General features: G+C 48.5%; 53 protein-coding genes (2 of these 53 cut by a window edge). 35 read left to right on the forward strand and 18 right to left on the reverse strand.

Going from position 1 to position 57671, the window contains the following annotated elements; genetic code table 11:
• From BN1044_RS12195 to megL, 5 genes are all read right to left on the reverse strand, one after another.
• Positions 1-662, reverse strand: partial view of a flotillin family protein gene (locus BN1044_RS12195; protein WP_139130936.1) — the 5' portion only. 1069 nt of this gene lie to the left of the window's left edge; only the first 662 of its 1731 coding nucleotides appear in the window; its start codon is at positions 660-662; its stop codon lies beyond the left edge, outside the window.
• A 35-nt stretch (positions 663-697) separates the two neighbouring features.
• Positions 698-1336, reverse strand: a complete 639-nt coding sequence (locus BN1044_RS12200; protein WP_072308940.1) for an OB-fold-containig protein — start codon at positions 1334-1336, stop codon at positions 698-700.
• A 415-nt stretch (positions 1337-1751) separates the two neighbouring features.
• Positions 1752-3269, reverse strand: a complete 1518-nt coding sequence (locus tag BN1044_RS12205; RefSeq protein ID WP_211095733.1) for a sigma-54 interaction domain-containing protein — start codon at positions 3267-3269, stop codon at positions 1752-1754.
• 135 nt (positions 3270-3404) lie between these two features.
• Positions 3405-4688: an amino acid permease gene (locus BN1044_RS12210; RefSeq protein ID WP_072308942.1), complete on the reverse strand. Its 1284-nt coding sequence runs from the start codon at positions 4686-4688 to the stop codon at positions 3405-3407.
• Between the two features lie 164 nt (positions 4689-4852).
• Positions 4853-6046, reverse strand: a complete 1194-nt coding sequence (gene megL, locus BN1044_RS12215) for a methionine gamma-lyase (protein WP_072308943.1) — start codon at positions 6044-6046, stop codon at positions 4853-4855.
• A gap of 457 nt (positions 6047-6503) precedes the next feature.
• Between megL and BN1044_RS12220 the strand changes: the two genes are divergently transcribed.
• The gene (locus tag BN1044_RS12220; protein ID WP_072308997.1) at positions 6504-7220 is read left to right on the forward strand and encodes a GNAT family N-acetyltransferase; all 717 of its coding nucleotides are present in this window, start codon (positions 6504-6506) and stop codon (positions 7218-7220) included.
• Positions 7221-7325: 105 nt separating this feature from the next.
• Here BN1044_RS12220 and BN1044_RS12225 read toward each other — a convergent pair whose 3' ends face one another.
• Positions 7326-7835: an RrF2 family transcriptional regulator gene (locus tag BN1044_RS12225; protein ID WP_072308944.1), complete on the reverse strand. Its 510-nt coding sequence runs from the start codon at positions 7833-7835 to the stop codon at positions 7326-7328.
• A gap of 234 nt (positions 7836-8069) precedes the next feature.
• Here BN1044_RS12225 and BN1044_RS12230 point away from each other — a divergent pair, with 234 nt between their 5' ends.
• A complete protein-coding gene (locus BN1044_RS12230) occupies positions 8070-9272 on the forward strand; it encodes an NAD(P)/FAD-dependent oxidoreductase (protein WP_072308945.1) in 1203 nt (400 codons plus the stop codon).
• A 364-nt stretch (positions 9273-9636) separates the two neighbouring features.
• Positions 9637-11091: an EmmdR/YeeO family multidrug/toxin efflux MATE transporter gene (locus BN1044_RS12235; RefSeq protein WP_072308946.1), complete on the forward strand. Its 1455-nt coding sequence runs from the start codon at positions 9637-9639 to the stop codon at positions 11089-11091.
• A 227-nt stretch (positions 11092-11318) separates the two neighbouring features.
• Here BN1044_RS12235 and BN1044_RS12240 read toward each other — a convergent pair whose 3' ends face one another.
• A complete protein-coding gene (locus BN1044_RS12240; protein WP_072308947.1) occupies positions 11319-12212 on the reverse strand; it encodes a LysR family transcriptional regulator in 894 nt (297 codons plus the stop codon).
• Between the two features lie 185 nt (positions 12213-12397).
• Between BN1044_RS12240 and BN1044_RS12245 the strand changes: the two genes are divergently transcribed.
• Both BN1044_RS12245 and uraH read left to right on the forward strand, forming a co-directional pair.
• Positions 12398-12793: a (R)-mandelonitrile lyase gene (locus BN1044_RS12245; protein ID WP_072308948.1), complete on the forward strand. Its 396-nt coding sequence runs from the start codon at positions 12398-12400 to the stop codon at positions 12791-12793.
• Between the two features lie 129 nt (positions 12794-12922).
• The gene (gene uraH, locus BN1044_RS12250; RefSeq protein WP_072308949.1) at positions 12923-13336 is read left to right on the forward strand and encodes a hydroxyisourate hydrolase; all 414 of its coding nucleotides are present in this window, start codon (positions 12923-12925) and stop codon (positions 13334-13336) included.
• Between the two features lie 61 nt (positions 13337-13397).
• On the opposite strand, the gene BN1044_RS12255 is transcribed toward uraH, so the two are convergent.
• Positions 13398-14012, reverse strand: coding sequence for a TetR family transcriptional regulator (locus BN1044_RS12255; RefSeq protein ID WP_072308998.1), 615 nt, complete (start codon positions 14010-14012; stop codon positions 13398-13400).
• Positions 14013-14587: 575 nt separating this feature from the next.
• Between BN1044_RS12255 and BN1044_RS12260 the strand changes: the two genes are divergently transcribed.
• The 6 genes from BN1044_RS12260 (at position 14588) to yjfF (ending at position 23923) form a co-directional block, all read left to right on the forward strand.
• The gene (locus BN1044_RS12260; RefSeq protein ID WP_072308950.1) at positions 14588-15751 is read left to right on the forward strand and encodes an efflux RND transporter periplasmic adaptor subunit; all 1164 of its coding nucleotides are present in this window, start codon (positions 14588-14590) and stop codon (positions 15749-15751) included.
• Positions 15752-15789: 38 nt separating this feature from the next.
• Entirely contained in the window at positions 15790-18903 is a 3114-nt protein-coding gene (locus BN1044_RS12265; protein ID WP_072308951.1) for an efflux RND transporter permease subunit, read from the forward strand.
• A 433-nt stretch (positions 18904-19336) separates the two neighbouring features.
• On the forward strand, positions 19337-20293 hold the full coding sequence (gene ytfQ, locus BN1044_RS12270; protein WP_072308952.1) for a galactofuranose ABC transporter, galactofuranose-binding protein YtfQ: 957 nt from the start codon (positions 19337-19339) through the stop codon (positions 20291-20293).
• Between the two features lie 91 nt (positions 20294-20384).
• Positions 20385-21890, forward strand: a complete 1506-nt coding sequence (gene ytfR, locus BN1044_RS12275) for a galactofuranose ABC transporter, ATP-binding protein YtfR (protein WP_072308953.1) — start codon at positions 20385-20387, stop codon at positions 21888-21890.
• Positions 21891-21903: 13 nt separating this feature from the next.
• Positions 21904-22923, forward strand: coding sequence for a galactofuranose ABC transporter, ATP-binding protein YtfT (ytfT, locus tag BN1044_RS12280; protein WP_072308954.1), 1020 nt, complete (start codon positions 21904-21906; stop codon positions 22921-22923).
• On the forward strand, positions 22916-23923 hold the full coding sequence (gene yjfF / locus BN1044_RS12285; RefSeq protein WP_072308955.1) for a galactofuranose ABC transporter, permease protein YjfF: 1008 nt from the start codon (positions 22916-22918) through the stop codon (positions 23921-23923). Before ytfT ends, yjfF begins: the two co-directional genes overlap by 8 nt.
• A 117-nt stretch (positions 23924-24040) precedes the next feature.
• On the opposite strand, the gene BN1044_RS12290 is transcribed toward yjfF, so the two are convergent.
• The 6 genes from BN1044_RS12290 to rhaB all read right to left on the reverse strand — a co-directional run bounded on the left by BN1044_RS12290 (position 24041) and on the right by rhaB (position 29967).
• Positions 24041-24646 carry a transglycosylase SLT domain-containing protein gene (locus tag BN1044_RS12290; protein WP_025800606.1) on the reverse strand — a complete coding sequence of 202 codons (606 nt, stop codon included), beginning with the start codon at positions 24644-24646 and terminating at the stop codon, positions 24041-24043.
• Between the two features lie 188 nt (positions 24647-24834).
• Positions 24835-25149 carry an L-rhamnose mutarotase gene (gene rhaM, locus BN1044_RS12295; protein WP_072308956.1) on the reverse strand — a complete coding sequence of 105 codons (315 nt, stop codon included), beginning with the start codon at positions 25147-25149 and terminating at the stop codon, positions 24835-24837.
• 9 nt (positions 25150-25158) lie between these two features.
• The gene (gene fucO, locus BN1044_RS12300; protein WP_072308957.1) at positions 25159-26307 is read right to left on the reverse strand and encodes a lactaldehyde reductase; all 1149 of its coding nucleotides are present in this window, start codon (positions 26305-26307) and stop codon (positions 25159-25161) included.
• Positions 26308-26385: 78 nt separating this feature from the next.
• Positions 26386-27210: a rhamnulose-1-phosphate aldolase gene (rhaD, locus tag BN1044_RS12305; RefSeq protein ID WP_072308958.1), complete on the reverse strand. Its 825-nt coding sequence runs from the start codon at positions 27208-27210 to the stop codon at positions 26386-26388.
• A gap of 25 nt (positions 27211-27235) precedes the next feature.
• Positions 27236-28492 (reverse strand): L-rhamnose isomerase, encoded by a 1257-nt coding sequence (locus BN1044_RS12310; protein WP_063585689.1) that lies wholly within the window; start codon positions 28490-28492, stop codon positions 27236-27238.
• Complete coding sequence (gene rhaB / locus BN1044_RS12315; RefSeq protein ID WP_072308959.1) at positions 28489-29967, reverse strand: rhamnulokinase; 1479 nt, start codon at positions 29965-29967, stop codon at positions 28489-28491. The genes BN1044_RS12310 and rhaB overlap by 4 nt, the downstream gene beginning before the upstream one ends.
• Positions 29968-30305: 338 nt before the next feature.
• On the opposite strand from rhaB, the gene rhaS reads away from it, so the two are divergent.
• The 22 genes from rhaS (at position 30306) to BN1044_RS12425 (ending at position 52896) form a co-directional block, all read left to right on the forward strand.
• On the forward strand, positions 30306-31127 hold the full coding sequence (rhaS, locus tag BN1044_RS12320; protein WP_061554021.1) for an HTH-type transcriptional activator RhaS: 822 nt from the start codon (positions 30306-30308) through the stop codon (positions 31125-31127).
• 137 nt (positions 31128-31264) lie between these two features.
• Positions 31265-32140, forward strand: coding sequence for an HTH-type transcriptional activator RhaR (gene rhaR / locus BN1044_RS12325; protein ID WP_072308960.1), 876 nt, complete (start codon positions 31265-31267; stop codon positions 32138-32140).
• A 117-nt stretch (positions 32141-32257) separates the two neighbouring features.
• On the forward strand, positions 32258-33175 hold the full coding sequence (locus BN1044_RS12330) for an aldo/keto reductase (RefSeq protein WP_040045643.1): 918 nt from the start codon (positions 32258-32260) through the stop codon (positions 33173-33175).
• A gap of 555 nt (positions 33176-33730) precedes the next feature.
• Positions 33731-34270, forward strand: a complete 540-nt coding sequence (locus tag BN1044_RS12335; protein ID WP_072308961.1) for a fimbrial protein — start codon at positions 33731-33733, stop codon at positions 34268-34270.
• A gap of 77 nt (positions 34271-34347) precedes the next feature.
• Entirely contained in the window at positions 34348-34905 is a 558-nt protein-coding gene (locus BN1044_RS12340) for a fimbrial protein (RefSeq protein WP_072308962.1), read from the forward strand.
• Positions 34906-34969: 64 nt separating this feature from the next.
• On the forward strand, positions 34970-37444 hold the full coding sequence (locus tag BN1044_RS12345; RefSeq protein ID WP_072308963.1) for a fimbria/pilus outer membrane usher protein: 2475 nt from the start codon (positions 34970-34972) through the stop codon (positions 37442-37444).
• A gap of 78 nt (positions 37445-37522) precedes the next feature.
• On the forward strand, positions 37523-38263 hold the full coding sequence (locus BN1044_RS12350; protein WP_432612991.1) for a fimbrial biogenesis chaperone: 741 nt from the start codon (positions 37523-37525) through the stop codon (positions 38261-38263).
• 16 nt (positions 38264-38279) lie between these two features.
• The gene (locus tag BN1044_RS12355; protein ID WP_072308965.1) at positions 38280-38903 is read left to right on the forward strand and encodes a fimbrial protein; all 624 of its coding nucleotides are present in this window, start codon (positions 38280-38282) and stop codon (positions 38901-38903) included.
• Positions 38903-39949 carry a fimbrial protein gene (locus BN1044_RS12360; protein ID WP_072308966.1) on the forward strand — a complete coding sequence of 349 codons (1047 nt, stop codon included), beginning with the start codon at positions 38903-38905 and terminating at the stop codon, positions 39947-39949. The genes BN1044_RS12355 and BN1044_RS12360 overlap by 1 nt, the downstream gene beginning before the upstream one ends.
• A 9-nt stretch (positions 39950-39958) precedes the next feature.
• Positions 39959-40501, forward strand: a complete 543-nt coding sequence (locus BN1044_RS12365) for a fimbrial protein (RefSeq protein WP_072308967.1) — start codon at positions 39959-39961, stop codon at positions 40499-40501.
• A 22-nt stretch (positions 40502-40523) separates the two neighbouring features.
• The gene (locus BN1044_RS12370; RefSeq protein WP_072308968.1) at positions 40524-41198 is read left to right on the forward strand and encodes a LuxR C-terminal-related transcriptional regulator; all 675 of its coding nucleotides are present in this window, start codon (positions 40524-40526) and stop codon (positions 41196-41198) included.
• 96 nt (positions 41199-41294) lie between these two features.
• Entirely contained in the window at positions 41295-41489 is a 195-nt protein-coding gene (locus tag BN1044_RS12375) for a DUF4762 domain-containing protein (RefSeq protein ID WP_072308969.1), read from the forward strand.
• Between the two features lie 91 nt (positions 41490-41580).
• Positions 41581-42249, forward strand: a complete 669-nt coding sequence (locus tag BN1044_RS12380) for a DsbA family protein (RefSeq protein WP_072308999.1) — start codon at positions 41581-41583, stop codon at positions 42247-42249.
• Positions 42250-42254: 5 nt separating this feature from the next.
• Positions 42255-43205, forward strand: a complete 951-nt coding sequence (locus tag BN1044_RS12385) for a lysophospholipid acyltransferase family protein (protein ID WP_072309000.1) — start codon at positions 42255-42257, stop codon at positions 43203-43205.
• Positions 43206-43214: 9 nt separating this feature from the next.
• On the forward strand, positions 43215-45353 hold the full coding sequence (locus BN1044_RS12390) for a peptidase domain-containing ABC transporter (protein ID WP_072309001.1): 2139 nt from the start codon (positions 43215-43217) through the stop codon (positions 45351-45353).
• Entirely contained in the window at positions 45350-46510 is a 1161-nt protein-coding gene (locus BN1044_RS12395) for an efflux RND transporter periplasmic adaptor subunit (RefSeq protein WP_072308970.1), read from the forward strand. The genes BN1044_RS12390 and BN1044_RS12395 overlap by 4 nt, the downstream gene beginning before the upstream one ends.
• 5 nt (positions 46511-46515) lie before the next feature.
• Entirely contained in the window at positions 46516-48468 is a 1953-nt protein-coding gene (locus BN1044_RS12400) for an ABC transporter permease (protein WP_072309002.1), read from the forward strand.
• Complete coding sequence (locus BN1044_RS12405) at positions 48465-49862, forward strand: TolC family protein (protein WP_072308971.1); 1398 nt, start codon at positions 48465-48467, stop codon at positions 49860-49862. The genes BN1044_RS12400 and BN1044_RS12405 overlap by 4 nt, the downstream gene beginning before the upstream one ends.
• A complete protein-coding gene (locus tag BN1044_RS12410; RefSeq protein ID WP_072308972.1) occupies positions 49852-51105 on the forward strand; it encodes a beta-ketoacyl-[acyl-carrier-protein] synthase family protein in 1254 nt (417 codons plus the stop codon). The genes BN1044_RS12405 and BN1044_RS12410 overlap by 11 nt, the downstream gene beginning before the upstream one ends.
• Positions 51102-51878 (forward strand): hotdog family protein, encoded by a 777-nt coding sequence (locus BN1044_RS12415; RefSeq protein WP_072308973.1) that lies wholly within the window; start codon positions 51102-51104, stop codon positions 51876-51878. Before BN1044_RS12410 ends, BN1044_RS12415 begins: the two co-directional genes overlap by 4 nt.
• A gap of 27 nt (positions 51879-51905) precedes the next feature.
• Positions 51906-52157 carry a phosphopantetheine-binding protein gene (locus BN1044_RS12420; RefSeq protein ID WP_072308974.1) on the forward strand — a complete coding sequence of 84 codons (252 nt, stop codon included), beginning with the start codon at positions 51906-51908 and terminating at the stop codon, positions 52155-52157.
• Position 52158: 1 nt separating this feature from the next.
• Positions 52159-52896 carry an SDR family NAD(P)-dependent oxidoreductase gene (locus BN1044_RS12425; protein ID WP_072308975.1) on the forward strand — a complete coding sequence of 246 codons (738 nt, stop codon included), beginning with the start codon at positions 52159-52161 and terminating at the stop codon, positions 52894-52896.
• Between the two features lie 33 nt (positions 52897-52929).
• On the opposite strand, the gene BN1044_RS12430 is transcribed toward BN1044_RS12425, so the two are convergent.
• From BN1044_RS12430 to BN1044_RS12440, 3 genes are read right to left on the reverse strand one after another with little or no spacing between them, the layout of a single operon-like run.
• Positions 52930-54123 (reverse strand): HD-GYP domain-containing protein, encoded by a 1194-nt coding sequence (locus BN1044_RS12430; protein ID WP_072308976.1) that lies wholly within the window; start codon positions 54121-54123, stop codon positions 52930-52932.
• A 57-nt stretch (positions 54124-54180) separates the two neighbouring features.
• Positions 54181-54654, reverse strand: a complete 474-nt coding sequence (locus BN1044_RS12435; protein ID WP_168780296.1) for a hypothetical protein — start codon at positions 54652-54654, stop codon at positions 54181-54183.
• Complete coding sequence (locus BN1044_RS12440; protein WP_072308977.1) at positions 54647-55396, reverse strand: winged helix-turn-helix domain-containing protein; 750 nt, start codon at positions 55394-55396, stop codon at positions 54647-54649. The genes BN1044_RS12435 and BN1044_RS12440 overlap by 8 nt, the downstream gene beginning before the upstream one ends.
• A gap of 169 nt (positions 55397-55565) precedes the next feature.
• On the opposite strand from BN1044_RS12440, the gene BN1044_RS12445 reads away from it, so the two are divergent.
• Both BN1044_RS12445 and BN1044_RS12450 read left to right on the forward strand, forming a co-directional pair.
• Positions 55566-55931: a FaeA/PapI family transcriptional regulator gene (locus BN1044_RS12445; RefSeq protein ID WP_072308978.1), complete on the forward strand. Its 366-nt coding sequence runs from the start codon at positions 55566-55568 to the stop codon at positions 55929-55931.
• A 594-nt stretch (positions 55932-56525) separates the two neighbouring features.
• Positions 56526-56999, forward strand: a complete 474-nt coding sequence (locus tag BN1044_RS12450; RefSeq protein ID WP_072308979.1) for a GNAT family N-acetyltransferase — start codon at positions 56526-56528, stop codon at positions 56997-56999.
• Here BN1044_RS12450 and BN1044_RS12455 read toward each other — a convergent pair.
• On the reverse strand, positions 56996-57671 hold the final stretch of the coding sequence (locus BN1044_RS12455; protein ID WP_072308980.1) for an arabinose isomerase. The gene runs 749 nt beyond the window's last position; 676 of the gene's 1425 nt are visible here — the last part of the coding sequence; its start codon lies off the right edge, out of view; it ends in the stop codon at positions 56996-56998. The two genes, BN1044_RS12450 and BN1044_RS12455, sit on opposite strands and share 4 nt — an antisense overlap.

Here is a 57671-nt window from a genome sequence, read left to right on the forward strand (position 1 = left end):
TCGTTACGTTCACGGCGGCGGCGTTCGGTTTCCTGAGTCAGCTTGGTTAGCCCCTCTGCATCAAACGCATTGTTAGGGTCGAAGAACTCTTTTGAGGTTTGGTTAAAGTTGGTTAATGAAACACTTTCCAGCTCTAGGCCGTTCTTGGTTAAATCCTCTGCGACCGTATTTTGTACGCCTTGAACGAAGTGTTCGCGGGTATCTTGCAGGTCATGCATGGTCATTTGTGATGCCGTTGCACGCAGTGCATCTACAAATTTATCTTCGATAAGGATCCGCAGATCCTCTGGGGACAGCGTTCTTTGTCCTAAAGTCTGTGCAGCGGTTGCGATGCCTTCAATCGTTGGCTTAACACGAACAAAGAATGCGACGACCACATCGACTCGCATACGGTCTTTGGTGATCAAGCTGTCTTTCATGGAGCGGCTGACTTCCAGCTTGAGGGTATTCATATTGATATGGATAAGCTCATGAAATATAGGAAGTACAATAGCACCTCCGCTCATCACGACTTTCAGCCCCCCTAAACCGGTTCGAACAAAAGATTGCTCGGCAGAAGCACGCTCATAGAGTCGAGAAAAAATAATCCCGATCACCAACAATACGATTAATACGCCAAATGAAACAAATCCCCAATAAGGGATGCTATCCATTTCAAACATAAAATTTCCTTTTGATATCATTAAGTAATATAGAACTACAGTAAATTAGGCCAAGGGTTTTTACTTGCTAAAAATCGCGCTGCCGTTATTTGGGCAATAATTAGCACACGTTCTCCTCGGATAAAAATAACGTCTGAACTTTCTGGCTCAATCAATAAATAGTGAGATTGGCCGAAGGTATCAATAATTTTGCATTCGGCAGACATGCCGGGTTGCTCTGCTGATTGAGTAACGAGAGCCATTGAGCCAACAAAACTATCTTCTGATACGGCGAAGGATTCATCTTTCGGAAGATAAGGGGCAAGCCATCGACCTATGAAATGTAAAGTCGGCAGCGATAGAGCAAATGAAATCAGGGCCATTGCCCCTGCAGATAACGGCGTTTGAAGCAGGCTAATCATTAGGTATTGCCCGCTGATGCCAATAATAGCAAAACTACCCAGTAGCAAAACGAGTGCAACCAGCAACGGAAGCCTGCCAATATGCAACCAGCTTAGCGCTTGTACTAGCAGATTATCTCCGCTAGCAAGATCAAGATGAGTTTCTAGAGAGGAATCTATATGGCTGAATGCACTTGCGCCTATTAATAACGATAATATCTCTAATACACCTAGTGAAATGATGAATGCGAGCGCGAAAAGAAAAGGAGCGTTATAGGCTGATAGTAGTACCACTAGGAGATCCTTTCTATGTATATCCGTAATAACGACTATTCTAACGTTATTTTTTTATTTCGGATACGGAGGCACAGAGATATAGGAAAATACTGAGGTGAAATAATTTTTAATTATATTTAATAGGAATTTATTGAGGCTTGAGTTTTTTTGCCTTATATGGGTTTTTATCTCGCCGAAAATAAATTTAACGATATAAATAATCGTAATTTAATGTTTTTTAGACATAGAGCAGTTGGCTACTTCATGATAGTACGGGGAGACTGTGACCTTATCTGGCTATGAATGAATTTTTCGTGCCTCTGGGGTCATCTGTGTAATTCACTTTGTAAATGTGGGGGGCCTCAATTTGAGGTAGAAATAATCTTATTCATATAAAACATAGTAATAATAAAGATATTTGAACCCCAAGAGGCTACTTTCTGTTACGTGATAGCAAATGCTCTAAATGATACTGCTTAATTTTATTGAGCACTGTGGTATGGGATAGCCCGATTTGGCCTGCGACTTTTCTGGCAGAACCTAATGAAACTAGATGTTTTCTAATAATCTCGTACTCTTGCTTTTCAATCATAGCCTTAATGCTATCATCGTGAGTATGCATTTCTAGATTATTATTTTGTGGCAACGGAATATCGATATCAGCAATCTCTTGTTTATCTGCTAATAGCATAGTTCTGAGTAGGATATTCTTTAATTCACGAACATTCCCAGGCCATGAGTACGCGGTTAGCGTCGCGAGAGCGCTAGGTAGCAGAGTGAGCTTTTTATCCAATTCTAGGCTGTATTTTTGGAAAAAATAGCTGACTAGTGGAAGGATATCTTCTTTACGATCTCTAAGTGGAGGGATGACGATAGGCAGGATATTTACACGATAATAGAGATCTTCACGAAACTGCTTCTGTTCAATCAGATGCTCTAGATTTTGGTTGGTGGCAACAATCACTCTCACATTAACATGCTGTGTTTTGAGTCCTCCTACGCGTTTAATCATTCCGTCTTGCAACACTCGCAGGAGCTTACTTTGAAGGGAAAGTGAAAGCTCACCAAATTCATCAAGAAAAACAGTGCCGTGATTGGCACTTTCAAACAGACCCATTTTCCCGCCTTTAAGTGCACCGCTAAAAGCGCCATATTCATAGCCAAACAGTTCACTTTCAACTAAAGATTCGGGGATCGCAGCGCAGTTTATGGCTTCAAATGCATTATTGCGTCGTTCACTGGAATCGTGAATAGATCGCGCAATCAGCTCCTTACCTGTCCCCGTTTCGCCGCGAATGAGGACGGTGTATTTGCTTTGCGCTATTTTGCGTGCTGCGGCTAAGCAGTCAGCCATAATGGGGCTTGCGTAAATGAGCTCATCGAAATCAGAAGATAGTTTTTTACTCTTGGGCTTGTGTGTCAGCGATGCATTCTTGGCTTTGCCAAGAATGATATTGGCACCAGTAATTTTGTTGTTATGCAAAATGGGGCGGATAGTGCAGCTAATAAATGCCCCTGTTATCTTGTTTCCAATTTCTTTAGTGCTGACTTTACCACAGCGAAAATCCTTAACTTCCTCCCAGTCAATAAGTGTAGATATATTCCTACCAATCACTTCGTGGCGTAAGAGGTTGAATGTTGCCTCTGCGCTAGGGCTAAAGTCATTAATGACGCCATAATTTGAAATAACGATATGGGCATAGTTGGACAGTGATAATACAGTGGATTCGTCTTTAGCCGGGTAAATACTCAAAATATCATTATTAACCAGAAGGTTGCCTAAAAGAAACTGAAGTTTTTTTTCCGAGGGAATGCTAAAACGAATAAAAATTTCACAAGATGATACGTGCAAAGTATCAATATAAATATCCATGTTGCTGAACTCACTAATTACATCAGCAATCATGGCAGTGCGATCGATAGTTTTTATATTCCATCCAACGGTAAGCATGATAACCACCAGAGTCAAATGTATGGCGACTATGGTAGCAATGTTTGTTCGTTGGGCAATTGCAGATTGTCCGGCGAGTGATTTGGTACCCGCCGGACATCACAATACTGAGAGATTTTTGGAATGGACTAACCGCTATTCAAAAAATTTAAGGAACGGTGATATGACCAGCAAAATGCCAAACGCCAACACACACCAGGTTTGCACTCCTTTGAATTTATGTAGTTTTTTGACTTTATAGACAAGATAGCATGGGATTAAGCATGATACGATACCGTAAAGTGGGCTGCCGATATGGAAAAATATCACCACAGAGAACCCGAGAGAAACCCAAGCAAACAATAGAAGGACGATAAAGACGTAAACACCAAGCCCAAGCGCTTTATGGTTGATCCTATCTTCTGGAATGAAGCGCTGAATAATATTAACTAAAATGCCTTTAACCGCTTCTTGAAAACCTAGATAGATACCCAAAAAAGCCGTTAATACTGCAAAAATGTTGAGCAGCGTAGTCATAACGTGGACGAGTGTTCCAGGGATAACTTTTGCAGCCATGGCAAGAGCAGAAATATTTAGGTTAAAGGCTTCTACGGCTTGCTCGTGGCTCATTGAGAAGGTAAAGGAGAATGAAAAAAATATAATTATACTAATGAGGATAATATAGGAAATCCGATGCACACGGATTGCTTTATAGGTGGCTAGCTGCTTATCTTCCTCTCTTTTTCTATAGGCAATGTTCATAGGGTTTAAGATCTGTACGAAGACAGCAGAGAAGAAAGCAAAGGGCGCCGTTAATAACACATCACGACAGAAAACACCCATTTCAGGAAATGCCGTAATATTGTTTAAATCCCAGTGGGGGATCATGACTAAGCCGAGCAAAATAATAATGCCAACTTTGATGACAACCATTGGCCCTGATATTTTAAACAGCAGGCGTTCACCTCGGGAAGCAATGAACACTAACACCATAAAAACGATGAGTTTATAAACTGCGGAGTCAGACAGAATCTGGTCTGTTACCCCAAACGTTTTTAAATATGACGCACTATCGTAAATCACTGAAATAGAATAGATAAACATGCCGTGGACCAGCATGATGAAATAGATGATCCCTAGCGCGATCCCCCAGTTTTTACCAAGATACTGGGTAATAATGTTGGAGTAGTCTTCACAGATATCGCTCTCAGAGAGCGTTTTCATATAAAGATTCTGTAGCATGTAGGTCGCTGGATAGGCGATTAAAAATGCGACAATAAATACCCAAATACCTTTCAGACCAATTTGTACAGGTACTAACACGGTTCCTGCCCCAATAGCCATGCCGATGCACAGCAATATCCAGCCAATATCATAAGCTGTAAGGGGGATGCTTTTGTATTGCCGCTTTGTTTCACTTAAGGAAGCAATGGTCGACATGAGTTACTCCTGTCTGAATAATCGAGAGAGTCAAAATTGCAGCCGGTGCCTATCTGTTTTATATGCGCGCACTCGACTGTTTCCTCTTAGGAAAGCCACTGCATGATGATAGCTTTGCCTATGGTGTTGATGCAGTGGCCAATAAGAGGATAAATTATCGAAGGTTAATAAATCGCCTTATTGAAAGCTTGCTCGAGGTCAGCGATGATATCTTCAGGATCTTCAAGCCCTACAGATATTCTTATGAGCCCATCGGTAATACCGGCTTTCATTCTTTCCTCTGGTAACATAGGTGAATGCGTCATGGACGCAGGGTGCTGAATTAATGTTTCAGTATCGCCAAGGCTGACAGCAAGCAGGCAAAGTTCAACGGAGTCCATCACAGTTTGCCCAGCTTCAACGCCCCCTTTAATTTCGAAGCTAATCACAGCGCCAAAATTCGACATCTGTTTTTTGCCTAATTCATAGTTTGGGTGATCTGGCAGGCCGGGATAATAAACCTTTGTGACAGCTGAATGCGAGGATAAAAACTTCGCCACCTGCATGGCATTTTGACAATGGCGCTCCATGCGGACGGCCAATGTTTTCAATCCACGCAGCGTAAGCCACGCATTGAAAGGGCTGATACAGCCACCCGTTATATCTTTAACGCCGACAAAACGCGCTTGATTGATGAATTCTTGGTCACCAACGATAACGCCGCCGATCACATCGCCGTGCCCATTAATGTATTTAGTCACGCTGTGAACCACGATATCAGCACCAAATTTAAGTGGATTCTGGCAATAAGGTGACATGAACGTATTATCGACAACTAATAATGCATCGTTGACGTGAGCCAGATTGGCACTTTGTTCGATATCAATAATGGACAACGTAGGGTTAGCTGGAGTTTCAATATAAATTACTTTGGTATTTGGCTTTATTGCTGCTTTGATATTCTCAATGTTGGCTGCATCGACGAAAGTAACCTCTATCCCGAATTTAGGCATGCTGTGTGACAATAATGCATGGGTACAGCCATATATTGCCTCAGAAGCTACAATATGATCGCCTTGCCCGCACAGCGTTAACAGCGTTGATGAAATAGCAGCCATTCCTGATGCAGTGGCAAGCGCCGCTTCACCTGCCTCTAGTACGGCAATTTTTTCTTCGAGCGCGGTTTGTGTCGGATTTCCGAGGCGTGTGTAGATATATCCCGGCTCTTCGAGGGCAAACCTAGCCGCTCCTTGCTTAGCATTCTCGAATACGAATGTAGAAGTCTGAAAAATAGGTGTGGCTAGCGCACCGGTTGTTGCGTCTGGATGCTGTCCTGCATGGATGATTTTAGTGTTATAGCCTTTATCGTGCAGTTTCATACTTCGTTGCCTCATTAGGTTAGGTATTGTCCTAATGGATATAGCAAGGTCTGTGCCAGAGTTTAATTTATTGAAATATATGATTTTTATTTTATTTATTTCTACGGTGTCAACTTTATCTCCAAAAAATGGAAATATTACTTACGGCATAAAAATTAAGTTTAAATACTAAAATTAAGTTAAAGAATAAATAAACTTCCGAATTAATTTTTACTCGTTGGGTAATGATGTTTTTAAATGAAGTGGCTTTTTAAATTTTTAAAAAGGATAAACCATTAAAGATTGTTTTTATTATAGGAAGTGATTTTTCTGCGGGAGATTGCTGCAAAGTATATTGGGAGTTTTTTTTATGCATAAATATAAGGCTGATATTTTAATGCATTTTCATATGGCTATTATTTTGATGATAGTGCGATACAATATCACCACGACACCTTGCACAGAGAAAAGATCAGTTATGAATGAAGAATATAATCAGTTCAATCAGCCTGTAGGGCGTAGCTTACCTCATTGGCACGGATGTGAAGTGCCAGCCCAGTCTGTGCTTAACGGGCAGTATTGTCGGTTAGAAAGGATATCCGCTGCCCATGGCGATGATCTGTTTGATGCTTATCAATTGCCTGGCTCAGAGAAGGATTGGACGTATCTTCCTGCTGGGCCATTTAAGAATAGAGAGGACTTCGATCGGCACTTCAATACACTCTTAGCTTCTGTGGATCCACTGCACTATGCGGTTATTGATTTAGCGACGGGTAAGGCGATTGGTACTGTTGCGCTCATGCGTATTGATGCGAAAAATGGCGTGATTGAAATGGGGTGGGTAGTTTATTCAAGAGCTTTAATGCGCACCCGTATGGCGACGGAAGCACAGTTTTTGTTGATGTCATATGTTATGGATAATCTCCATTACCGCCGCTATGAATGGAAATGCGATTCCCTGAATGAAGGATCGCATAAAGCAGCGCTGCGATTGGGGTTCAAATTCGAAGGCCTATTCCGTAATGCAACGGTGTATAAAGGAAGAACCCGAGACACCGCGTGGTTTTCAATTATCGATGAAGAATGGCCAGAAGTTCGGAATGCGCTTGTCTCTTGGCTTAATCAGGATAACTTTGATGAGAATGGTCAACAACGCCAAAGTTTAAATGATCTTAGAAATAATAGCGTGGCATGAGATTATTCCTTTCTGAAAATAACTCTATACGCAATAAATTTTTTAAGACGCTCTCGGGCGTCTTTTACTTACTTCAGACGTATCCGGCGAAAATTTCCTGAAATGTTATTTCGAACTGCGGCGTTCAGAAATCCAGTCCTGAATTTCGATGGCGAAAGTGTCTGGCGCTTTACGGAATGTACGTCGTGCCAAATCTAAAATTGTGTGACGAGCTAACTCTTCCTCCATGCGCTGCTGCGCGCTATCCATCACCGCGCGAATGTTGCATGGGCCCTCACACGCCCAAGCCGGAGGAGATTCCTCAAAAACGGCTAGGCGCTGGCGAATTTCCTTGCATTCGAACACTGTCTTGGAACCATCAATGGCCTGCGCAACGTCAAGCATGGTGATAAGCTCCGGCGCTCTCGCTAAACGAAATCCTCCCCCTTTACCTTCGCTGCTGACCACTAACCCAGCACGTGAAAGACGGGTAAAAATTTTGGCTAGGTAATCGAAGGGAACTCCTTGAAGCTCAGCCATCTCGCGCACATTCATTTCACGATCGTCGCCCTTGCTGTCGACCATGCATAACAGGCTATGAAGGCCATATTCCACGCCTGAACTATAGAATGCCATATCAAACTCCGCTTAGTAAATTCTTAGTAAGAATACATGGAACCGCACAATCTGCAAAGGCATGCATGCTGGCTAGTTCGGTGTATTATTTTAATTTATTTAAAATCAAATAATTATGATAATTGTCCGCGTGAAGATTAACACTAACTCCGAAACCTGTTGTCGGAGTTAACGGCGACATGTATAGTCGTAGTTATTGAAGTGGATGAGCAAATAATCAAAAGGTAGCAAAACATGAATAACCGTATTCTTATCGTTGGCGCTGGTTTTTCTGGCATGTGGGCCGCTATCAGCGCGGCGCGTTTAGCGCATCTGAATAATCGTCGTGATATCGAAATAACCGTATTAGCACCGCAGCCAGAGCTGCGCGTTCGTCCGCGGTTTTATGAAGATAAAGTGGCCACGCTGGTTTCTCCTTTGCTGCCATTGTTTGGTGAAATTGGTGTTAATTTCCTTCAGGGAAATGCAGAACATATTGATTCAAAAAATAAAATAGTGTCATATCGTGATGCTTCAGGGAGTGCCGCTTCGGTATCTTATGACCGTTTAGTATTGGCAAGCGGTAGCCGTGTGAAGAAGTCATTGGTTGAGGGCGCGCAGAAATATGCCTTCGATATTGATCAATTAGAATCGGCGCAGAAGTTTGAAAATCACCTGTTAAATTTGCCAAATCAAAAGCCGAGTGAAGCGCGTAATACCGTCGTGGTATGCGGTGGTGGGTTTACCGGGATTGAGTTGGCAACGGAGCTTCCTTCACGCCTTAAAGCGTTATTAGGTGAGGATACGAAGACTAAAGTAATCGTAGTTGAACGTGGTGTCGAAATCGGCAGTCGTTTCAGCGCGGAATTACGCGATGTCATCGCCCAAGCTTCTGAAGAGTTAGGTATTGAGTGGAAGCTGAATGCGGAAGTTGAAGTTATTGATGCCAATGGCGTGACGTTGAAGGATGGAACCCGCATTAATGCTTCAACCGTGGTGTGGACCGTTGGTGTAGAAGCCAGCGCGTTAACACAGCAGCTGGAGGCTGAACGCGATAACCAAGGCCGTTTGCTGGTTGATGAAAACTTGCAGGTTCGAGGATTACCGGGTGTTTATGCCACGGGAGACGTTGCCCATGCAGCAACCGATAATTTAGGGCATAAGGCGCTGATGACTTGCCAGCATGCGATTCAGCTGGGGAAATTTGCCGGTAATAACGTTGCAGCCGATCTTATTGGCGTATCTGCTGTGGCTTACCGTCAGGAAAACTATGTGACCTGCCTAGATTTAGGCGCGTGGGGTGCGGTCTTCACGCAGGGCTGGGAGCAAAAAGTTGAGTCGGTTCGCGACGAAGCTAAAAAGATTAAAATCTCAATTACCAATGAGCTGATCTACCCACCAAAAGCGGAGCGCGATGTTGCTTTTGCGGCGGCAGATCCATTGGCGGCGTTTGTATAACCACGTCGATGAGGGGCAGGCTTTGAGTTTGCCCTCGCTTTTCTGAGTCATGCGATGTTCGGTTATTGAAATTTAGCGTGTCTCAAATATCATTTTCTATTAATAATAAAAACGTATACCAATATCTCATTATGCTTTTCTACGTTATAACCCTGCTACCGAAATTATTATCCCCCTCACGCTAATCCTCTTTTTTTACAATACCTTAGTTTATGTAAGCTCTTTTCTATTCCCTTTTGTTACGCTATAAATTGCCTCCGCCGCGTTCTCGCAACAACAGTAGGATACAAAAAATACTTTGCAGAATAAGTATCTATAAATCATTATTTGAAACGTGGTTTCACTCCAATTTTGTAGGCTAATCTTGAACTTACATGCAGTACTGCGTCAGCGCGTAGCCAATACGCGTTGGTATGCGAAAAGAAAAAGTTATCGTGTGCTATTTTGGCGAGAAATAACGCCGCTTGCGGTTCCTATCTTGGTAGAAAATGCCTGTGTGTTGTTGATGGGCGTCCTCAGTACTTTTCTCGTTAGCTGGATTGGCAAAGAAGCCATGGCAGGCGTTGGGCTTGCCGATAGCTTTAATATGGTGATTATTTCCTTTATTGCCGCCGTTGACTTAGGTACGACCGTGGTGGTCGCCTTCAGTTTGGGGACGCGCGATCGTCGTCGGGCGCGCGCCGCCGCAAGGCAATCGCTGGTATTGATGACGGCTGTCGCCTTGCTGCTAGCTGCCGGTATTCATCTGGCAGGTGAATATATTATTGACGTGATCGCGGGTGACGCGACGCCAGAGGTGAAAGCGCTAGCGCTGTCTTATTTGCAGACCACGGTGTGGAGTTATCCTGCTGCAGCCATTGCGCTTATCGGTAGCGGGGCGTTGCGCGGTGCGGGTAATACTAAAATCCCGCTGCTGGTTAACGGCGGGATGAATATCCTGAACATCATGATCAGTAGTGTTCTGATCTACGGCATATTTGGCTGGGGAGGGCTTGGTTTTATCGGTGCAGGCCTTGGGTTAACGCTCTCTCGTTATATCGGTGCGGCTTGCATTATTTACGTTCTCTTAAAGGGCTTTAACCCTGCGCTGCGTATTTCGCTGAAAAGTTATTTTAAACCGCTGAAACTGAATATTTTATGGGAAGTTTTGGGTATTGGTATTCCTGCCAGTATTGAGTCGGTGCTGTTTACCGGCGGTAAACTGCTCACCCAGATGTTTGTGGCGGGCATGGGCACCAACGTTATTGCGGGTAATTTTATCGCCTTTTCAGTGGCGGCATTAATCAACCTGCCCGGTAATGCGTTGGGTTCTGCTTCAACGATCATCGTTGGACGACGCTTAGGTAAAGGACAAATAGGCCAAGCTGAACGTCAGCTTCGCTATGTTTTCTGGCTATCAACCATCGTTTTGACCATCATCGCTTGGGGAACGGCACCTTTTGCGGGCCTGTTTGCGTCCTTCTACACGCAAGAATCTGACGTTATCGATGTGGTTAAAATACTGCTGTGGCTTAATGCCGCGTTTATGCCGATCTGGGCTGCGTCGTGGGTGCTTCCTGCAGGGCTTAAAGGCGCGCGCGATGTCCGTTTTGCTATGTGGATTTCGATGCTCGGAATGTGGGGCTGTCGCGTAGTGGCTGGCTATACGTTAGGCGTTGTGCTCGGCATGGGGGTTGTTGGCGTCTGGCTTGGGATGTTCTTTGACTGGGCGGTGCGCGGCGTATGCTTCTATTGGCGGATGGTTAGCGGTCGCTGGCTATGGAAATATCCTCGTATTCAGCCTGAAATCGAGGAAGTTGACGCCAATAAAACGCAATAATTCAGCCGTTGGCGATATTCCTCCCCTCATGATTGGGGGGAGTTTGACGAATAAATTAACTCCAGCCTTCCTGCACTAAAGAGTCGCGGCCTACTAATACGGAATCGGCACCGAGGGCGATCATCCTCACCGCGTCTAAACCGCTGCTATGCGCTGTTCCGACCACGGCTGTCGCTCAACGCGCATGTAGGCACCTCTTCCGCGGGGGCTTTGCCGCTGGTCAAATGTTAAGACTGGTAGCGCAGAGCGTCGACAAACAAGGAAAATGCTGTGGTGTGTTGTTTGCGGCTTGGGTAATAAAGATAGTAACCAGGAAATCGGTTGCACCACTCATCAAGCACTTGAACTAATCGACCATCGGCGAGCTCGTCTTGTACTGAATCCTCAGGTACATAGGCTAAGCCGAAGCCAACCACGGCTGCATCAATGCGCTGGCGTAAGCTGTTAAAAGTCAGTTGTCCATCGACACGAACCCTGAGTTCTTGACCCTCTTTCTCAAACTCCCACGCATATAACCCACCCCGAGTGGGTAAACGCATGTTGATACAGCGATAGTTCTGCAGTTCTTGCGGTTTTGAAGGGCTGCCCTGCTGGTGGAGATACTGAGGTGCTCCTACCACGACCATTCGCATATCTGGGCCAATACGCACGGCAACCATGTCTTTAGCCACTTGCTCGCCAAGGCGAACACCGGCATCAAAGCGCCCATTGACGATATCGGTTAGGGAATTATCAGCCACGATTTCAACGTTGATATCGGGATAGTTGGCAAGGAATGATTTTAAAAATGGCCACAGAACAGAATCTACGGCGTGTTCTCCGGCGGTAATGCGAATATTTCCCGCAGGGGTATCGCGCATGTCACGTAAGGCATCTAACTCGCTTTCAATTTCGCTAAACCGTGGTTCAAGACTGTTGGCGAGTTTCTCGCCGGCTTCCGTTGGCGCTACGCTGCGCGTGGTACGCGTGAGTAAACGAATATCGAGACGCTCTTCAAGCCCGCGAATGGAATGGCTAAGCGCCGACTGTGACACGCCTAATTTCGCCGCGGCTTTGGTAAAACTGCGCTCTCTGGCAACAACGAGAAAAGAGATCAGATCATTAAAGTTTTCTTTCAGCATTTTGCAGGTCTTTTGGCTCAAGATAGCGCAAGTATAGGCCTATTTATGAATTTTACTCATAGCTCCTTGCGCATTTAGCTATCTAGTTGCGCAGTGTGAATCGGGGTAACGTTTAGACCAAACAGAATACCGACAGCTTCCGCTTTTGTTCGGCTTAGCTGTGTGAGTTTAAAGAAGAGGAAAATATGAAAATTATCCATAACGGTTCGCAAGCTTCACTGGTTGGCTCAGACGATTATTTTACCGGCAGCGTACGTATTGATGGCCTGTTTCAGGCTGAAGACCCAGCGCGAGTCGGCGGTGCCACGGTAACCTTTGAACCTAGTGCACGCACCGCGTGGCATACACATCCATTGGGACAAACGCTGATCGTTACCCAAGGTCGTGGATGGGTACAGGAATTAGGCAAAGAGATTCAGGAAATTAACCCAGGCGATATCGTGTGGATCCCTGCTGGCGTTAAACACTGGCATGGTGCGACATCAGAAACCGCTATGACGCACATTGCTATTGCCGAATCATTGAATGGTAGCGTGGTGGAATGGATGGAGAAAGTGACGGACGAGCAGTATCGCAAATAGTATTACACACCACAGAACTGCGGTTTCATCATGGTCATGCGTTCATTGTTAAACTTTTTGTGATAAAGGCAGATCGCGTTTTTCGCGTGCTAGATTCACGGTTCAAGACAAAACAAAAAGGATTAACGGATGAAATTGTTGAAAATCGCGCTTCTAACCTCGCTTATCTCTTTGTCTACCGCGGTATCTGCGGAGCCGGCTAAAAATCCGCTTAGCGTGCATATTTTAAATCAACAGACTGGGCTACCTTCTGCCGGTGTTGCCGTCACGCTAGAGCATAAAGAAGGCGATCGCTGGGTCAATTTATCGAGTGGGGTGACTGACAACGATGGGCGTATTCCTGCACTTTATCCGCAGGGTCAAAGCATGGCGCTGGGTGATTATAAAGTGACGTTCAAAACGGGGGAGTATTTCTCAAAACTTAAACAAGAGACGTTCTTCCCAGAAATACCTGTTGAGTTTCATGTCATTAAAACTAACCAACATTTACATGTGCCTTTGTTGCTTAGCCAGTATGGCTATTCAACATATCGTGGTAGTTAATGTTTTTTGCAGTTAGCATTCATTTTTTAATTAGGTCGCATTATCTGCGGCCTTTTTATTTTTATTGTAATTTAAGAAGTGTAATTAAGTTATTCACTAACCCTGAAGCGTTGCTGCCGAGATCGTAGTTTTCTGAAGGTAATAACCAATTCTCTATAAGCCCACTCATATATGCGCGAATTATAACTATTGACTGGGGAATGTTTAATGTCGATGGCAATTGATTTAATGTAACACAACGTTTTAACGTATTCGTTAAACGCTCCTCTTCAAAATAAACCATGCGCCGTATTTCATGTCTAGGTGTCATTTCTTTTGTGAATTCACATTTATGAAATATTATTTCCATCAATGATTTTTGTTGGGGGTCGCTAACCACTGCGCGTAGAAGATAGGTGAGGGTTTCTTGCAATGCATTTAAAGGATTATCTTTGTTTTCACTGTGTATTTTTTCCGATATATACAATGAGTAATGTGCAGACTGTTGCCATATCTCGTTGAATAACTCTTCTTTGTTTTTAAAGTGCCAGTAAATCGCACCTCGAGTAACCCCCGCAGAGCAGGCGATATCACTTAACGTTGTAGATGAAAATCCACGTATTGAAAATTCACTGATTGCTACATTTATTATTCTTTGACGAGTAACAAATGCATCCTCTTTAGTTTTACGTGCCATAGTGATACCAAATAACCAAGACTGTGATTTACAGAGAAGGATAGGGTTTTGTAGGATGGGCCTCATTCTATTCGCTACACGTTCAGTTTGTCATTCTGATTTTATTATGTGGCCATCCATTAATGGTTGTAATAAAACTAGCCAACGTGTTTATTCGCAATCATATTAGATATGCAGGCATAGGTGGTGCATGATAATTAATTTATATATTTAAGATGTGATGTATTTTTCTGGGGAATTATTTAGATTCAAACGTAAAGCTGAACGTAAAGATAAAGTGATTTTGATAATTAAACTTACACAATTAGGTGGGTGTTCTTGTTTTTTATCTGGATGTTATTCTATTTTTCCTCAAAAATAGCAGCCTGCGACTTTGTTTTCATACCGCCGTGTAGGCTTGGTTTTTATTTAATGTTAATCACTAATGTGATTTGTCAGTGGTGTTACACCTGCTGTTTTCTATCAGATTACGTTGTTTATAACCATCAGAAGAACGATGTGTGAATTATACCCGTACAGCTTATTACCATTTTTATGTACGCCTGGCGTCGTGTCGAAATATTTAAGGAATAGCAATGAAGAAATACAGTGAGTTTATTCTCCTGCCCTCAGTGATTCTCCTTTCCGCCTGCTTTGTGTTGTCTGGGTGTGATGATAACGAGGTTAAAGCGCCTCTGCCGCAGCCTCATGTGGGGGTTGTGACTTTGAAAGCTGAACCTTTGCAAGTGACGACCGAGTTACCAGGACGTACAGCTGCCTACCGTGTTGCTGAAGTTCGCCCGCAGGTAGGTGGAATTATTCTCAAGCGTAACTTCACTGAAGGGAGTGATATTCGCGGTGGCGAATCGTTGTATCAAATCGATCCTGCCCCTTACAAAGCGGCTTATGACAGCACGCAAGGTGAGCTCGCCAAAGCCGTTGCCGCAGCAAAACTGGCGCATTTAACCGTTCAGCGTGATAAGCCGTTGGTTGGCGACCACTATGTTAGCCAACAAGAATTCGACACGGCGGTGGCAAACGCGCAGCAAGCCGATGCCGATGTACAGGCGGCAAAAGCCAATGTTGAAACGGCTCGAATCAATTTAGCCTACACCAAGGTGACCTCTCCTATCGATGGGCGCATTGGACAGTCTAACGTTACCGAAGGCGCGCTGGTGACCACTGAACAGGCCAATGCGCTAGCAACCGTGCAACAGCTTGATCCTATTTACGTTGATGTCACCCAATCGAGCAACGACTTCATCCGTCTTAAGCAGGCCGTCATCCAAGGCAGCCTTGAAAAAAGCGCACTGCAAACTCAGGTCACGCTGGTGATGGAAAATGGTCAGCCTTATCCGCTCAAAGGCCAGCTGCAATTCTCGGACGTCAGCGTTGATGAAAGCACCGGTTCGATAACGATTCGCGCGTTGTTCCCAAACCCTCAACACGATCTCTTACCGGGGATGTTTGTGCGCGCGAGCATTGATGAAGGCATGCAAAAAGATGCACTGCTGGTTCCGCAGCAGGGGGTAACACGCAACCCACGTGGTGAGGCCACTGTGATGTTAGTTAACGCCAAGAGTCAGGTTGAAGTGCGTAGTGTGACCGCCGCACAGGCAATCGGTGACAAATGGTTGGTGACGCAAGGATTACACAGCGGTGATCGCGTGATCGTCAGCGGGCTACAGAAAGTACGCCCTGAAATGACGGTAAAAGCGGAAGAGCAGGATCTGCAGGCGAATGCGTCTCAGGGACAGTAATCGCTACGGCGATAATTCATACAAGGTAAAACGAGCGTATGTCTAAGTTTTTTATTGAGCGCCCGATCTTTGCTTGGGTACTTGCCATTATTCTTATGTTGGCAGGGGGATTGGCGATTTTAAAACTGCCGATTGCCCAGTACCCAACGATTGCCCCTCCTGCGGTTGCGATAACGGCGACCTATCCGGGAGCTGATGCGAAAACCGTTCAGGATACGGTGACGCAGATTATCGAACAGAACATGAACGGCATCGATAATCTGATGTATATGTCGTCAACCAGTGACTCTGCGGGCGGTGTAACCATTACCTTAACCTTCAATTCGGGGACAGACCCCGATATTGCTCAGGTTCAGGTTCAGAATAAGCTCCAACTGGCAACCCCGTTGCTGCCACAGGAAGTCCAGCAGCAAGGGATTAGCGTTGAAAAATCCAGCAGCAGTTTCTTGTTGGTTGCAGGTTTTATATCAGACAACAAAAGCCTGACTCAGGATGATATTTCTGACTATGTTGCCTCAAACATCAAAGATCCCATCAGCCGTAGCAGCGGCGTTGGTGATGTTCAGCTGTTTGGTGCGCAGTATGCGATGCGTATTTGGCTGAATGCCGATCAACTGAACAAGTATCAACTGACCACGGTTGACGTTGTTAACCAGCTAAAAATTCAGAATGACCAAATTGCGGCAGGGCAGTTAGGCGGCACGCCCGCTGTGGGCAATCAGCAGCTTAACGCTTCCATCATTGCGCAGACGCGATTAAAAGACCCCGAAGAATTTGGCAAAATCTTGCTGAAGGTAAACCAGGATGGTTCGCAGGTACGTCTGAAAGATGTGGCTCGCATTGAGCTTGGCGGTGAGAACTACAACATCGTGGTGAAAATCAACGGACAACCTGCGGCTGGCTTAGGGATTAAGTTGGCAACAGGCGCCAATGCGTTGGATACGGCAGCCGCAATTAAAGCCAAGCTGGCAGAGCTACAACCCTATTTCCCTCAGGGCATGAAGGTTGTCTATCCATATGACACCACGCCGTTTGTAAAAATCTCGATTCACGAAGTTGTCAAAACCCTGTTTGAAGCCATTATCTTGGTCTTCTTGGTCATGTATCTGTTCTTGCAAAATATCCGCGCAACGCTTATCCCCACTATCGCGGTGCCTGTTGTTCTGCTAGGAACTTTTGCAATCCTTTCCGCGTTTGGCTATTCGATAAACACCCTAACTATGTTTGGGATGGTGTTGGCGATAGGCTTGCTGGTTGACGATGCCATCGTCGTGGTGGAAAACGTCGAGCGCGTTATGGCGGAGGAGCATCTACCGCCAAAAGAAGCCACGATAAAGTTGATGGACCAGATTCAGGGGGCGTTGGTCGGGATTGCCATGGTGCTGTCGGCGGTGTTTATTCCGATGGCATTTTTTGGCGGCTCAACCGGTGCGATCTATCGCCAGTTCTCCATCACCATTGTTTCCGCCATGGCGCTGTCTGTGCTGGTGGCGCTTATCTTAACGCCGGCACTGTGCGCCACGTTGCTCAAACCCGTTTCTGCTGAAGGCCATGGTGAAAAACAAGGCTTCTTTGGTTGGTTCAACCGCAAATTTGAGCAGAGCACGCACCATTATACGGATAGCGTGGGGGGGATCCTGCGAAACACGGGGCGTTACCTTGTCATCTACGTATTGATTGTCGTCGGCATGTGCGTGTTGTTCTTGCGCCTACCGACGTCATTCTTGCCCGAAGAAGATCAGGGCGTCTTTATGACCATGGTGCAGTTGCCTGCTGGGGCGACTCAAGCAAGAACCCAGAAGGTGTTAGATCAGGTGACGAATTATTACCTGACTAAAGAGCACGCTAACGTTGAGTCGGTCTTTACGGTTAACGGTTTTAGCTTTAGTGGCTCGGGACAAAACTCCGGCTTGGCATTTGTCAGCTTAAAGCCGTGGGACGAACGTTCGGGGAAAGAAAACGACGTGATGTCGATCATTGGCCGCGCGATGAAATCTTTCACGCAGATCAAAGATGGCCTCGTGTTTCCGTTCAACTTACCGGCCATTATTGAACTCGGTACCGCGACTGGTTTTGACTTCGAGCTTATCGATCAGGCAAACCTAGGTCATCAACAGCTCACTCAGGCGCGTAATCAACTGTTAGGAATGGTCGCTCAGCATCCAAAAGTGATGGTGCGAGTGCGTCCTAACGGACTGGAAGACACGTCGCAGTACAAGCTGGACGTGGATCAGGAAAAGGCGCAGGCGTTGGGTGTATCGCTGTCGGATATCAACCAAACTATTTCGACTGCTCTAGGCGGAACCTACGTTAACGACTTTATCGATCGCGGACGTGTGAAGAAGGTTTATGCCCAAGCCGATGCACGTTTCCGTATGTTGCCTGGTGATATCAATAATTGGTATGTACGTGGCGACAGTGGAAAAATGGTGCCTTTCTCTTCCTTTGCAACCGCAAGTTGGATTACAGGCTCGCCGCGTTTAGAGCGTTATAACGGTTTACCGTCGATGGAAATTCTGGGCGAAGCGGCACCGGGCAAAAGTACCGGTGATGCCATGCAAATGATGGAACAACTTGTGACTAAGTTACCGTCGGGTATTGGCTACGACTGGACGGGAATGTCCTATCAGGAACGTTTGTCTGGAAATCAGGCTCCTGCCCTGTATGCCATCTCGCTGGTAGTCGTATTCCTGTGCTTGGCGGCGCTGTATGAAAGCTGGTCTATACCGTTCTCGGTAATGCTAGTTGTTCCGCTTGGCGTGGTCGGTGCCTTATTGGCAGCGGCGTTACGCGGTATGAACAATGACGTTTACTTCCAAGTTGGGTTGTTAACCACGATCGGCCTCTCAGCTAAAAATGCCATCTTAATCGTCGAGTTTGCTAAAGACCTGATGGATAAAGAAGGCAAAGGGCTGATCGATGCCACTTTAGAAGCGGTACGAATGCGTTTGCGGCCAATCTTAATGACGTCGCTGGCATTTATTCTGGGTGTTCTGCCGTTGGTTATCAGTTCTGGTGCGGGTTCAGGTGCGCAAAACGCTGTAGGTACAGGCGTGATGGGGGGAATGCTGACGGCAACGCTATTGGCTATTTTCTTTGTCCCAGTATTCTTTGTGGTTGTGCGCCGTCGCTTTAGCAAAGCGAAAGAATAAAAATAAAGACTGTTAAATCAAAAAGTAAAGGCCTGTGATGTTGTGTCACAGGCCTTTACATCAAAGTTTTCCACTCCGCTTTGCATATATCCTCGATGTATCGAGATCTATCTCGCAAAAATTACAAAAGCTAGATTACCCAGCATCTCTGATTCTGTGACGTAAAAAGTACATATACGGCATGAATAAGTGTAATCGTTTTCATTGCTGTGAATGCAACTCCCCGTTCTCATTGGATTTCTCTTTCTCAGCCGTAGCGTCATGAAGTGAAACCGTCCATAACCTCAAGAAAAAGTTAGATAAAGCCGAGATGTTTTCACTTTGTTAATTTTTCAATACTGTGATGTAACCCAAATCTCACTTCAATGCATTGACTATAGTGATCCCTGTTCGGTTGCTTTTTATCCAATCATTGCTCAATGAGGATCTCAGTATGTGGAAGCGTTTACTTTTGGTTACAGCCGTCTCTGCTGCACTCTCTTCAGCTGCGTTGGCTCAGTCGATGACCGTTGGTTTTTCTCAGGTCGGATCGGAATCAGGCTGGCGCGCCGCTGAAACCAGCGTGGCAAAAAGCGAAGCACAAAAGCGCGGTATTACGTTGAAAATTGCGGATGGCCAACAAAAGCAGGAAAACCAAATCAAAGCCGTTCGCTCCTTTATTGCTCAAGGCGTTGATGCCATTTTTATTGCCCCAGTTGTTCAGACTGGATGGGAACCCGTCTTACAGGAAGCCAAAGAGGCGAATATCCCGGTTTTCTTACTTGATCGCGCCATCACCGTGAAAGACAAATCACTGTATATGACCGTTGTCACCGCAGACAACGTGTTGGAAGGCAAACTGATCGGCGACTGGCTGGTGAAACAGGTTGCAGGAAAGCCGTGTAACGTGGTGGAGCTACAGGGAACCGTCGGTGCGAGCGTAGCAATCGATCGCAAAAAAGGCTTTGCTGAAGCGATTGCCGATGCGCCAAACATCAAAATTGTACGTTCTCAATCAGGAGACTTTACCCGCAGCAAGGGCAAAGAGGTCATGGAGAGTTTTATTAAAGCCGAAAACAACGGCAAAGATATCTGCATGGTTTACGCACATAACGATGATATGGCGATAGGCGCTATTCAGGCGATCAAAGAAGCGGGGCTTAAACCGGGCAAAGATATCCTGACTGGATCTATCGATGGCGTACCTGATATTTATAAAGCGATGCTGGCAGGAGAAGCCAATGCCAACGTAGAACTCACGCCAAACATGGCCGGGCCTGCGTTTGATGCGTTAGAGAAGTACAAAAAAGACGGCACGTTGCCACCGAAAATTACCAAAACCGAATCCAAGCTGTTCCTACCTGACAGCGCGCAAGCTGAGTTAGATAAGAAAAAAGATATGGGATATTAATTCCATATCCCGTTTTCAATCCTATTGGTCATTTCACCGGCAGAGGCTATCGCTTCTGCCCATTATTTTCAGCGAAGCTAGGAGCGATGGCATGCACGGCGACGGCGATGATGATGTGTTACTGCGTACCGACGGCTTGAGTAAATATTTTCCCGGCGTGAAGGCGCTCAATAACGTCTCTTTCAGCCTACGTCGCGGCGAAATTATGGCGCTGCTCGGAGAAAACGGCGCAGGGAAATCAACCCTGATTAAGGCGCTGACCGGTGTTTACCAACGAGATAGCGGTACCGTATGGCTAGACGGCGCCGAGGTCTTTCCAAAGAATACGGCTCATGCGCAGATCTTGGGTATTGGCACCGTATATCAAGAAGTTAACCTGCTGCCCAATATGTCGGTGGCAGACAATCTGTTTATTGGCCGAGAGCCACGCCGTTTTGGTTTTATTCAACGTGGTGAAATGATCCGCCGCGCCACAGAACTTATGCAACGTTACGGATTTTCGCTGGATGTCACGGAGCCGCTCGGGCGCTTTTCTGTCGCCATGCAGCAAATTGTGGCGATCTGCCGCGCTATCGATCTTTCTGCCAAGGTGCTCATCCTTGATGAACCCACCGCCAGTCTCGACACCAGCGAAGTCGAAATGCTCTTTACTCTGATGCGCCATTTACGCGATCAAGGAATAAGCCTGATTTTTGTGACCCATTTTCTCGAACAGGTCTATGCCGTTACCGATCGCATCACGGTGCTGCGCAACGGCGAGTTTGTGGGTACTCGAAACACCAAAGAATTACCTTATATCGAATTAGTTAAAATGATGCTGGGTCGTGAGCTGGACAACAATGCTTTACAGCGCGCGGGCCGCACCTTACTCAGTGAAAATCCAACGGTTGAGTTTGAAAACTACGGCAAAAAAGGGGTTATCGCGCCCTTTAACCTCAAAGTTCGCCCCGGTGAAATTGTGGGGTTAGCCGGGTTACTCGGCTCTGGTCGTACGGAAATGGCTGAGGTTATTTTTGGTATCAAACCGGCAGACAGCGGCACAGCACAGGTTAAAGGCAAGCAAAGAACGCTACGTTCGCCACACCAGTCATCGCGTTACGGATTGGGGTTCTGCCCTGAAGATCGCAAAACCGATGGTATTATCGCGGCGGCATCCGTGCGTGAAAATATTATCCTAGCGCTTCAGGCGCAGCGTGGATGGCTGCGTCCCATCGCCCGCAAAGAGCAGCAGCACATTGCGGAACGCTTCATTCGTCAATTGGGGATCCGTACCCCGAGCACCGAACAGCCCATCGAGTTTCTTTCCGGCGGCAACCAGCAAAAAGTTTTACTTTCGCGCTGGCTGCTCACCAAACCCCAGTTTCTTATTTTAGACGAGCCGACTCGCGGGATTGACGTAGGCGCTCACGCCGAGATTATTCGCCTGATAGAAACCCTGTGCGCCGATGGTTTAGCGCTGCTGGTGATTTCATCGGAGCTTGAAGAACTCGTGGGCTATGCCGATCGGGTGGTGATCCTGCGCGATCGCCAGCAAATCGCCGAAATTCCGCTGGAGCAGCTTTCCGTTGCCGCCATTATGAATGCCATTGCGGCATAAGGAGATGAACGCCATGTCCGGTTCTTTACCCGATGCCAATCTACCCAAAACCTCACGGCTACGTTGGCCAACGGGCATGCCGCAAATTGTGGCGTTGGTTGTGGTGCTGTTGGTTGATAGCGTGGTCGCCAATAATTTCTTTTCTATTCATATTCAAGATGGACGCTTGTTTGGCAGCTTAATCGATATTCTCAATCGCTGTGCGCCCGTGGCGCTGTTGGCGATAGGTATGACGCTGGTGATTGCAACCGGCGGTATCGATCTCTCTGTGGGCGCGGTGATGGCAATCTCAGGGGCGACCGCCGCTTCGTTAACGGTTCAGGGTTATGGTTTGCCAATCGTGATTTTATCCGCGCTAGGCGTCGGCGTTTTATCTGGGCTATGGAATGGCATTTTGGTGGCACTCCTCAAAATTCAGCCGTTTGTCGCCACGCTGATTCTGATGGTTGCAGGGCGAGGCGTAGCCCAATTGATTACGGCAGGGCAGATTGTCACATTCAATTCCCCCTCGCTATCGTGGCTGGGCAGCGGCTCGCTATTTTTGCTCCCCACGCCGGTGATTATCACGTTACTGACTTTGCTCGCCTTCTGGTTACTGACGCGTAAAACCGCGCTTGGGCTTTTTATTGAAGCGGTAGGGATTAACATTCGGGCGGCGAAAAATGCGGGGGTGAATACGCGGCTGATCGTCATGGGAACCTACATGCTGAGTGGCCTATGCGCGGCGATTGCGGGGATTATTGTGACGGCGGATATACGCGGCGCTGATGCCAACAACGCCGGGTTATGGCTGGAGCTGGATGCCATTTTAGCCGTGGTGATCGGTGGTGCATCGCTGATGGGAGGCCGATTTAATCTCCTGTTATCGCTACTTGGGGCGTTAATTATCCAAGGAATGAACACCGGCATTTTGCTTTCAGGATTCCAACCAGAATTGAATCAGGTGGTTAAAGCCGTGGTGGTATTGGTTGTTTTAGTGTTCCAGTCACCGCGTTTTCTCGCCGCAATCAGAAGGAAGCCGCGCCATGCTTAAACGTAATTTACCGCTAATGATTACGCTGGCGGTTTTTGTGTTGGGATATCTGTTTTGTTTGAGCCAGTTTCCCGGTTTTGCCACCACGCGCGTGATTTGTAACATCCTCACGGATAATGCTTTTCTCGGTATTGTTGCCGTTGGGATGACGTTTGTGATCTTGTCAGGCGGTATCGATCTTTCTGTTGGTTCGGTGATCGCTTTTACCGGCGTATTTTTAGCGCGCATGATTGGCGATTATCACATGTCGCCGCTGGTGGCTTTTCCGTTGGTGCTGGTGATGGGATGCGGCTTCGGTGCTTTCATGGGATGGCTAATTGATGCGCTGAAAATTCCGGCGTTTATCATCACGCTAGCCGGCATGTTTTTTCTGCGCGGTGCCAGCTATTTGGTTTCGGAAGAGTCGTTGCCTATCGATCATCCGATTTACACCACGCTCTCCTCATTGGCGTGGAAAATTCCGGGAGGAGGGCGTTTGAGCGCCATGGCGCTATTGATGTTGGCGGTGGTTGTGCTGGGGATCTTTTTGGCCAACCGTACCCGCTTTGGTAATCAGGTGTATGCCATTGGTGGTAATGCCACATCGGCTAATCTGATGGGGATTTCCACCCGCAGCACCACCATCCGTATTTATATGCTTTCAACCGGATTGGCAACGTTAGCGGGCATCGTATTCTCTATTTATACCTCTGCGGGCTATGCGCTAGCTGGAATGGGCGTAGAGCTGGATGCCATCGCCTCGGTGGTGATTGGCGGCACGCTGCTTAGCGGCGGAGTGGGAACCGTTTTGGGCACGCTGTTTGGCGTTGCGATTCAGGGATTGATTCAAACCTATATCAACTTCGACGGCACGCTCAGCTCATGGTGGACCAAAATCGCGATAGGGATTTTATTGTTCGCCTTTATCGGGCTGCAGCGCTTACTCACGGTGATGTGGGAGAACCGGCAAACGGCAGAGGTGAAGAGGATTGATGTTGTTAAAGCCGATCGTGTTGTATGACCGCACCTAACCCTCCCCTTGGCTGGGGAGGGAACCGATTCGGCGTTGGATGCGAGAACTCGATCTGCCCCTCCCTCAGTCAAAGGGGGAGGTTGGGAGGGGGTATTACTCCAACTCTCACAAACTATTATAAACCTGCTCCACCTTCGCCATATAACGCGGAGCCTGCGCGGCAGGATGGTATTGGCGAACGTGCCAGTGGAAGGCTTCTGGTGAAAGCTGATTGATCATCTGAATCGCGGTTTTGCGATTGCTTGAAAAAGTTCGCAGCAGTGCGCCTGCGCCGTTGGCGTAGGCTACCTCAGTTGCATAGCGACGAGTCACAGGATCGTCAATCCAGTTCAGCTGTTGATGCTGGATCGCGCTGATGTAAGCAGCACCTAAATCGATATTGGTTTCGGGGTCGAGTAAATCATCGTCGTCAGGGCAGCCGCGCTTACCTTTATAACGATAGGCATCACACCCGCCGGTTGAGGCTTTGAGCTGCATGAGACCGATGGCGTTCGAAGGGCTGACGGCTTCTGGATTGAAGCTGGACTCCACCTGAATAATCGCGGCGATAAGTTTTGGATCGACCTTATAGTCATCGGCAGCATCTTCGATCACATCGTCGTAGGCATGGGTGTCATACTTTTTATAATGATGTTTGCTTGAACAGCCCGCTAAGAAGAGCAATAGCAGCATAATGCCAAATCGCGAAGGGTGTTTGAGTATTGAAATCATTGGTGAGCACGCCAGCCTATATCCATTAAAATAGAATAGGACTCATTAGTTAGACGACCATGTCGAAGGGAATGCCTGATTTAAATAGACGGATCCCTGCGCCCGAAACAGACGCAGGGATCATATAGTCATCCAGCAAGTAGGTCACCTGCTGTTTTGCTCATTTTTAGTAAAAAAATAAGATCCTCTCAGCGAAGATAAAACACCTCTTTAAGCTCATCGCTCATTGGGCTGTTGTCGGCGTTGCTTGGCATGACATCGGCCATATGTTTCCACCAGCGCTGACAGACTTCGGTCTGCGCAACTGCATTCCAACGCGCTTCGGATTCAATTTCGACGAAGCCAAACAGCAGATGGCGTTTCTCATCCAAAAAGATTGAATAGTTGTGTGCGCCATGCGCTTTTAATTCGGCTTCCAGTTCTGGCCAAATCGGTGAGTGGCGGCGCTGATACTCTGCGTGGGCATCGGGATTAACCTGCATGACAAAGGCTTTACGGATCATATTTTCTCCTTACATCGCCTGTAGGTAGAGCGCCCGAATCTGTTCACGATCTGCGCTACGCGGGTTACACGGCGCACAGGGATCGGCCAGCGCTTTGTCCAACCATCCATCGATATCACTTTCTTTGATACCCAACGAATGGAATCCAGAAGGAATACCAACGCGTGCCGAGAGCTCACGAATGGCTGCGATAGCGCTATGGCTGGCCTGCTCCTCATCCATTCCCTGCGTATTTACCCCCATTGCCTGCGCGATTCGGGCAAAGCGAGAAACCGCATTAGGGCGATTAAAGGCTTCAACCACCGGTAATAAAATGGCGTTACATACGCCGTGTGGCAGATTATGAGTCGCCCCCGGTTGATGCGCTAATGCATGAACTAATCCCAGTCCGGCGCTGTTAAAGGCCATCCCTGCCAGGTATTGCCCATAGGCCATCATTTCACGCGCCTGAAGGTTTTGCCCATTCTCCACCGCCAGCGGTAACCATTCGGCGATCATGCGAATGGACTCCAGCGCGGAGTGATCGGTCAATGGGTGAGCGCCCACGGAAACATAGGCTTCAATCGCATGGGTTAACGCATCCATACCGGTTGCGGCGGTTACCGACGCGGGAATATTCAGCATCACCGCCGGATCGTCGACGGCAATATCAGGAATAATATTGCTGTCGATAATCACCTCTTTCACCTGACGCTGACTATCAATGATCACCGCATTGCTGGTGAGTTCAGCGGCGGTTCCCGCCGTGGTATTAATGGCGACCAGCGGCACACCGGCATTTTTCACTTTGCCCACGCCTGAATAGGCGGTGGAAGGGCCGGGATTGGCGGTCAGAATTTTAATGGCCTTGGTGGTATCAATTGGGCTACCACCACCGAAGGCGATCAGGTAATCGCACTGGTTTTGCTGATAGGCTTGGAAACCTGCCTGCACTAGCTCTTCGGTTGGATTTGGAAATACATCCTTAAACAGCGCGTACGGCAGGTTTTGCTGCTGCATCGCGCTAAACAGGCTGTCTAACAACCCCATTTCCACTAACTGACCATCGGTAACAATCAGCGCTTTGCCCCACTTTTTGTCGCCAAGCAGTTTCACCATATCGACGATAGCGCCGTTGCCGTGCAGGCTGATTTTCGGTAATGCCAGCATGAAACTCATGATATTGCTCCTGAAAATGAAAAACCGTTGTGATGCGCTTCCTGAAAAGAAGCGCATGCGACCGGTCTTTCTCAACGGTTAATCTTCAAGCGCCGCTGCCATCGGCGTTACACCAAAGCGTGCGGCGAGCGCGATCAGCTCCTGCGTGGAGATCGTCTGTTTTTTGCCACCCATAGACAGAACTTTCACCATAATTTCCGCTGATTTTTCCGCGGTATCGATCAGGCCGAAAGCGTCGTCTAACGTTGGGCCACTGCCGAAAATTCCGTGGAAAGGCCACAGCACTAAGCCGTGCTGGCGCATTTGCTCAGCGGTTTGCGTGCCGATACCGTCGGTGCCCGGCACCATCCAAGGTACGATGCCAATGCCGTCAGGGAACACCACTAAACACTCGGTGCTGCCTTCCCATAACAGGCGGGTAAACTTGGCGTTGTCTAAATCATGCACGTAGCTAAGCGCAATCAAATTGGTGGCGTGGCAATGCATGATGACGCGGTTATCGCCGCCGGTAACCTGCATACGCACGATATGCGATTGGAAATGTGCGGCCAGTTCAGACGTTGGCAGACCGCCTTTAGTTAATCCCCAATGGATGTGGTAGGCCATGCCATCGGCGCTAACCTGTAACAGCACCAGATTTTCCTGCGGCGCAATTTGTACGTTGCGGAAAAACTTGCCTGAGCCGGTGACTAAGAACCAGCTATTGGCGAGTTCGGTGGCGGGCTGCGTCAGCTCAACGCAGCGCGGCTGTGAGGCAAAATCGGCGCGAAACGGCGCTACTTCTTCCTCTAATAAACGCAGGCTAACGTTGCCTCCGTTACGTTCATCCCAGCCTTTGAGCCACATGTCGCTGGTGGCTTTAATCATGCCCTGAACGAACCAGGAATCGATGATAGATTGCATAGTTTTTATTCCTTTTATTTATCACTTAACGCTGAGACAAAATTTGTTCTTCATATTCGCGTACTGCTTTGAGCCAACTGGCATCAACGGGAACGTCGTTGCGCTGGCAGTACATTTCCCAAACCGCCTGCCAAGGCAGCGATTTTTGTTCTTCCAGCAGAGCCAGACGCGCCGTGTAGTCACCGCTTTCTTCCAAATTGCGCAAATGGTTTGTAGGTTCTAGCAATGCGCGCAGCAGGGCTTTTTTCATATTGCGGGTGCCAATCACCCACGCTGCAATGCGGTTGATGGAAGCATCGAAGAAGTCCAACCCGATGTGCACGCGGTTAAACAGGTTGTGGCGTACGATTTCGCTGGCGATGGCCTGCGTTTCATCGTCAAGCAAGACCACGTGGTCACTGTCCCAGCGTACTGGGCGACTCACGTGCAGCAGCAAACGGGGCACATAAAGCATGGCGCTGGAGATTTTGTCGGAGATCACTTCTGTTGGATGGAAGTGACCGGCATCCAGACACAGAGCGGTCTGGCGGCTGGCGGCGTAGCCGAGATAAAACTCGTTCGAGCCCACGGTATAGCTCTCAGCGCCGATGCCAAAAAGTTTGCTTTCGACGGCGTCGATATGGTGTGCGGGGTTAAGCTTTTCAGCGATGACCTCATCCAGCGCCGAAGCTAAGCGTTGACGCGGTGCCAAGCGGTCAATCGGCGTATCTTTCATGCCGTCTGGGATCCAGATATTCATGACGGACGGCGTACCCAGCTGCTCGCCAAAATAGGCTGAAATGCGGCGGCTAGCTTGGCAGTGCTCAATCCAGAACTGGCGTGTTTCAGGGTTAGCGGAGGAGAGGGTAAAACCATCTGCGCTCAACGGATGAGAGAAACAGGAAGGGTTAAAGTCTAAGCCCAAATGGTGTTTTTTAGCCCATTCAACCCAGTTAGAGAAATGGCGTGGTTCGATTTTATTACGCGCGACCGGCGTATCAGATTCTAAATAAATTGCGTGCAGATTCAGGCGTTTTGGTCCGGGGATCAGCGTTAACGCCATCTCTAAATCGGCACGCAGCTCTGCGGCGTTGCGCGCTTTGCCCGGATAGTTGCCGGTGGCCTGAATACCGCCGGTTAGTGAACCTTCAGGATTTTCAAAACCGGCGACGTCGTCGCCCTGCCAGCAGTGCATCGAAACCGGCAGTCTCTCCATGGTTTTCAGTGCATTTTCGACGTCTACGCCAACAGCGTTAAAACGTTGTTTAGCCAGTTCCCAAGCCTGATCGATTGAAGTGGTCATACACATGTTCCTTTGAATTGGGCAGATGTTTGCGCAGCGCCGTTGCTAAGCGATGCGGATAAAGAGTGGTGAGATGGGTTAGGTAAAAAATGTTCCAGCGGGAAGTTATGTGCCACCACGCTGCGGAAATCATGCACATTGGCAATATCACCCAGCGCGATTAACTGGCTGCCGATATTGCCTAACGTTGAGGCTTCCACCGGACCTGCGCTGACTTCGATGTTGCAGAGATCGGCGCACAGCTGATTGAGGAAACGGTTTTGGCTGCCACCGCCGACGATATGCAAATGGCTGATCGGCTTACCGCGCAGCGCGGAGAGCTCTTCGGCTACCTGCTGATAGAGTTTCGCCAAGCTGTCAAAGATACAGCGCGCCAGTTCTGCCGGTGTTTCGGGCACCGGAGCACCACGCTCGCGGCAGTCGTTTTGAATTTCCAAACACATATTGGGCGGATTGATGAAGCGCTCGTCGTTTGGGTTAATCAAAAAATGGTGTGCAGGCCGCAGAGCCGCCTCTGCAATCAGATCGGGAAGATACTGAACACCCAGCTCTTGGGTTGCGCGCTGCAGCAGCCATAAGCCCATAATATTTTTCAGCACTCGATAGCGGCCTTCCGTACCCCCTTCATTGGTGATATTGGCCTGCAAGGCACGGCTGTCGGTGAGCGGTGTGCGGCTTTCGATGCCCATTAATGACCACGTTCCTGAGCTGAGATAGGCTGAATCGCTGTCTTGCATCGGAGTGGCAATCACCGCGCTGGCGGTGTCGTGGGTGGCAACGGCAACCACAGGAACCTGTTGCCCCTTAGGACTTTGCCAGCAACCGATGCGGTTACCGGGCTGGGTGGGTTTGCCAAACCAGCGGGCGGGAACGCCGGCATAATCCAGCAAATCAGTATCCCAATCGCCGCTATTGATGTTCAACAGCTGCGTGGTGCTGGCATTGGTGTATTCCCAGTTCATTTGCCCAGTTAAGCGGTAATGCAGATAGTCGGGGATCAGTAATAGATGTTCTACCCGATCCAGCAGCTCTGGTTGCTGTTCACTGAGCGCACGCAGCTGATAAAGGGTATTGAAGGGCAAAAACTGAATGCCGGTACGCTGATAGATAAACGGTTTACCTAAGCGCTCTTGCGCTTGTGCCATGAGGCCGTGGGTACGATCGTCTCGGTAAGCGACTGGGTGGCCGACCCGCTCGCCGTTGGCATCCAGCAACACAAAATCCACGCCCCAAGTATCGATGCCAATGCTGTCCAGCGGGATATTTTCAGCATCAATTTGCTCAAGCCCGGTGCGAATTTCGTGCTCAAGAGCGTCGAGATCCCAGGTATCAAAACCGTCGCGGGGTACCAGCCGATTGGTAAAGCGGCGGATCTCTTTTAGCGTAAGGTGTTGAGTACCGACATGGTAACTTGCCAGCATCACGCGTCCGCTGGAGGCACCAAGATCGATCGCGGCAATATGGCGTGTCGTCATGTTGAACCGTCCGTCGTTGAACATTCTTATTTATCAATGACGGCCAGTGTAGAAACTTGCTAACAAGGGCACCTTCTCATGAATGCCAGCGAAATTATGGCGATGGCAATACAGCAAAGGTGAAAGTGAAGTAGGTCACAGTTCTTAGATGCGCTGGCCTGTGATGTTCGCCGCATTTCTTAATATTGGCCGCGCATTCTTAAATAAACGAACGCTAAAAGCCGTTTTGATGTCAAAAGTTTAAGGTTCATTTTTCGGCCTTCTTCTACTATCGAGCCATAGCAAACCGCTGGAAAAATCACCCGCGTTGATACCCCGATAAGATAAGGAGTCTGACGATGACGGTTTTGCACAGTATCGATTTTTTCTCTTCTGGCTATGCTCCTGTGGCCATAGAACCTCGCGCTCCGCAGCCGGAGTTTCCTGAGCATCATCATGATTTCTATGAAATTGTGATTGTAGAGCAGGGGGCCGGCGTGCACGTTTTTAACGGCAATCCCTATACGCTCAACAGCGGCTGTGTATGTTTCGTTCGCGATCACGATCGCCATTTATTTGAGCATACCGACGGCCTTTTTCTTACCAATGTGCTTTTTCGCGCGCCGGATGCGTTTAAGTTTTTATCGGGCGTAGAGCAATTTTTACCGCAAGAATCCGAAGGGGTTTATCCCTCCCATTGGCGTATCAGCCAGCAGGTCTTAGCGCAGGTAAAAATGCTGATGGCGAAACTCGAACAAACACCAGCCAGCGAGCGAGCCGAGGATATTGCATTGCATGAAAGCGTCTTTATGCAGCTTATTGTACAGCTTTGGCAGGGGTGTTCTGCTCAGGTGGGGGACGATCAGGAAGGGCGTTTGCGCCAGCTATTGGACTGGTTGCAGCATCACTACGCCGAATCTGTGGAGTGGACCGAATTAGCTGACCGTTTCTCTTTGCCGCTTCGCACCTTACACCGCCAGCTCAAGAATCACACCGGCATGACGCCGCAGCGTTATCTGACGCGCCTGCGGCTTTTGCAAGCTCGTCACCAGCTTTGCCACAGCGATAGCAGCGTGACGGATATTGCTTATCAGTGTGGCTTTGGTGACAGCAATCATTTCTCTACGCTTTTCAAACGCGAGTTCGACCAATCTCCCCGAGCCTTGCGTTATCAGGGATAGCTATCTGATAACGTTAATCCAAGTGATATTTTGTTACTTAACGGCTGAATGCAATGTGCGGAATCGAGAAAGCCGTCAACGTAAAACCACGATGATTCTGTAATACTTTCTGGCTTAATAAGCGTGGGAGGCTGGGAATGCGAAAGCTGTTAGTGCTGGAGAATCGGGATTATTTTCCTTCAGAACAGATGCCGGTCGCCGTGGCGGATCGGTATCCGCAGCAGGTTTTTGCCGAGCATTCCCACCAGTTTTGCGAGATTGTGATTGTTTGGCGCGGCAACGGTTTGCACGTGCTCAACGATCGCCCGTATCGGATAACCTGCGGCGATATTTTCTACATCAACGCCGAGGACTGCCATAGCTACGAATCGGTGAACGATCTGGTTCTCGACAATATCATCTATTGCCCTGAGCGCTTACGTTTAAACGCGCAATGGAATCTGTTATTGCCGCCGTTCGACGAGTCTACTCGACAAAATCACTGGCGTTTAAGCACCGGAGGTTTAGCGCAGGCGAGGCCGATTATTGCTCAGCTGGCGCAAGAGAGCCGCAAAACCGACGCACTTTCTATTCAGCTGACCGAAGCTCTGCTGCTACAGTTAGCCATTGTGCTAAAACGTTATCGTTACACGGCGGAGAGTGTTTATTTACTGCCGGCTGGCGAACAACTTGATTTGCTGATGGCATCGCTGCAAGGTGGACTCGAAAGCCATTTTGACTTAGCGGCTTTCTGCGCAGAACATCAGCTGGTGGAGCGCTCGCTGAAACAGCTATTTCGCCAGCAAACTGGGATGTCGATCAGCCATTATTTGCGTCAGCTGCGTTTATGTCAGGCTAAGCGATTGTTGAGGCGCAGCGAGTATCGCATCAGTGAAATTGCGACGCGCTGTGGTTTTGAAGACAGCAACTATTTTTCCGTGGTGTTCACCCGTGATGCCGGGCTAACTCCGCGAGAGTATCGCCAGCGCTTTGTGACTGAACCAGAGCGAGCGATGCATACCCTTCATACTTGATACTCAAATTATTTTGGGTATAAACCAAGGTATTACATTAAGTTTTTTGCGACGATTTTCGTCATCATCAATAGCGGTGTCCGTGATAACGCACCGTTAACCAGATAGGGCAGTTTGATGAAACAAATTAAATTAGGTGGTTCTACCCTGCATGTTCCTGCCATTGTGGTGGGCTGCATGCGTATGGATGAGTTGAAAGCCGCAGAGGCAGAAACTTTTGTGCAAACCGCGCTGGATTTAGGCGCAAACTTCTTCGACCACGCAGATATCTATGGCGGCGGCGAATGCGAGCGTATTTTTGCTCGCGCAGCCAAGCTCAATGATGACCGTCGTGAGAAGGTCTTCCTGCAGTCCAAATGTGGGATCCGTAAAGGCTTGTTCGATTTTTCTAAAGAGCACATTTTAAAATCGGTAGACGGCATCTTAGAACGTTTAGATACCGATTATCTCGACATGCTGCTGGTGCATCGCCCCGATGCGCTGATGGAACCGGAAGAAGTGGCAGAGGCGTTCGATCACTTACTGAATACCGGGAAAGTGCGTCGTTTTGGTGTCTCCAACCAAAGCCCAATGCAGATGGCCTTACTGCAAAAGTTTATGAGCCAAAAGATTTTGGCGAACCAGCTCCAATTGAGTATCACCAACAGCGGTATGATCCGCAGCGGCATTAACGTTAATATGGAAAACGCGTCGAGTCTCGATCACGACGGCGAAGTATTGAATTATTGCCGTTTAAATGACGTGACTATTCAGGCATGGTCTCCGTTCCAATACGGTATGTTTGAAGGCGTATTCCTCGGTAATCCTAAGTTCCCTGAACTGAACCAGAAAATTGATGAGATTGCGGCGCGTTATGGCGTATCCAATACCACCATTACGACGGCGTGGATTTTACGCCATCCAGCCAATATGCAGATGATTTCAGGTACGATGAGCACTTCGCGCCTTAAACAAATTTGTCAGGCCTGCGATATCACGTTAACGCGTGAAGAATGGTATGAAATTTATCGCGCAGCCGGTAACGAGCTGCCATAAGCCCTGTCGCTATTAGATGTTCTAGAGCAGCCAGTTTTCTGGCTGTTCTCTAGAGACAACAAACAGCCTCCAAGTTTATTGCTACTTCTTAATATCACTTCTTAATATATCTTCTTAATGCATCTTCATAATACGACTTCGTTTAACGGTTCTCATTCTCTATTAATTATTAATACACGTATGTGGTGTGCTGACGTGTATTAACTTTATAGGAAAAATTATATCCAAGTATTTTCCGAGATTAAAAAATGGCGCGACTAGGATGATTCCAAATACTTCGCGAGATTAAAATAGCGCATATAGCATTGTTGCGAGTTTTAAATACGTACTTAATCCTCTTTGGGTGTAAGGCTTTTAACGATGAATGGGATTTGATAGCATTTTGTTCGTCCGATGGAGCAGGATAATAATTATGATAAACACATGGCGTCTTTAATTATTTAAAAGGATTTATACCAATAACACAGAGAGCTTCTATTGTCGCTTGGATTGCGTCCTGTGGCTTAAATGCTCTTTATCTTTTTTTAGGATATTTATATTACGCAGGAAATTTTTATGAAATTGAATAAAGTTGCTTTAGCCGTAGCATTTACCGCTGCTGTAAGTTCTATGTCTGTTCTGGCTGATACCACCAATGGCCAAATCCAATTCCAAGGTGAATTGGTGAATACTGCCTGCGGTTTATCACCTAATTCTAGCCCAGTATCTGTTGATTTTGGTCAGATCCCAGTTTCAGCTCTGGCTAACGGCGCTCATGCCGGTAACGTGCAGAAAAACATCGAACTGCAGGACTGCGATACTACGGTTGCGACTAGCGCCGTTGTTTCTTACACCCCAACTAGCGTAAACCCAGCTGATGCAACTTTGGCTGCGTTCACTTCAGGCACCGCGGCTAATGCCGGTATCGGTCTGAAAGACAGCGCAAGTCAGGATGTGGTTTGGGGCCAGGGCACCACGGCTGTACAGCTGGTTAACGGTGCTAACACCATTCCATTCGTTGCCTATGTTAAAGCAGACAGCGCGGATCAGACTGCAAACCCTGTAACCGCAGGTTCTTTCCAGTCAACGATCAACTTCCAGATCGATTACCAGTAATCGCCTAGAAGTGGTGCATACGGGGGGAGTTTATCCCCCGTATTCTATCTGCGAAATATTCAGTAGGGATAGCGAGCATGATGTCAGGAATAAAGAAAAAAATATCAGTGATGCTTTTTTTATATGCGCTGCTTTTTTCCGCTGACACGCTGGCGTCCAGTATTACACCAGGGAAAGTAGAAATGTCTGGTGAGCTGATTGAAACTGCCTGTGGCATTGATCCTGATTCGCGTGAGATCTGGGTTGATTTTGGTGAAGTATCTGCACGTGACATTAATATGGATAGTGAAAGTCACCTCACCAAAGATTTTAATATTCACCTTACCGGGTGCAGAGTTATTAAAAATAAAGTGGCTGATGATGACAGTTTTCCTTATGCCACTATCACATTTATTGGCAATTCAGCTCCTCATGATGCCTCGGCTCTATTAGTTACCGGAGAAGGGGAAGGCTTTGGGATTCATTTACGTAATCAGCATGGAAGTATGCTGACAATAGGACAACCTTCTCCCGGATATGATTTAAGTAACGGGAATAATATTCTGAGATTTACCGCCTCGCTGGTTCCGGTTAATAAACATATTAAAGCCGGTGAGTTTTATGCTATTGCACGTTTTTTTATTGATTATAACTAAAAAATTAACCAATACCATTTGGGGTATTCGGCGTATTCCGTCGATTAATTCGGGATAAATTGTCATGTCGGTAACACTAAAAACAAAATTAAAAATAGTGGCCTTAAAGGTGATTATTTTCTGTTATGCCAATACGGTATATGCAGACGATCTCGTTGAATTTAATACCGACGTATTGGATGCGTCCGATCGCACCCATGTTGATTTATCCCGTTTTGCTTCAGACAACTATGTTGCTGCCGGTGATTACCTGTTGGATATCAAAATTAACAGCCAGCCAATAGGCCAAGACAAGGTGCATTACGCGCTGTTACCCGATGGTAAAAGTACGCAAGCCTGCATCAGTCAGGCCGTGCTGGATAAGCTGGCATTGAAGGAAGAGGCCAGACTTAAAGTTGAGCAGGTTACGGAAAACTGCTTTGTCTTGCAGAGTTTACCGGGGGCTAAGCTTAGCAACTATGCGGGGACGCTGGATATTACGGTGCCGCAGGCGTGGATGAAATATAACGATCCCAATTGGACGCCACCGGAGCGTTGGGATAACGGTATTGCTGGCGTCATTTTTGATTACAGCCTGACAGGGCAGATTACCCATCAGCTCGATCACAGTGAAGATTACAATTCTTTGTCCGGCTATGGTCAGGCGGGGTTTAATTTGGCCGGCTGGCGTTTTCGCAGCGAATATCAGACCAGCTACTACAACTCAACTCACCAATTTGATTTTGATTGGAACCAGATTTATGCCTACCGTCCGCTGCCTATGATGGCGGCCAAACTGACGCTGGGCGAAATCTACCTTAACTCGCAGGTCTTCGATACGCTGCGTTTCACCGGCGTCAATCTGTCCAGCGACGAGCGTATGCTGCCGCCAAGCCTACAAGGCTATGCGCCAGAAGTGCACGGCGTGGCGCGCACCAGCGCGAAAGTAACGGTGAGCCAGAGCGGTCGAATTATCTATCAAACTACCGTGCCAGCCGGTCCCTTCAACATTCAGGATCTGAGCAGCTCGGTGCGTGGAACGCTGGACGTTAAAGTTGAAGAGCAGGATGGTTCGGTATCTACCTTTCAGGTGAATACCGCCAATATCCCTTACCTTACGCGCCCAGGCTACGTGCGTTACAACATCGCTGCGGGGCAGCCTTCTCGTTATACCCACCAAACCCAAGGGCCGGGCTTTGTCTCGGGGGATTTCTCGTGGGGGATTTCCAACGCGTGGTCTTTGTATGGTGGTTTGCAAACGGCGGGTGAAGAGTACAACGCCATGTCGATGGGGATTGGGCGAGATCTCAGCATGTTTGGGGCTATTTCCGTGGATGCCACTGAATCATGGAGCCAAAACCGTGACGGGGAGCGCCTGAAAGGAACGTCGTACAAACTCAGCTACGCCAAAACCTTCGACGAATACAACAGCTCCATCACGTTTGCGGGCTATCGATTCTCGCAGCAAGATTTCCGCTCGATGGCGCAATACATGGATGAACGCTATCAGGATTACGACCACGTCGGGCGTGAGAAAGAGCTATACACCATCACCGGTAACAAAACGTTCTGGGCTGATGAGCCGAGCAAAACGTTGACCACTTTTCTGACCTATACCCACCAAAACTATTGGGATCGAAATAGCCAAGATCGCTATGGCGTGTCACTGGGACGAACTTTCCGCGTCGGCGAAATTAACGGTATTACGGCCAATCTCTCGGCGTATCGCACCGACTACAAAGATCGGCGTGATGATTCGATTGCGATTTCAATCTCTGTGCCGGTTGGCGATAGCCGCTGGGCCGGTTTGGATATGCAAACCAATAACGGCAAAACCAGCCCGATGATGTCGTACACCGACAATAGCGACAACAACAACCTATGGCGAGTGCGCGCAGGGGCCAGCCAAAGCGGCAACGCCAATATGGATGGCTATTACCAGCACCGTTCGCAGATGGCAGAAATCAACAGCAACCTCAGCTATCAGCAAAGCCATTATGTGGCGCTAAGCAGCACGCTGCGCGGTGGTTTCACGGCGACACGCCACGGTGCCGCGCTGCATAACAGCGGAGCCACGCTCAATACGGCTCGCATGATGGTAGATACCAACGGCATTGCAGGCGTTCCGCTAAACGGAAGCAAATCGCGAACCAACCGATTTGGCATCGCGGTAGTACCCGACGTAGTCAGCTACAACAGCTTTGATACCCGCGTTGACGTCGATGCGATGGACAGTGATATCGAGCCGTCGAAAGCCATTAGCACGACCACGCTGACCGAAGGCGCTATCGGCTATCAGTCTTTCGGAATGGCAAAAGGGATGAAGATGATGGCAAACATTCGTCGCTCTGATAGCAGCACACCGCCTTTCGGCGCTGAAGTCTTTAATGGCGACGGTGTCAGCGTGGCGATGGTGCTTGATGACGGTCAGGCGTGGCTTGCCGGTGTTAATCCTGATGAAACGCTCAAGGTGATTTGGAACGGGAAAACACAGTGCAAAGTCACTATTCCGGCAAAGGCGTCGAATTATTCGAATTCTGTTTTGCTGCCTTGCCATTAAGCGATGCGGCTAAACCGAAGCAACAAATCTATGACGAAGCAACAAATCCATAACTGTCATAAAAGGCTAAAAATGAGCATGAAGAAAAAAAGCGGATGCGGCTGGATAGCGGCGATGGCTCTGACGGTTCTAACCGGCTACGCGCAGGCGGGCGTTTCATTGGATCGCACGCGGATCATTATTACCGAAAAAGAGAGCTCATCGAGCGCCAACCTGTCTAACACGAGCCCAGATATTCCTTTTTTGGCTCAGTCATGGGTAGAGGACGCGGAAGGTCACAAGATCACCTCGCCGTTAATGGTGTTACCGCCGCTACAGCGAATCAACGGTGGGCAGAAAGGGATTGCACGCGTAACCAAAACCAGTGCGGTGAACACGCTGCCGCAGGATCGCGAAAGCCTGTTTTATCTCAACGTGCGTGAAATCCCGCCTAAGCCGAACAAGCCCAACATGCTGCAGCTCGCTATGCAGTCACGTATCAAGCTTTTCTATCGCCCGGCGGCCATTATCCCCACCAGCAAAAATGAGATCTGGCAAAACCAAGTGGTGTTCCAGAAAAGCGGCAGCACGATGACGGCACAAAACCCAACGCCGTACTACGTCACGATTATTGGTTTAACGAACAGCGCGGGCAGCAAAATAACTCGCTTCCCAGGAATTATGGTCGCCCCGAAATCGAGCCTTGATTTTGCGGTTACCGATGCGTCGGTGAGCGCGTTCTCCATGATGTATGTCAATGATTATGGCGGCCATCCAGAACTGAAGTTCAGCTGTTCAGGCAGCACCTGTAAAGCGTTACCTAGCGCGCAGCAGGAATAACCATAAGGACCCGACAATGCAAAATCGATTCGCGTTATGCGCATTTCTGGCACTGGGCGTCGTATTTCAGGCTCAGTCTACGGTGCCGCTGTTGCCACAACATCAAGATCGGGATCATGCCGGTGAGGATGGCGGCATTGTTCGGTTCCATGGTTCTGTATATGCCTCTCCGTGCGTGATGGCGGGGGAGAGCCGGACGCAAGATATCGATATGGGCGAAATGACGGCGCGTAGCTTTCATCGTGCTGGCGATCGCAGCCAGCCGGTGCTGATCAAAATCTATTTACGCGATTGCCTCAAAGGGGCATCAATGGCGCGGAGTAGCTTGGCGTCTAAGACGACCGGAAGCGATTGGCGAGCCTATACCACCGGCGAGCAAGCCGTGCAGATGACCTTTATCGGTGAGTCCGACGTAGCCGACCCCGCGCTATTACACACCACCGGTATGGTGCAAGGCGCAGGCATTCGTTTGATGGATATGTCTGGCAATAAGCTGGCGATTAATCAGACCCAGACGCCTTCTCTGGTGAAATACGGCGATAGCGTATTGACCTTTATGGCCGCATTGGAATCGACGGGAAACTCGGTCACCGCCGGTGAGTTTCAAGGATTGCTGCGCGTGAAAATGGAGTATTTGTAATGAAACTGTCTGGCCTATTCTCACGCCAAACGTGCGCGCTCGTTCTATCGCTACTTCCCGTTGGCGCGCAGGCTTATATCGATGGCGAAATTATCCCGGTCGGTGGCTCACATCAATACAACATCGATGTGGGGAATCAGGATATTACCTCTAACGTGGCGGGTTCTCTGATTAGCTCGGAGTTTGCATTAGGTGGGCTTTATGCCGGGACAGCCTACTGCAATACGCCGATGACGAATCAGCCGGTATTTTTTACCTCGCGTGCGACGTTGGCTGAATCGGGCAATAACCCCGGCTATCTGCGATTGAACGACTATATGGATGTCAAAATTGAAATCTACATCCGTGGTAACCGTCTCGAATACCTACCGGTTCCGTTCAACAATGAAAGCAACCGTGCGTACCAGAACACCTGTGCGCCGCCATCGGTGCAGTACACCGACTTTGAGTCTGGGTCGAAGGGGCGTGTCACTTTTATGATCACGAAACCTATTATCAACGGCGTCAATCTGGTCGGGACGCAAATTGCCGAGTTATATGGCCGGATAGGTTCAACGGCCTCCGGTATTGGCTCAGTGCCAATGTCGGTGGTTTATATCAACTCGGGTGTGCTTACCGTACCTGATAAATGCGTGGTGAATCAGGGAACGCCGATCGTGGTGGATTTCGGCACCATTCCAGGTACGGGCAGCAAGCTCAATGGCAATAACTACAGCCATAACGTGCCGATTCACGTGAAGTGCGAAGGCGGGAGTTTTACCACCGGCAGCCTGAATATCAAATTGGCGATTCAGCAGGCCAGCCCAGCCAGCTTTAACAGTGACTATCTGGGAACCACCGGCTCGGGCGATCGTTCAAATTTGGGTATCAAACTGACCGATCAGAGCGGTTCGACCATTACGCCGAATAGATTTTATAACGTCCCCGGTTTTAACAATAACGAGGGAGATTGGAACCTCATCGCCGCGCCGATTGCAAACGCCGGAACCAACATTGAGGAAGGTGATTTTCAGGCTTCCGCAACCGTTGTTGCAGAGTTCCAGTAAGGAGAGAGTATGCGTCTGATGGAACTGGTTGTACTAGCAGCGCTGATGTTCAGTAGCGCGGTTGAAGCGGCGGGAGAGCTGGTGGGCGGCGCGATGACGTTTAAAGGCGTGGTTGTCGCTTTGCCTTGCAGCATTGCTCCGGGCTCGGAAAAAGTGCCGGTGGACTTTGGTGAGATTTCTACCAAGTCACTTTATGCCACGGGGAAAACCACCCCCATTGCGTTTTCGATTGTGTTAGAAGACTGCAACCCCAGCGTATTTGACTCGGTAACGGTCACCTTTGACGGCGACCGAAATTCGAACATGACCGACCGTTTGGCCATTAAGTCCGTGGCGCCAAGCGGCGCGAGCGGCGTAGGTATTGGCTTAGAAGAAAGCGATGGTTCACCGATTCAACTTAATACGCCAACCAACGCAACGGCGATCACCGATAGCGTGATGCAGTTGAACTTCCAAGCCTTCGTGGAGGGCGAACCACAGGCATTAGCGAATGGAACGCTAACGACCGGTGCTTTCACTGCAACAGCTAACTACACGCTAAATTATCAGTGACTTGCTGAGAAGGTATTTATAAATGAATTATCAGTGCTTTTTCTTTGATAAAAATATCTTTTTCTCACAAGGCTTGAGGTTCGTTATTCAGGATGCTTGTGATGACTCAATGCGAGTCCAATTTACCAGCTCCAATAATATACATCAGCTCGTTGAGGTGCTTAAACAGCAAAGGAATGAACGAGAACAGCGCTGGGTGATTTGTGATTTTGAAAGCTTTCCTCAGGGGCGGTTTAATGTGCTCAATATGATCAAGATGTATTACCGCCATCATAGGCAGAAACTCGTTATCTTATTGAGCGAAAATAACATCCCGCTTTTTTTTGCGCTGCACTCGCTATTGCCCGGCGCACATTGGCTATTAAAAAGTGAGTCTAAACAGAATGTGAGTCTGTTTTTTAATGAGCTGAAATGTAGCGAAATAGGGCAAACGGTTTTTAGTCCCTCATTGGTGAGCTACACCCGAATGAAATGGTTAACCGCCGATGCGGGGTGCTATATCTCAAGCGATGAGTGGTGGCTAATGGAAGAGCTATTTAAAGGTAAATCACTTTCGCAGATTGCGAACGAAGTCAATATTAACGTTAGAAGGTTGAGTTATTACAAACGACGTTTAATGAAGCGGTTTAATGTCACCAGCAATGTTGCTTTATTTAATGTTTTTAAATGTATTGTGCCAACACCTCGGAACGACTGAGTTATTAACGATTTTTAAATATTACTGGTGCAATGTTCATCGGTAGGTACATGCAATTCATTGCATATTTTTAATAAACTAAGGTAAGGATTATATATGAAACACATTAATGCAGCGGAAGCCGCACAGATCGTGGGTGGCAACTGCAAAACGTGTAGCAGCTCTTATGAAACCGTGGTAGTTGGCGGCGTAGCATCTTGTAAGTTAGTGACAGTTTGCACTGACAAACATGGTTCCACGACCACCATGAAAGATGCCGATATGAACCTGTGCCGCGTGCCAAATCGTTAATCTCTCTCGTTTTCTAAATAAATAGTTACCAATACATGGAGAGTTTCTCTCCATGTATTTATTCGACGATCAATGTTGGGACATTAAAATTATGCAGTTTAAACGCACAACGGTTATTAGCTATTCATTGCTGCTTGTCATTGTCTCATCTTTGATGACCGTGTTGTTTTACCATGTATTTGTGTTCAAGTCGTTTTCCAGTGATAACGATAATCAAACGTCGCCACAGAAAGAGTTAACTATTGCGCAGGCAGAGAAAAGCCCAATAAAAGAAAATAATAGCATTATTGAAGTGATGTCTTATGGCTGTCATTACTGCGCCGCGAATGAGGATAATGTGAGGGAGTTCGTTAAAAAACTGCCTGACGGTGTGGTATTTGAATCAATACATATCAATACGGAAAAAAGTGGGTTATCTGCCTTTGCCCCTATTTTTGCCACGCTGCAAGAAATGGGCGTAGAACCTGCCGTACGTGATAGTGCATATAACGCTATTATTGCCCGGGGTATTAACCTAACGGATACCGCGGAATTAGATAAATGGCTGGTTAAAAATAGCATTGATATTGCTGAATATAAAAACGTGCGAGCCAGTGAAGCCGTTAAGCATCGATTAGATGAAATGTCAGCTATTACAGATTTTTATGACGTTACGGCCACGCCGATCTTTATTATTAATAAGCGTTTTGTTGTCGCTCAAGATAGTTCTTTCCCCGAATTCTCAACACGTATGTTGAATTTGCTTGGAAAGGATAAGTAATGGCGATGACCCGGTTTCTGCTGGTTTGGATCGTTTTCAGCACCAAAAATATCGGCGAATATTTGCGTCAAATCGCTGATCGCTTATTTTCCGCGCTGAAAGCATTCTTTTGCTGGGTGCTGCGTTTTTGTAACGTGCGCCTTGTGCTGGCTATCGCTCGCGGGCTCTGTTTTTTGGGCGTGCTTGGGCGGGAGTTTCGTCATCAGAATCCGGTTGCGACCCAGAACTTTCACTGCTTGACGGGGCAAAAAGGGCGCATCGATGCGTCATGGATTGCGGTTCGGCGCAAAATTCTAGAGGCCAGCGCAACGTGGGCACAAAACCCAAAAGTGCTACAGCAGCTTGCCGCCTGTACTCAGCAGCTTGATGAGGCCGTGGCGCCGCTTCGCCTGCGAAAAAATGCGGTCATATTGGCGCCGCTGCACAGTATTTCTGATGTGCTCGCTGCGATGGTAGGCGCTGGCGTAACGCCGGGGCGCGCTAGCGTTATCGTTTCTTCCAGCGCTGAACAGTACAACGCCCGCGCGCGTGCCTTAGGGGGCGTCAATCTTTCCTACTGCTCTATTCATCAAGATAGTAAACAGCTGGCTTCCAGCCTCACTGCATTACTTAGCGACGTCGCGATGGGGCAGCAGAACCTCATTATTTTTCCTGATATTACGCCGGACTATACCGTGCAAACCGAAGAGGCCGCATCGGGGAAACTACGCTGCCGGCTGTTTGGACGCGTCGCGGGGCTGCATAGCGGTATTGTGCGTTTGGCGCGGGCCGTTTCTGCACAGGTGGTTTTCTATCATCTCTATGAGCAAGACGGGCTGCGTATCCATATTCATGAGCCGGTAAAAGCGCGCGATGTGGCGGAGAAACTGCCAGAAATCATCGAGCAGGCGCTGCAGCAACATCCACATGATTGGCTGCTTTGGCATAGCCACTCTCTGTATTTTATCAATCAATAACTGATGATGATGAAACCAATAATACCCGATCTGATTTTTCAGGAAGAGACCAACGAATGCGGGCTGGCGTGCATTGCCATGCTGGCGCAAACGCAGGGACGAAAAACCGATCTGGACACGCTGAGAGCGTGTTTCCCTGCTTCGGATCATGGGACTTCACTGAACGATTTATCCTCCATTTTGGCGAGTCTTGGCATTGCTTCGGCTCCCGTGCTTTTTGAGCACCATGAGCTCAGTGAATTGCCCCTGCCGGCCATTTTGCACTATGGCGCGAGCCACTATGTGGTGTTGGCCTATCGCAAAGGTCAGCAGGTGTGTGTGATGAATCCCGCGATTGGCCAACAATGGTTGCCCTTTGCCTCGCTGAAAACTGAAATCAGCGGCTATGCGCTCATTCTCGACCCACAAACGTTGGTTACCGCCGAAAAGAGCGCCGAAGCAGGCACGACGAAAAGCGCATTGCCGCATGCGATGAGTTTGAAAGAAACGGCAGCGGTGCCCGGTATGTATGGGCTGATGTTGATAACGTTTTTGGTTTCTCTCACGTTATTCCTCATGCCTTCGATGGTGAGTAACGCCATTAATCAGGCGTTTGCTGAGGTGGGTAACAGCCGCTTCCCCTACGGTTGGTTTATTGCCGCGTTTATAGCCTCAACGCTGCTGGCGCTGGGTGTGCGCGTGATCAGCGAGCGCTTTATCAAACGTTTTGTCCTGCTCAATAGCAGCGTGGGCTTTTCGCGATTGCTCGCTAATCCGCTGCGATTTTTTGAAAAACGCGCACCGGGCGACATCTTTAGCCGATTTATTGCCTGGCAGGGCGGGCTGTTGCAGAAAATCGAGCTGGATAACGGTTTACGTAGCGATTGGGTTATCTGCCTTATTGCGTTGGGCATTATGTTTTGGATTGCTCCCGTGCTGGCGCTGATTTCAGGCGTGGGGGTGATAGCCATGGGGATGATCAGCATTTGGGCGGTGCTGCGCGATCGTTGGTATACCCAGCAGCTACAGCTTAAAAGCGCAGTGCTCAATGACTTTTTTATGGAAACCTTGCAAGGCGTTTTAACCATCAAAACGGCCGGGCTTGAGAGCCAACGTAAGGCTCAGTTTGCATGGTTCAGCCGCGATCTGTTTGGCTGCCTGCAGCGACAGAAGGTCTATCAGCAGGTCAAAGAGGGGCTGTATCAACTGGTGAGCAGCCTTGAGATGGTGGTCTTCATGCTGGTGGTTCTGCCCATGGTGAACAGCAAGCAGATCTCATTGGGCGATTTTTTTGCCTATAGCTTCCTACGTCAGATTTTTAGCTCTTATGTGACGCGTATTTTCTTTTCGATTATTCAAAAATCACAGCTGCATGTGATTGATACCCGCGCTCACAGCCTGTTCTCGGCCAATGAAGATCAACATGCGGTACCGCAAAGCACCGAGCTAAGTACGGTCGCGCCGCATGTGCGCTTTGAGCGGGTTCGATTCTATTACGATCCGGCGAAAACGATTTTCACGGGTATTTCTCTCGATCTGCCTGCGGGATCGCAAATCGCGATTGTCGGCGAATCGGGGGCGGGGAAAAGTACTTTACTGCGGCTGATCGCGGGCTTGTTCACCCCTCAAGAGGGCGACGTGCTGGTGGATGGAAAACCCGTTCGGGCTCAGCAGTTGGCTTCGTTGGTATCCCTGCATAGCCAAGAAGACATTCTGTTTAATGCGTCCGTTTTAGAAAATATCACCCTGTTCGACCCTCATTATCGAGACAGCGATCGCGGCCGCATTGAGGAATTACTCACCTCGCTGGCGCTGTATCCGGTGATCCATCAGCTGCCCGGCGGTATCAATGCGCTAATACGTGAAAGCCATGCCGCGCTTTCGCTTGGCCAGCGTCAGCGCCTGCTGCTGGCACGTTCGCTGTATAGCTCGCGTCCCATTTTGCTGCTGGATGAACCCACGGCCAATTTGGATAACGAAACCGCGCGCACCGTGATGGCCGCGGTGCAACAACATTGCCGTAAAACCGGCAAAACCTTGATTGTGGTGACTCACAGCCAGCACATTCTGCCGCAGTTTTCGCAGGTTTATCACCTGTCCGACGGCGAGCTTGCGCCTGTAGCGCCAGCTGAGGCCAAACCGATGGCTAACGTGGAGCTTTTGGCATGAAGCAATGGCGCGCTTTTGTCACCTCGCGCTGGCTGCTCGCGCTGCTTGCCGGGGCGATCATATTGCTGGCGGCGATTGGCCTGTCGCGCGGTTTTTCTGCGCCAGAACCGGTAATGACCGAACAGGTTGATCGGGGTGACATTGAAAAAGTGGTTTTGGCGACCGGTACGCTTAAGCCATCGATGCAGGTCAACGTCGGGGCGCAGGTTAATGGGCAGCTACGAGAACTGTATGTTCGTCAGGGCGACAAGGTTGAGAAAGGGCAGTTGCTGGCAGAGATCGACCCCACGCTGCAAGAGTCCGATCTGAGTAATGCGACCGCGCAGTTAGCCAGCGCCAAAGCGCAAAAATTGGCCTCGCAGGCCATGTTGGTGCGCTATCGCCAGGAACTGAACCGCCAACAAGCCATGATGCGCGATGGTTCCGGCGTGCGAAGCGATGTGGAGCAGGCGCAGGCGCAATATGACGCTCAGCGCCAGCAGGTTGAGATGAATGATGCGCAGATTGTGCAGGCTGAAATGGTGGTCAAAACCGCCAACGCTAACCTGAGCTATACCCGCATTATTGCGCCGATCAGCGGTGAAGTGCTGGGCATTGTGACCAATGAAGGGCAAACCATTGTGTCATCACAAACGGCTCCCACCATTCTGGTATTAGCCGTCCTCGATAAAATGCTGGTTCAAACGCGGATTTCAGAGGCAGATATTCAGAAAATACAGCCCGGTCAGCCGCTGTGGTTTTATGTAATTGCCAACCCTGAGAAACGATACACCAGCCGGATGGGCTTTGTTCAGCCTGCTCCTCAAGAAGCCTTGGAAGAGCAGGCAAGCGGCAGCAGCACAGCAAGCCAGCAGGCCAACGCGGTGTATTACAACGGTACGTTTGCCGTCGATAACGCGCAGCGAGAGCTGAAAACCTCCATGACGGCTCAGGTCTTTGTGCGCGTTGCCGAGGCGAAGAATGTGTTGCGCGTTCCCGTCTCCACGCTGGGACGGGCACTGAGCACCGACAGCTACCTGATCACCGTGCTTGAAAACGGTAAGCCACAGCAGCGCAAGATCCGCATTGGCATTAACGATCGCCAGTTTGCTCAGGTGCTAGAGGGATTACAGCTGGGCGATCGTGTGCTGATGTCAGCGGATGGGGCTCAGGGATGAGTGCGATGGCGGAGATGAATCCCATTATTGAGCTGCGCCACGTGTACCGCGAATTTGTTGCCGGTAACCAAACTAATGTGGTGCTCAATGATATTACGCTGACGATTGCGCAAGGCGAGATGGTTGCCATTATTGGCGCCTCGGGCTCTGGAAAATCGACGCTGATGAACATCATTGGCTGCTTGGATAAAGCCACGCGGGGCGAGGTTCTGATCAACGGGATCAGCGTTAACGAAACGGATAACGATCGGCTTGCTGAGCTACGCAGCTGCTACCTCGGGTTTATATTCCAGCGTTATCATTTGATGCCTTATCTGACCGCAGAAGAAAACATCGCTATCCCTGCGTTGTATACCGCTATGCCCGAAAATGAACGCAAAGCGCGTATTCAGATGCTGGGGCAAAAATTGGGTTTGAAAAGTCGCTTGGGTTATAGCCCCGCGCAGCTTTCTGGCGGGCAGCAGCAGCGCGTAAGCATTTGCCGCGCGTTAATCAATGGGGCGCAGGTGATCCTCGCGGATGAGCCGACCGGCGCTTTGGATAGCGTCAGCGGTAAGGCTTTGATGGGCGTTCTTCATCAGCTGCATGCGGATGGACATACGGTGATTATTGTCACGCACGATCACGGCGTTGCAAAGCAGGCGCAGCGGATTGTTGAAATCAGCGATGGCCGCATTATCGCGGATGAAATTAATCAGTCCTGCCCAGAAGATCGTTTGGCGCAGCATATTCCCGTGGTTCGGGATAACGGGCGAGCTTCGCTGTGGCGCAGCATTCATGAATCGATGCGGATGGCTTGGCGTTCTCTGCTGGGGCATCGCATGCGCACCTTTTTATCCATGCTCGGCATCATCATTGGCATTTCATCGGTGGTCTCTTCAATGGCGGTAGGGGAAGGGGCGCGCCAAACCATCATGAATGAAATTGGCAAGTTAGGTAACACCACGCTAGAGATTCGTCCGGGGACTGGCTGGGGCAGTAAGCGGCCCGATATGGAACGCGCGCTGTCGCTCAATGACGTGGCGAGTCTGCAAAAGCAGCCGTGGACAGAGGGCGTATCTCCGCAGGTGAGCAGCATGGCGACCGCAGTGCGCAAAGGTTATGACTCGTCGATGATGTTATCCGGCGTATCACAGGATTTTTTTGCGCTACAGGGCATTCGTTTTATTCAAGGCAATGGGTTTACCGCCCGTGATGTTGCCGAGGGTGAACCGGTTCTGGTGCTGGATGAAACCAGCCGCGATACCCTGTTTCAAGATGGCGAAGATCCTCTCGGCCAAATTGTGCAGATTGCTGGCGCATCATGGCGCGTGGTGGGCGTGGCGGTGAAGCCAGGGCCAAAAGTGGTGGGCGGATTTATGGCGGGATGGCTGCCCTATACTTCGCTGCAACAGCGTATTTCCGGCGACAAGCCGTTAGAAGCCATCGTTCTGCGCTTTCAAGAGTCCCTAACGCCGCAGGATGCGATGCAGACCGTTGAACATCTGCTGACGCGTGAGCACGGGAAGAAAGACTTCTTTTCTCAGACCGACGATCAGCTCACCAAGGCGATGCAGAAAACCTCCGATTCAATGTCGCTGTTGATCACCGCGATTGCCGCTATTTCTCTGCTGGTGGGCGGCGTCGGAGTGATGAATATCATGTTGGTTTCCGTAACGGAAAGAACCCACGAAATTGGGATCCGGCTTTCGGTGGGCGCGCGTCCTTCTGACATCATGCACCAGTTTTTAATCGAAGCCGTGATGATTTGCACCTTGGGCGGCCTTGTTGGCGTGGGGGGCTCGTGGATTGCGGCTCAGATATTTGCCTTGATAACCGATGAGTTTTCGATGGCGTTCACTTGGCTTCCGGTGGCGATCGCGTGCGCGTTCTCTGCGCTCATCGGTTTGACCTTCGGCTATTTTCCAGCACGCAGCGCGGCGAAGCTCAACCCCACTGAGGCACTGGCTCGCGAATGAAACTTCATTACGTTATCTCCATCATTTTGCTGCTATCGGGATGCGGAAACCTGACGCGCAGTGACTATCAGCGTCCACAGATCTCTTATCCGACGCAGTGGCAGAAAAAAATGGCGCAAGATCCCAACGTGTTGGCATCGGGCTCGGCAAACTGGTGGCAAGGGTTTAACGATCCGCGTCTGACGCGGGTGGTTAACCAAGTTCTCGCGAGCAATAACGATTTAGCCGTCGCGGCGATTACGCTTCAGCAGGCGCGGGTGGCGGCTGGACTCACCAATACCAATTTAACCCCAGACGTTTCGCTCGGGGGATCGGCCAGCAATAGTCAATCGGTGCGCCATCATTCGGCGGCGCAGGAGAGCTACGCGGCGTCTTTGTCGATCAATTATGAGCTGGATTTGTGGGGGAAATTGGCTCGGGTACGTGAGCAAGGCGAGTGGCAGGCCACCGCGAGCGAGCAAGATTATCGGGCGACGGTGCTATCAACCATTGGTACAACCGCGCAAATCTACTGGACTATCGCGTTGCTTAATCAGCAGATCGGTAATTTGCGCGATAGTTTGGAAATTGCCGAGCAAACGCTGGCGCAGATTGAGTCTTGGCATGCGGTGGGCAAAGTCGGTTTGCTCGACGTATTGCAGGCGCGCCAAACGTGTTTAAGTCGCCAGAATTCATTGCGGGCGCTGTTGCAGCAGCGCGAAGCCTCTCGCAATGCGTTGGCGCTGCTTCTTAACCGTCCCGCAGAACAGCATGCCGATGAACTCGCCACGCTTAATACCGAACAACAGGTCGCTATCGCTGCGGTCACGCCGCTGGCGGTCATTAGCCAGCGTCCTGATATTCAGGCGGCCGAGTCTCGTTTACGAGCGGCGCTGGCGGGCTACGACGCCGCGCGTCTGAGTTTTTATCCTTCGCTCTCGCTGGACGCGACCATGAACGCCGGAAGTCAGGTTTTCAGTCAGTGGTTTAACAATCCGACCCGCACCGTGGGCAGCGCTGTCGCCTTGCCGTTTATTCAGTGGAACACCGTGCAGCTCACCATCGAGCAGTCGAATTTGCAGATCAAGCAGGCGGCGGTGGCGTTTCGCCAGACGGCTTATACCGCGCTTTCTGAAGTGGATAACGCCATGGAGCAGCGGCTGAGTGCAGATGAACAGCGTGGCCGTTTACACCAATCGATAGCGTTAGGAAAACAGCGTTTAGCGTTGACTGAAAGCCGTTATCGAGCAGGCGCAGTGGACTACCAAACGTTGCTCGATGCGCAGGATGTACAGCTCACATTGGAAAACAGCCTGACGCAGGCGCAGTACGACTACCTCTATGCCACGCTACAGCTATGGCTGGCACAGGGCGGCGGGAATTCGCAACCAAGGACAATCAAAAATGCAGCGTAATAATGAGATGAGACGCGTTGTGGTGACCGGCTATGGCGCAATCACGCCGCTGGGCTCAAATGCGCAGGCCAGCTGGCAGGCCATCATGGATTATCAGTTGGGCTATGGCTACGTGGATAAAACCGAACTGGGTATCAAGGCGCACTTTCTGGGGCTTATCGCGGAAGAACCCAGTCTAAAAGGCGTTCCGGCCGCGATCCGTCGGCGTTTGCCGCGTTTTGCTCGGCTGACGCTAGGCGCCGCGCGTGAGGCCATGAGCATGGCGTTTGGTGAAAACTCGCCGCTTGATTTTTACTCTCCCCTGATGTGTGGCGCCATTATGGGAACCGGCTGGGGTGGACTCGACGAAAGCTATTATGCTGCCAGAGAGTTTGCCTTACAGGGCGTTTCCTCTCCGTTCAACTGTTTTTACACCATGCCGAACGTGACGTCGGCTGCATGCAGCCAATATTGGAATCTGCGTGGCTATCAAAATACCGTTGTGGCCGCGTGCGCAACGGGAACGGTCGCTATTGGCGATGCTTTCGAGGTTATCCGCAGCGGCCGCGCCAAAATGATGCTCGCCGGTGCCGGTGAATCTTTAACGGGCGATGGTGCTGTGTGGAACATCGACGTGCTCGGCGCTTTGTGTCACGAGCCGAGCGATCCTCTGCGTGCAAGCTGCCCATTTAGCGCCCAGCGCAACGGTTTTGTGCTTTCAGAAGGCGCCAGCGTGCTGTGTTTGGAAGAGCGAGAAAGCGCGTTGGCACGAGGGGCCACCATTTTAGGCGAAGTCACCGGATACGGTAATTTCTCCGATGCCTTTGATTTCACCTCTCCGGCGGAAGACTGCGTTGCCCGTGTAGCCACGATCAAGCATGCGTTAGAGCAAGCGGGGCTGGCACCGGAAGATCTGGACTATATCAATGCCCATGGCACTTCTACGCCGCTTAACGATCTCAATGAAACCCAAGCGCTGAAGCTGGCTTTAGGCCAAACGGCGTATGCGATCCCAACGTCGAGCACCAAATCATATTCAGGCCACCTGATTGCTGCCGCAGGCGCTTTTGAAGCCATTATCTGTTTACAGACGATGCAGCACCAGATTATGCCCGCAACCGCGCATCTGACGGAGCCTGATCCTTTGTGCGATCTTGATTATATCGCTGAAGGACACCGGGCTGGGCGAGTGGCGCGTGCGCTGAACCTGAGTTTTGGCTTTGGCGGCGCGAATGCGGCATTGATTCTGGAGCAACATCCGTGACTTCCGTTCAATACACTTTGGCAGATGCCAACCGCTGGGCCGAATTCTCCGGTGACTATAACCCGATTCATTTTGATCTTGAGCTGGCGCGGCAGCGCAGTGAAGGCCTTAGGGTTCATGGCATGCGCGCACTGCTGGACATCAAGCAGGAGATTGCGCGTGCGGCGTTGGGCTTGGATGAGTCGGCGGCTTATCTACGCTGCGTCGCGCGATTACGCCAGCCGGTGTGGTGCGATACGCCCTATCAACTGATCGGTACGGGACGAAAGGCTTCCATCGTTCATCCTGATTCAGGAACGGCGAGCATGTCATGTCAGGTGAGCGCGGTGCAGTCTCTGGTCGATGGTGATAAGGGAGAAAGTGGAACGCTTGAGGCTGAAGATATCATCCGCCACGGGCAGACGTTTGCTTCCTTACAGCCATATGCCCAGCAGTGGCAATTTTTGGACGCGCTGCTGTTTCGTTATCTGATTCATGATAGTGGGCTGCTGCGCCAGCAGGTGCTTTGCCACTATTTCCCCCAGAATGCGCTGGCGTCATTTGAGGCTATTTTTACCCAGTTTCCGGTGGTTCAGACTCATCAGGAACTGGTGTTCGATCGTCGCTTGCTCGCTTCATGGGCCAATCCGATTTCACCTGAAGCGCTGGTTATCCACATTGAGCCGGCGTTACTCATCAACGATGCACCGGGCAGCGCGCTGGTGCGTATTGCCGCCCATACGCATTATCAGAATGCGTTTATCAGCAATGCGATTACGTTAAAAATTGGCTAATTAGCCGCTGAATAATAAGGGAAAAATATGAGTCAGTATGATGTTATCTATGAAAAAGTGAGTGAGATGATTGCCGATGCCAAAGATTTAGAGCGCGAAGAGATACAGCCCGATGCGCCTCTTGCGCTTCTTTCTTTGGATAGTTTGGACTACGTGGAACTGATCATCTTAGCCAAGCGAGAATTCGGTGTGACCTTAACCGCCGAACTCTTTATTCAGCATCCAAATATTACGCTGCGCGAAGTGTGTGAATTTATCGATAAGGAGTCAGTGGCCTAACATGACGCAGAAATGGGTATTGATCACCGGCGGCAGTCGGGGGATTGGGCAGACGCTGGTCACTGAATTACTGCCCCGTTGGAATGTGGTATTTACGGGTCGCAGCGCGGAAAGCTTGGTGGGAACGCAGAGAAGAGCCGAAAATCTTCAAACTGACACCTGGGTACAAGGCTATGCCTGCGATGGGAAAAATGAACAACAGGTTGCCCTGCTGGCCCAACGATTAGTCGATAAATTTGGCGCGCCGAGCGCTATTATTCACAATGCTGGAGTGACGCGAGACGCACTGCATATACATCAAGACGCTGAGACTTGGCGTGATGTATTGGAGACCAATCTGGTGGCGATTATCAATTGGAACCGCATATTGCTTCCGGCGATGATGCTGCAAGGGCAGGGGGCGGTGGTGTTGATGTCTTCGGTGAGCGCTATCAAGGGAAACCGTGGTCAGACCGCCTATGCGGCGAGCAAAGCGGCAATGATGGGGCTTGCGCGTTCGTTGGCGTGCGAAGTGGGGCGTTTTGGCATTCGGGTCAACTGCTTGGCGCCGGGGCTTATCGATAGCGGTATGACTCAAGCTATGCCTGAATCTAAGCTAAAAGCCATGCGGCAGGAGATCCCGCTGCGCCGTTTAGGGCATCCGCATGAAGTCGCTAAAGCGGCAGAGTTTTTAATTGGTGAAAATAGCCATTACTTAACGGGACAAACGCTTATTCTCGACGGCGGGCTGTCCGCTTAATGGCCTGAGCATATCGATTAACTAAGTATGTTTTTATTCATGCTTTTCGCGATTTAACGCGTGGTTGAGTTTATCGATATGTTGCACCAATGCGCGTCTTTCACGCGTCGTTACCTGATAAATTTGCACCAACATGGCGGCGCGATCGCAGGCTAGACGAAAAAGAGCTGGTGGTATTTCACTTTGCCGTACGGCCAGTTTTAAATCAGCGATAAGTTCATGGGTAGAAAGCTTTTTTTCTAGCGCCAAAGCGGTTCGATGGCTGACGGATAAAATATCTTGTTCGGCAGAGCCGCTTGTTCTTTCTTCTTTAGAGGATGACAGCAACATGCACCATTCAGCGATATCACTCATTCCTTCAATCGGTTGAAGTATCTCCCAAATATGCTGAGGGGAGTTTGGTGAACTTCGATCGAGGCTGCCGATGTTGTGCAAAAAGCCAGCGATTTCTGTTTTTAGACACTGTGTGGGGGAAATACCTGATTCTTTTGCCAGATAACCCGCCAGACGTCCCACGACCAGTGAATGGCAATCATCATCTTCGCTGAATTGATCGATGATAAAAGCCAGCAAATTCATAATATCGCGGAAGTTATGCAACGAGATTGTATTGTTATGAATCCGGGGGATTTCTCTAATGTAATCTAGGTAGTTAGAGGATTGAATCACAGACCAAAAATCATCACGTGCAGCGATTTTCGTAAAGGCTTGAATAAATTCAGGTTTATACAATACATTGATGCCTTCCTGAATTTTCTTTGTTAGCACATCGCGTAGAGCAAACAGATCTTGGTGTCGATATTGTGCCAGCAGCACATCAATGCGATCGGCCAAGTAGATAATGTGGCTTTCTTCGGGCACTTGCTCACCGTCAATAATGCTGCCGGTGCCGTAATCCCAGCTGGTGTGATGATAGCGAACAAAATCGCTAAGCGGTTTGAATAGTGGAATATGAGCTAATAACAAACCACCTATAAGTGCATGATTGTTATGATCATTATCATAATAGCTGAGCGGCGCTAGTCTGGACTGCTCATTCAGGCCGCCGATATCATGTAACAGCGCAGCCAGAAGCGTTTGACGACAGCTTGCGGGTGAGAACGACGCTTCTTTGGCTAGATGCCAAGCTATGAATGCCGTTCGAACATGATGCATGTTCAGCTTTGGGTTTATCATATCAATGGTTTTCGATATGCAGGCTAATGTATGTATTAGGTTTATATCCATGATTATTTTTATTTGAGGTGAGTGGTTTTTATGTTTTTTCTTTTAATTAATAACTAGTTATCTTACGTGACAACCATACTGTGGAAAAATTGAGTTACCGAATAGCATGACGCCATCATAAGATTTGTTAATGTAAATGATGCGGTTTTTATCGCTGTTACTAAAAAAAAGTTCAGAGGCGGTATTATCATCAATGTTGTCGGAGTCGTATCGAGAGGTCTTTATCGCCGTCACTTTATAGAGGTGAAAGGTTTTGTTGTAGGCTTTGTAGGTAACCTGAATGCTTCGGGAAATAATGTATCGTTCATTGTTGCGGGTTAATAAACCATCAACATTAATAAAGAGATAGTTTTGTGATGTTTCTATCGAGAGCATACCTGTTGAAATGGTATGCATATCGTTAATGTTTTGCTCAATAGAGAAGTCTGCGTCGCAGATAAAACTATCTGGTGCATGATATTTTAATACGGCCCATAAAATCACCACCGTAGAGCAGAGAAATATGATAGATAGATAAATTTTCTTATGCATTTTTCTTTTCTCTATAATAGTGACTTGTACACCTGTTTTTTTCTTCATCACATTCTGTAATGAAAATCTGGATGTTGGTTCCTAGAACACTATTTCTCTGTTTTTTATAAATGTAGAGCTTTTTCTTACTCGAACAGTCAAGCTTATCTAAGGACAAATGTCCCAACTGCTCATTATTTATCACATCATTAAACGGAAGGTTTGAAGGTATAAATATAATACAGCTTTCTTTTGTGATCTTTTTAATTCCTACCTCTTTATTGTTATTTGTGAACTTAATAATAACCGTGAGTAACAAAAAAAGAAGGGTGATTATTGTTGCTGATATTGCTATAGGGCGCAACCAAGAATCCATTTTTTCAGTTTTTTCTTGCTTTATTGGTGTAGGTGTAAAAAAAGAATTGTATTCTTGATCGCACGTAATGATGGCATCTTCAGCAATTTTAAAACCAATTCTTGGCACGGTAATGATGATGTTTTTTTGAATGCCGAGATGGTTCATATTTTTTCTTAACGTAGAGATATACTGGTTTAGATTGCTGTTAGATGCTCTAGCACCATATTTGTCAAATACGGACTGAAATATTTCCCCGCGAGAGAGAATATCACTACGGTGCTGCAGTAACTCAGTAAGTAGACGATTAGAGGTTTGCGATAGTTCGATACAATCTCCGGTAATAATATTGACCAGTGACGCATCTTCAGTATCAAAGGTGACAAATCCCTCTATATCGAACCTCATGTTAATCTCCATACTAAATCAAGTTTTTTTAGCTTGGTTAGGTTTTTAATATAAAAAACACATAAATATCAGGTAAAAATATCGTTATTATTGATTTCCTGGGCTAATCTTGCTGCCTGTGCAGGCGGGAAGCATACTGGGGCTCATTTGATAACAAGGAGCTCGGCAAATGAAACTTGAATCTTATTCTTCTCATCCTTCTTTATTGTTCCAAGGACAACGTGTTCCACAGGATAATCTTAGAGTGTTGGCGGCAGCAATGAATTTAAGTAACCACATGATGGTTAGCGTGCCGGAACAGGGATTGATTCTCCGTTTATTAGAAAGAGATAGAACAGAGGGGCTGTCTACAAGGCAATTAGCCGAACTATGTGAAGTCTCGATTTATAGAGTCAGGCATTTGCTTCTTCCTTTGGAAAAAGAGGGGAGGATTGCTAGGGATAAAATGCAAAAACACCATCGGTGGTTTTTATCTGAAGAGCCTGTAGAAATTGCAAATGATTCTAACAAGGCGGTTTTTTGTTTGCAACAATGAAGGGTAACTCGGAATCATTACCTTAATATAAAAAGATCAAATAATGAAGATCTCGCAGATTTACAAGAATGTTCCTATTTTATGATTTTTGCCAAGTGACGCAATGTCGTTAGCATGTTTCAGGTACATTTAATATTGTTATTATGTGTTTTTTCTGAAATGTAAATATTAAAAGATGCCATATTTATTTTTTCATCAGCCAAGATGAGAATGCAAACTAGAATTTACAATCTTTATTCATGATTTACAGATTTCATTTGATGATTTTGATAAAAACTTAATCGAGCATTAATGTTAAAGTTGCTAAGTAAGAGCTTGTTTAACTTTTATAACATTGAGCTAATGAGAGGGATGCTTTTCTGACAAAGCATGAAAGGTGTCCCTTTTTTATGGCAACGTGCGCAGTGAATATGACTACCGCGCACGTTGTTATGCATTTGTTCGTACTGTGGGTTACGAGCGGCCATAAGTTTAGGTGGCAGGCGTTGTGTGTGCATCAGTCAGAGATTAGCCCTCTAGGCTGTTTTTTATTTCGCATTTCAATCAATGCGGCGTAGTATCTTCACCTTGATTGTTTTCTAACCATAATTTCATATGATCCAAATATTACCGCTGTCTGAAGTTCCAGAGCACCGTGAGTTGATAACTGATTGGTTATTCACATCTTTTGGCAGTGAAAATAGCCGAGATTTTTTTGCCAGCATTGTGCGTAGTAGCCTGCGCCCTGAAGGTTTGCCGATAACTTTTGTGGCTTTGCAAGACGATAAGCCAGTGGGTACCGTGGGATTGTGGCGCTGTGATTTGATTAGCCGCCAAGACCTATTTCCATGGCTGGCCGCACTCTATATTGATGAAGGCCAGCGAGGCCGAGGATTAGGCATTCAGCTACAGCGTTACGTGGAGGACTTTAGCCGCCGAGCCGGATTCAAAGAACTTTATCTCTACGCGACCTTTGCCGATTATTACGAACGTTTTGGCTGGCAGTATATTGGCGACGGGCTGGACTATCCTGACCAGCCCGTGCGTTTGTATCGGAAAAATATCGCCCTCAGTCCCTCATCTGACTAGGCGATTTGCTGGGTGCGAATATCTAAGACAGAAGCCAATTTTTCTAACTGTGATCCCCAGTGACCCAAACCAATCGCGCAGTGATGAGCGGGGCCTCCCATCGACCAGTCACGAGTGAAGTTTCTTGCCCCTATACTAAAACGGTAACGGCTATTGGTATTGCCGATATCTAGCGTTTCTCCCGCGACAGATTCACCTTCGGCATATTGTAAAACGACGTCACCGTTGCGCTCTTCAATAACAGATAAAAATGTGACCGGCCCATTTTTTACCGACATCTGAATGGATACGCCACAGCCCGGTTTGCCATGATAAACGGGTAAAGGAACAAGCCTCACCTCGCCTTCAGCCATCAGCGGATGTGCTGGGCCGTCATGGCCCCAGAGCACAACATCATCGCTAAATTCGATGCCATACGGTTCAGAGAACGAACCGCCTGCACCGAGCAGGGAGAATATTTTCATCGCTATCACATTTTTAACTTCATATTCGCCAGCAACTGGAATTGATTTTTGGGTCAGCAGCGTATTACCCGCAATCACAGAGGTGACGATATTTTCATAGTCGTTACCGTTTTTGCCCTCATAGTAATAAGCCAGTGCGCCGAGTTGATGCCGTTCTACCAGAGAATCCAATGCGCAAGCGGTGTGGGCCGCACGCGTTACCTCAGAA

It is taken from the genome of Hafnia alvei, from assembly GCF_900095695.1.
In the GTDB taxonomy this organism is placed as follows: domain Bacteria; phylum Pseudomonadota; class Gammaproteobacteria; order Enterobacterales; family Enterobacteriaceae; genus Hafnia; species Hafnia alvei_B.

Coding starts and splice junctions, on each gene's coding strand:
- BN1044_RS12205 (WP_211095733.1), bottom strand. CDS start 3,269: ATGCTTACCGTTGGATGGAATATAAAAACTATCGATCGCACTGCCATG.
- BN1044_RS12210 (WP_072308942.1), bottom strand. CDS start 4,688: ATGTCGACCATTGCTTCCTTAAGTGAAACAAAGCGGCAATACAAAAGC.
- megL (WP_072308943.1), bottom strand. CDS start 6,046: ATGAAACTGCACGATAAAGGCTATAACACTAAAATCATCCATGCAGGA.
- BN1044_RS12220 (WP_072308997.1), top strand. CDS start 6,504: ATGAATGAAGAATATAATCAGTTCAATCAGCCTGTAGGGCGTAGCTTA.
- BN1044_RS12225 (WP_072308944.1), bottom strand. CDS start 7,835: ATGGCATTCTATAGTTCAGGCGTGGAATATGGCCTTCATAGCCTGTTA.
- BN1044_RS12230 (WP_072308945.1), top strand. CDS start 8,070: ATGAATAACCGTATTCTTATCGTTGGCGCTGGTTTTTCTGGCATGTGG.
- BN1044_RS12240 (WP_072308947.1), bottom strand. CDS start 12,212: ATGCTGAAAGAAAACTTTAATGATCTGATCTCTTTTCTCGTTGTTGCC.
- BN1044_RS12245 (WP_072308948.1), top strand. CDS start 12,398: ATGAAAATTATCCATAACGGTTCGCAAGCTTCACTGGTTGGCTCAGAC.
- uraH (WP_072308949.1), top strand. CDS start 12,923: ATGAAATTGTTGAAAATCGCGCTTCTAACCTCGCTTATCTCTTTGTCT.
- BN1044_RS12255 (WP_072308998.1), bottom strand. CDS start 14,012: ATGGCACGTAAAACTAAAGAGGATGCATTTGTTACTCGTCAAAGAATA.
- BN1044_RS12260 (WP_072308950.1), top strand. CDS start 14,588: ATGAAGAAATACAGTGAGTTTATTCTCCTGCCCTCAGTGATTCTCCTT.
- BN1044_RS12265 (WP_072308951.1), top strand. CDS start 15,790: ATGTCTAAGTTTTTTATTGAGCGCCCGATCTTTGCTTGGGTACTTGCC.
- ytfQ (WP_072308952.1), top strand. CDS start 19,337: ATGTGGAAGCGTTTACTTTTGGTTACAGCCGTCTCTGCTGCACTCTCT.
- ytfR (WP_072308953.1), top strand. CDS start 20,385: ATGCACGGCGACGGCGATGATGATGTGTTACTGCGTACCGACGGCTTG.
- ytfT (WP_072308954.1), top strand. CDS start 21,904: ATGTCCGGTTCTTTACCCGATGCCAATCTACCCAAAACCTCACGGCTA.
- yjfF (WP_072308955.1), top strand. CDS start 22,916: ATGCTTAAACGTAATTTACCGCTAATGATTACGCTGGCGGTTTTTGTG.
- BN1044_RS12290 (WP_025800606.1), bottom strand. CDS start 24,646: ATGATTTCAATACTCAAACACCCTTCGCGATTTGGCATTATGCTGCTA.
- rhaM (WP_072308956.1), bottom strand. CDS start 25,149: ATGATCCGTAAAGCCTTTGTCATGCAGGTTAATCCCGATGCCCACGCA.
- fucO (WP_072308957.1), bottom strand. CDS start 26,307: ATGAGTTTCATGCTGGCATTACCGAAAATCAGCCTGCACGGCAACGGC.
- rhaD (WP_072308958.1), bottom strand. CDS start 27,210: ATGCAATCTATCATCGATTCCTGGTTCGTTCAGGGCATGATTAAAGCC.
- BN1044_RS12310 (WP_063585689.1), bottom strand. CDS start 28,492: ATGACCACTTCAATCGATCAGGCTTGGGAACTGGCTAAACAACGTTTT.
- rhaB (WP_072308959.1), bottom strand. CDS start 29,967: ATGACGACACGCCATATTGCCGCGATCGATCTTGGTGCCTCCAGCGGA.
- rhaS (WP_061554021.1), top strand. CDS start 30,306: ATGACGGTTTTGCACAGTATCGATTTTTTCTCTTCTGGCTATGCTCCT.
- rhaR (WP_072308960.1), top strand. CDS start 31,265: ATGCGAAAGCTGTTAGTGCTGGAGAATCGGGATTATTTTCCTTCAGAA.
- BN1044_RS12330 (WP_040045643.1), top strand. CDS start 32,258: ATGAAACAAATTAAATTAGGTGGTTCTACCCTGCATGTTCCTGCCATT.
- BN1044_RS12335 (WP_072308961.1), top strand. CDS start 33,731: ATGAAATTGAATAAAGTTGCTTTAGCCGTAGCATTTACCGCTGCTGTA.
- BN1044_RS12340 (WP_072308962.1), top strand. CDS start 34,348: ATGATGTCAGGAATAAAGAAAAAAATATCAGTGATGCTTTTTTTATAT.
- BN1044_RS12345 (WP_072308963.1), top strand. CDS start 34,970: ATGTCGGTAACACTAAAAACAAAATTAAAAATAGTGGCCTTAAAGGTG.
- BN1044_RS12350 (WP_432612991.1), top strand. CDS start 37,523: ATGAAGAAAAAAAGCGGATGCGGCTGGATAGCGGCGATGGCTCTGACG.
- BN1044_RS12355 (WP_072308965.1), top strand. CDS start 38,280: ATGCAAAATCGATTCGCGTTATGCGCATTTCTGGCACTGGGCGTCGTA.
- BN1044_RS12360 (WP_072308966.1), top strand. CDS start 38,903: ATGAAACTGTCTGGCCTATTCTCACGCCAAACGTGCGCGCTCGTTCTA.
- BN1044_RS12365 (WP_072308967.1), top strand. CDS start 39,959: ATGCGTCTGATGGAACTGGTTGTACTAGCAGCGCTGATGTTCAGTAGC.
- BN1044_RS12370 (WP_072308968.1), top strand. CDS start 40,524: ATGAATTATCAGTGCTTTTTCTTTGATAAAAATATCTTTTTCTCACAA.
- BN1044_RS12375 (WP_072308969.1), top strand. CDS start 41,295: ATGAAACACATTAATGCAGCGGAAGCCGCACAGATCGTGGGTGGCAAC.
- BN1044_RS12380 (WP_072308999.1), top strand. CDS start 41,581: ATGCAGTTTAAACGCACAACGGTTATTAGCTATTCATTGCTGCTTGTC.
- BN1044_RS12385 (WP_072309000.1), top strand. CDS start 42,255: ATGACCCGGTTTCTGCTGGTTTGGATCGTTTTCAGCACCAAAAATATC.
- BN1044_RS12390 (WP_072309001.1), top strand. CDS start 43,215: ATGAAACCAATAATACCCGATCTGATTTTTCAGGAAGAGACCAACGAA.
- BN1044_RS12395 (WP_072308970.1), top strand. CDS start 45,350: ATGAAGCAATGGCGCGCTTTTGTCACCTCGCGCTGGCTGCTCGCGCTG.
- BN1044_RS12400 (WP_072309002.1), top strand. CDS start 46,516: ATGGCGGAGATGAATCCCATTATTGAGCTGCGCCACGTGTACCGCGAA.
- BN1044_RS12405 (WP_072308971.1), top strand. CDS start 48,465: ATGAAACTTCATTACGTTATCTCCATCATTTTGCTGCTATCGGGATGC.
- BN1044_RS12410 (WP_072308972.1), top strand. CDS start 49,852: ATGCAGCGTAATAATGAGATGAGACGCGTTGTGGTGACCGGCTATGGC.
- BN1044_RS12420 (WP_072308974.1), top strand. CDS start 51,906: ATGAGTCAGTATGATGTTATCTATGAAAAAGTGAGTGAGATGATTGCC.
- BN1044_RS12425 (WP_072308975.1), top strand. CDS start 52,159: ATGACGCAGAAATGGGTATTGATCACCGGCGGCAGTCGGGGGATTGGG.
- BN1044_RS12430 (WP_072308976.1), bottom strand. CDS start 54,123: ATGGATATAAACCTAATACATACATTAGCCTGCATATCGAAAACCATT.
- BN1044_RS12435 (WP_168780296.1), bottom strand. CDS start 54,654: ATGCATAAGAAAATTTATCTATCTATCATATTTCTCTGCTCTACGGTG.
- BN1044_RS12440 (WP_072308977.1), bottom strand. CDS start 55,396: ATGAGGTTCGATATAGAGGGATTTGTCACCTTTGATACTGAAGATGCG.
- BN1044_RS12445 (WP_072308978.1), top strand. CDS start 55,566: ATGAAACTTGAATCTTATTCTTCTCATCCTTCTTTATTGTTCCAAGGA.
- BN1044_RS12450 (WP_072308979.1), top strand. CDS start 56,526: ATGATCCAAATATTACCGCTGTCTGAAGTTCCAGAGCACCGTGAGTTG.